This window comes from Alistipes sp. An31A (assembly GCF_002159425.1).
GTDB lineage: Bacteria > Bacteroidota > Bacteroidia > Bacteroidales > Rikenellaceae > Alistipes > Alistipes excrementigallinarum.
This window is the reverse complement of the sequence record NZ_NFIO01000014.1, coordinates 1-44,572: the sequence shown is the minus strand read 5'-3', so window position 1 is coordinate 44,572 and position 44,572 is coordinate 1. Positions and strand designations below refer to the sequence as shown.

At 52.1% G+C, this 44,572-nt stretch carries 38 protein-coding genes and 1 pseudogene; 21 read left to right on the top strand and 18 right to left on the bottom strand.

The features are described 5' to 3' along the window. Positions 1 to 390: 390 nt before the first annotated feature. Together B5F90_RS10910 and B5F90_RS10905 are read left to right on the top strand one after the other, a co-directional pair. Positions 391 to 870 carry a hypothetical protein gene (locus B5F90_RS10910; protein ID WP_143256164.1) on the top strand — a complete coding sequence of 160 codons (480 nt, stop codon included), beginning with the start codon at positions 391 to 393 and terminating at the stop codon, positions 868 to 870. Between the two features lie 48 nt (positions 871 to 918). After that, positions 919 to 5,310 carry a hypothetical protein gene (locus B5F90_RS10905; protein WP_143256163.1) on the top strand — a complete coding sequence of 1,464 codons (4,392 nt, stop codon included), beginning with the start codon at positions 919 to 921 and terminating at the stop codon, positions 5,308 to 5,310. A 305-nt stretch (positions 5,311 to 5,615) separates the two neighbouring features. On the opposite strand, the gene B5F90_RS09870 is transcribed toward B5F90_RS10905, so the two are convergent. After that, positions 5,616 to 5,822, bottom strand: a complete 207-nt coding sequence (locus B5F90_RS09870) for a hypothetical protein (protein WP_087362635.1) — start codon at positions 5,820 to 5,822, stop codon at positions 5,616 to 5,618. Positions 5,823 to 5,892: 70 nt separating this feature from the next. On the opposite strand from B5F90_RS09870, the gene B5F90_RS09865 reads away from it, so the two are divergent. The 4 genes from B5F90_RS09865 to B5F90_RS09850 all read left to right on the top strand — a co-directional run bounded on the left by B5F90_RS09865 (position 5,893) and on the right by B5F90_RS09850 (position 10,081). Beyond that, positions 5,893 to 7,884 carry a ParB/RepB/Spo0J family partition protein gene (locus tag B5F90_RS09865; RefSeq protein ID WP_087362634.1) on the top strand — a complete coding sequence of 664 codons (1,992 nt, stop codon included), beginning with the start codon at positions 5,893 to 5,895 and terminating at the stop codon, positions 7,882 to 7,884. Positions 7,885 to 7,941: 57 nt separating this feature from the next. Beyond that, the gene (locus B5F90_RS09860) at positions 7,942 to 8,397 is read left to right on the top strand and encodes a hypothetical protein (protein ID WP_239307793.1); all 456 of its coding nucleotides are present in this window, start codon (positions 7,942 to 7,944) and stop codon (positions 8,395 to 8,397) included. Positions 8,398 to 8,417: 20 nt separating this feature from the next. Continuing rightward, positions 8,418 to 9,410, top strand: coding sequence for a zincin-like metallopeptidase domain-containing protein (locus B5F90_RS09855; RefSeq protein WP_087362632.1), 993 nt, complete (start codon positions 8,418 to 8,420; stop codon positions 9,408 to 9,410). Between the two features lie 62 nt (positions 9,411 to 9,472). Next, positions 9,473 to 10,081 (top strand): hypothetical protein, encoded by a 609-nt coding sequence (locus B5F90_RS09850; RefSeq protein ID WP_143256162.1) that lies wholly within the window; start codon positions 9,473 to 9,475, stop codon positions 10,079 to 10,081. A 154-nt stretch (positions 10,082 to 10,235) separates the two neighbouring features. Here the strand turns inward: B5F90_RS09850 and B5F90_RS09845 are convergent, their stop codons facing one another. The 15 genes from B5F90_RS09845 to B5F90_RS09770 form a co-directional block, all read right to left on the bottom strand. After that, positions 10,236 to 11,303 (bottom strand): Fic family protein, encoded by a 1,068-nt coding sequence (locus B5F90_RS09845; RefSeq protein ID WP_087362630.1) that lies wholly within the window; start codon positions 11,301 to 11,303, stop codon positions 10,236 to 10,238. Positions 11,304 to 11,551: 248 nt separating this feature from the next. Further along, positions 11,552 to 12,442, bottom strand: a complete 891-nt coding sequence (traN, locus tag B5F90_RS09840) for a conjugative transposon protein TraN (RefSeq protein WP_087362629.1) — start codon at positions 12,440 to 12,442, stop codon at positions 11,552 to 11,554. 11 nt (positions 12,443 to 12,453) lie between these two features. After that, entirely contained in the window at positions 12,454 to 13,656 is a 1,203-nt protein-coding gene (gene traM / locus B5F90_RS09835; protein ID WP_087362628.1) for a conjugative transposon protein TraM, read from the bottom strand. A gap of 210 nt (positions 13,657 to 13,866) precedes the next feature. Further along, a complete protein-coding gene (gene traK / locus B5F90_RS09830) occupies positions 13,867 to 14,490 on the bottom strand; it encodes a conjugative transposon protein TraK (protein ID WP_087362627.1) in 624 nt (207 codons plus the stop codon). A 7-nt stretch (positions 14,491 to 14,497) separates the two neighbouring features. Further along, a complete protein-coding gene (gene traJ / locus B5F90_RS09825; protein ID WP_087362626.1) occupies positions 14,498 to 15,553 on the bottom strand; it encodes a conjugative transposon protein TraJ in 1,056 nt (351 codons plus the stop codon). Positions 15,554 to 15,555: 2 nt separating this feature from the next. Next, positions 15,556 to 16,185 (bottom strand): DUF4141 domain-containing protein, encoded by a 630-nt coding sequence (locus B5F90_RS09820; protein WP_087362625.1) that lies wholly within the window; start codon positions 16,183 to 16,185, stop codon positions 15,556 to 15,558. 23 nt (positions 16,186 to 16,208) lie between these two features. Further along, on the bottom strand, positions 16,209 to 17,270 hold the full coding sequence (locus tag B5F90_RS09815; protein WP_087362624.1) for a hypothetical protein: 1,062 nt from the start codon (positions 17,268 to 17,270) through the stop codon (positions 16,209 to 16,211). Beyond that, the gene (locus B5F90_RS09810; RefSeq protein WP_087362623.1) at positions 17,267 to 17,719 is read right to left on the bottom strand and encodes a hypothetical protein; all 453 of its coding nucleotides are present in this window, start codon (positions 17,717 to 17,719) and stop codon (positions 17,267 to 17,269) included. Before B5F90_RS09810 ends, B5F90_RS09815 begins: the two co-directional genes overlap by 4 nt. Continuing rightward, positions 17,716 to 18,096, bottom strand: coding sequence for a hypothetical protein (locus B5F90_RS09805; protein WP_087362622.1), 381 nt, complete (start codon positions 18,094 to 18,096; stop codon positions 17,716 to 17,718). The genes B5F90_RS09810 and B5F90_RS09805 overlap by 4 nt, the downstream gene beginning before the upstream one ends. Further along, on the bottom strand, positions 18,093 to 20,606 hold the full coding sequence (locus tag B5F90_RS09800; RefSeq protein ID WP_087362621.1) for a TraG family conjugative transposon ATPase: 2,514 nt from the start codon (positions 20,604 to 20,606) through the stop codon (positions 18,093 to 18,095). Before B5F90_RS09800 ends, B5F90_RS09805 begins: the two co-directional genes overlap by 4 nt. A 4-nt stretch (positions 20,607 to 20,610) precedes the next feature. After that, positions 20,611 to 20,940: a DUF4133 domain-containing protein gene (locus B5F90_RS09795; protein WP_087309037.1), complete on the bottom strand. Its 330-nt coding sequence runs from the start codon at positions 20,938 to 20,940 to the stop codon at positions 20,611 to 20,613. A 1-nt stretch (position 20,941) separates the two neighbouring features. Then, the gene (locus B5F90_RS09790; RefSeq protein WP_087309038.1) at positions 20,942 to 21,238 is read right to left on the bottom strand and encodes a DUF4134 domain-containing protein; all 297 of its coding nucleotides are present in this window, start codon (positions 21,236 to 21,238) and stop codon (positions 20,942 to 20,944) included. Between the two features lie 692 nt (positions 21,239 to 21,930). After that, the gene (locus B5F90_RS09780; protein ID WP_087362619.1) at positions 21,931 to 22,305 is read right to left on the bottom strand and encodes a DUF3408 domain-containing protein; all 375 of its coding nucleotides are present in this window, start codon (positions 22,303 to 22,305) and stop codon (positions 21,931 to 21,933) included. Between the two features lie 18 nt (positions 22,306 to 22,323). After that, on the bottom strand, positions 22,324 to 22,791 hold the full coding sequence (locus tag B5F90_RS09775) for a DUF3408 domain-containing protein (protein ID WP_087362618.1): 468 nt from the start codon (positions 22,789 to 22,791) through the stop codon (positions 22,324 to 22,326). Positions 22,792 to 22,793: 2 nt separating this feature from the next. Then, a complete protein-coding gene (locus tag B5F90_RS09770; protein WP_087362617.1) occupies positions 22,794 to 23,576 on the bottom strand; it encodes a ParA family protein in 783 nt (260 codons plus the stop codon). 501 nt (positions 23,577 to 24,077) lie between these two features. On the opposite strand from B5F90_RS09770, the gene B5F90_RS09765 reads away from it, so the two are divergent. Next, complete coding sequence (locus B5F90_RS09765; protein ID WP_087362639.1) at positions 24,078 to 24,488, top strand: mobilization protein; 411 nt, start codon at positions 24,078 to 24,080, stop codon at positions 24,486 to 24,488. Further along, entirely contained in the window at positions 24,473 to 25,708 is a 1,236-nt protein-coding gene (gene mobB / locus B5F90_RS09760; protein ID WP_087362616.1) for a conjugal transfer protein MobB, read from the top strand. The genes B5F90_RS09765 and mobB overlap by 16 nt, the downstream gene beginning before the upstream one ends. A gap of 25 nt (positions 25,709 to 25,733) precedes the next feature. On the opposite strand, the gene B5F90_RS09755 is transcribed toward mobB, so the two are convergent. Together B5F90_RS09755 and B5F90_RS09750 are read right to left on the bottom strand one after the other, a co-directional pair. Further along, the gene (locus tag B5F90_RS09755; RefSeq protein WP_087362615.1) at positions 25,734 to 25,994 is read right to left on the bottom strand and encodes a helix-turn-helix transcriptional regulator; all 261 of its coding nucleotides are present in this window, start codon (positions 25,992 to 25,994) and stop codon (positions 25,734 to 25,736) included. Positions 25,995 to 26,293: 299 nt separating this feature from the next. Then, positions 26,294 to 26,863 carry an RNA polymerase sigma-70 factor gene (locus B5F90_RS09750; protein ID WP_162607778.1) on the bottom strand — a complete coding sequence of 190 codons (570 nt, stop codon included), beginning with the start codon at positions 26,861 to 26,863 and terminating at the stop codon, positions 26,294 to 26,296. A 255-nt stretch (positions 26,864 to 27,118) separates the two neighbouring features. Between B5F90_RS09750 and B5F90_RS09745 the strand changes: the two genes are divergently transcribed. The 13 genes and pseudogenes from B5F90_RS09745 (at position 27,119) to B5F90_RS10895 (ending at position 44,403) form a co-directional block, all read left to right on the top strand. Next, positions 27,119 to 28,069: a FecR family protein gene (locus tag B5F90_RS09745; RefSeq protein ID WP_087362613.1), complete on the top strand. Its 951-nt coding sequence runs from the start codon at positions 27,119 to 27,121 to the stop codon at positions 28,067 to 28,069. A 337-nt stretch (positions 28,070 to 28,406) separates the two neighbouring features. After that, the gene (locus B5F90_RS09740) at positions 28,407 to 31,610 is read left to right on the top strand and encodes a TonB-dependent receptor (RefSeq protein ID WP_239307792.1); all 3,204 of its coding nucleotides are present in this window, start codon (positions 28,407 to 28,409) and stop codon (positions 31,608 to 31,610) included. Between the two features lie 15 nt (positions 31,611 to 31,625). Continuing rightward, entirely contained in the window at positions 31,626 to 33,218 is a 1,593-nt protein-coding gene (locus B5F90_RS09735) for a RagB/SusD family nutrient uptake outer membrane protein (RefSeq protein ID WP_087362638.1), read from the top strand. 11 nt (positions 33,219 to 33,229) lie between these two features. Then, entirely contained in the window at positions 33,230 to 34,150 is a 921-nt protein-coding gene (locus B5F90_RS09730) for a glycoside hydrolase family 18 (protein ID WP_239307791.1), read from the top strand. A gap of 48 nt (positions 34,151 to 34,198) precedes the next feature. Further along, positions 34,199 to 35,509: a DUF1735 and LamG domain-containing protein gene (locus B5F90_RS09725; protein ID WP_239307790.1), complete on the top strand. Its 1,311-nt coding sequence runs from the start codon at positions 34,199 to 34,201 to the stop codon at positions 35,507 to 35,509. 20 nt (positions 35,510 to 35,529) lie between these two features. Further along, on the top strand, positions 35,530 to 37,128 hold the full coding sequence (locus tag B5F90_RS09720; RefSeq protein WP_162607777.1) for a DUF1735 domain-containing protein: 1,599 nt from the start codon (positions 35,530 to 35,532) through the stop codon (positions 37,126 to 37,128). A gap of 66 nt (positions 37,129 to 37,194) precedes the next feature. After that, the gene (locus B5F90_RS09715; protein WP_087362609.1) at positions 37,195 to 38,211 is read left to right on the top strand and encodes a glycosyl hydrolase family 18 protein; all 1,017 of its coding nucleotides are present in this window, start codon (positions 37,195 to 37,197) and stop codon (positions 38,209 to 38,211) included. Between the two features lie 886 nt (positions 38,212 to 39,097). Continuing rightward, the gene (locus B5F90_RS10900; RefSeq protein WP_143256161.1) at positions 39,098 to 39,463 is read left to right on the top strand and encodes a hypothetical protein; all 366 of its coding nucleotides are present in this window, start codon (positions 39,098 to 39,100) and stop codon (positions 39,461 to 39,463) included. A 137-nt stretch (positions 39,464 to 39,600) separates the two neighbouring features. Continuing rightward, a pseudogene (locus B5F90_RS11285) lies at positions 39,601 to 39,753 on the top strand (YWFCY domain-containing protein); the annotation flags it as partial. Positions 39,754 to 39,937: 184 nt separating this feature from the next. Then, the gene (locus B5F90_RS11200; protein ID WP_239307789.1) at positions 39,938 to 41,656 is read left to right on the top strand and encodes a hypothetical protein; all 1,719 of its coding nucleotides are present in this window, start codon (positions 39,938 to 39,940) and stop codon (positions 41,654 to 41,656) included. A 291-nt stretch (positions 41,657 to 41,947) separates the two neighbouring features. Next, entirely contained in the window at positions 41,948 to 42,361 is a 414-nt protein-coding gene (locus tag B5F90_RS09695; RefSeq protein ID WP_106633800.1) for a hypothetical protein, read from the top strand. 522 nt (positions 42,362 to 42,883) lie between these two features. Continuing rightward, the gene (locus B5F90_RS09690; RefSeq protein ID WP_143256159.1) at positions 42,884 to 43,909 is read left to right on the top strand and encodes a vitamin K epoxide reductase family protein; all 1,026 of its coding nucleotides are present in this window, start codon (positions 42,884 to 42,886) and stop codon (positions 43,907 to 43,909) included. 248 nt (positions 43,910 to 44,157) lie between these two features. After that, on the top strand, positions 44,158 to 44,403 hold the full coding sequence (locus B5F90_RS10895) for a hypothetical protein (protein ID WP_143256158.1): 246 nt from the start codon (positions 44,158 to 44,160) through the stop codon (positions 44,401 to 44,403). Positions 44,404 to 44,572 lie beyond the last annotated feature (169 nt).

Here is a 44,572-nt window from a genome sequence, read left to right as displayed (position 1 = left end):
TCAGAGAAATTTTGTACCTTAGCCATGCAGATTAATTTTTGCGATACCTCCAAATTTGGCTTTTCTAGGGCAATTGGAGGTATTCTTTTTATCTTTAGCCAAGATACAAATTTTATATCACATTGGCAATCAATTCATTATAAAGTTTTATTCTTTTTACGACAGTCCCTATATTAGATTTGGAAAATTTTATAATAGGACTAAATAGAATAATGGAGAATTAATTTTTTGCATAGTTCTTTGGTTTGAAGAAGTTTACGATATAGACATTCAAGATATAAATTATTGTTTCTAAATATAATTGTTTGATAATAGGCATGTCGAGTGTAATGTCTAATAATTATATAGCTTTATTTTGGAGTCGGTGTTATACTGAAAAATAATAATTATATGGTAAATTGTGCAAATATTCAATTGGTGAATATGTATTCACAAAGTGATACAAGGCCTAGATTACGAGCAAACATTATTTCTCGTGAGCAATATCTGAATCTCTTTGAGGAAAAGTTTAAAGATGGGGATAAGGTGCTATGCGTAGAAGGCGTGGAAGGCATAGGTGTAACTACAACTTTAGCTTTATTTGCCAAAAGTCATGGCGAAAATTGTGCGTCATACTTCAACAATGGGTGGTCTCGCCATTTATTGAATCCTCATACTATTAAGCAGAGTTTGCTACAACAATTGTCTTTATTTGTTGGGACAAAGTTAGATTTATATGAGTCAGGAGTATCTTTAGCCTCATGTATTTATAAGCTGAGCAAAGCTTCTAAAAATAAACTACTTTATTTTGTGTTTGATGGGTTTAATAATATTCCTACAGAACATATTGATTCTATCAAGACGATGTTGCTCCCGCTATTTAATCTATAGGATGCTCGTTTTTTATTTTCGGGGACAAAAGAAGAGATTAAAGAACTTTTGCCTGAAGGTATCATAGCGCGGCAGACTAATGAGATTTTACGTTTTCAGCTCAATGATGTCAAGGATTATTTAGAAAGCATTAATCCTGATTTGAGTAAAAATGATGTGGATACTATATATAAGTTGAGCGATAAAGGATTAGCACGTAAATTAGCTATTCTGACAGAAAAACTTGAGACTGAAGGGATAGAGATTATCCGCCAATATTACAGCAATTCAGTGGAAGATTTTTATGAGGATGATTATGAATGGATTGCGAGTCTTGGTGATAAAAACATATACTTGTTGATGGCTTTGTTAGCTTTTTGTGAAAGGCCATTAACTAAAGACGTCGTAAAATGTACGTTGAAATTAACCGATGATGCAACAATTGAAATAATAGGAAAATGTAAAAAATACATAGAAGAAAAAGATGGTTTGATAGTTCTACGGAGTGATGACTACAAGAAATATTTACGGGGCCGGCTTGCAAGTTATAAAATAGAAATAGAGTTATTACTTATTGATTTTATTGAAAAAAGCAATGATTTTGGCGAACAGTTTGAGTATTTACCGGCTCTATACAAGCAAGTAAAAAATAATAAAACATTAGTAGACTACTTGACGTCTGATAATGTACAGCATTATTTGGAAGAGAAAAAAAGCCAGGCTGCATTAAATGAACAATGTGAATATGGTTATAATGCATGTAGTGACTTTGAGTCTCAAGCTGCAGCTTATTTCCGTTTTGCTATTAACCGAAGTGTATCTCGTGAGATAGAAAAAAACGAATTGTCGGATGAGGAGATAGAGGCTTTGATAGCCATAGGTGACGATGAAAAAGCATTTGCACTGACACAAAACGTCTTTTTATTAGAAGAACGGCTGAAGTGTTTACTAATTATTGCACAAGCTGGTATGCACTTAAGCGATTCGATGAATAAGGAGCTAAATACGCAAATAGAAACACTGGCAGAAGTTATTGATTATGCTCATATTCCAGACAAAGCTCTAGAGTTAGCAAAATTAATGATGCCGATAAACATGCAAAAGGCGCTCGACATCATAGATAAAGTCGCAAAAGTAACAAAAGATCAGCAACAAATAGACCGTTTGTATACTGCAATCAGTCTTTCATATAGCAATGAAGGTAAAGCTGATGATATTAATGCTTCAAAGGCTGATATCGTAAGTACTCGAATAGCAGATGAAGGCCTAAAAAAGATGGCGTCTGTTATGAAGCAAATTATGAAAGACAGCACAGCTCAACAAGTGGTAGCTCGAATGAAAGAACTCCCAACTGCAAGTAGCCAGTTGTACTTTTTGCGTTATTGGATTCCTAATCATAAAAAACAAGATGATATAGGTGATGTCGTTGAATATGCTGTAAAATTAGTGGTAGAATCTTCTACGACCACAATGCCTAAAGTGACATACTTACGGTTGTTTTGTAAGCCATTGCCTGATATGCCAGAGGTTCAAATAAAAATAGTTGTAGAACTATTGGATGCAGTTGTGGCTAATATTAAATATCCTACAGTGGAATACATAAGATTGATGATATTAGTAATTAGTGCTGTAGGTAAATATAACAAAATAGATGCCAAGAACCGGTTACAGGACCTATATCTAGAAATACTAGATTTTAAAGATAAAGGTTTGCAGGCACATTGTAAAGCGTTGATTTTACATGATTTTGATAAACTTGGAGCGAAAGCTGATATTGAGCAGTGGCTATCATCTTTCGATGATTTACAACGAGAAATTAATAAAGATCTTTCAGATGTGCTACAATACGCAGCTTATCATATGAAAGTTGTAGAAGGGCCAATTAAAGCTTTAGTATGTACAGCTCCTTCGCTTGTACGAAACGTGATAGCGCAGATGAACACTAAAGAACGTAAAGATAAGGCTTATGTACTGGCAGCTACTGAATACGTGAGGCAAACGGATATAACGCACTTTAACTGGGAGTATTTCAAAGAATTGTTTTATCAGATAACTTATGATAAAACAGAGTTATACAAGCCTATTCTTGAATTACTTCAAAAAATTATTGACGAGAATAGCAAAGACCCAATGCTATTGTGTAATGTCAAAAAAAACTACTCATTATTCAAAGCCATTGAGCAAGTAGAGTTGATGTGCTACACTTTTGCCTCACTATATGTGTGGTTGTGTAAAAACTATGACAAAGAAATATCCTTTCAGCGGGAAGTGAAAGGTGATATGGAAACTTGTTGGAATAAAATAAGCATACCATGGCTTCAAATAAATACAGGTTATAATATAGCAAAAGAATTATCAAAGATATCATTAAAGGAAGAGGCTCGTGAGTATGTAGCTAAAACTACAAATATAAGAAAGTCACAACTACTATCATCACTTTCATGTGTAGCGGCATATACTGAAAGTGTAAATATTTATGTGCATTCGCTTGGTATTCTGATCCGTTCAGGAATTTGCACAGAGGATGATATTGAGCAGTTTAAAACTCTGATGGAGTATGATAATAGTGAAGCTGATACTATTATTATGTGGTCTCGAATTGCTCTTGAATATTATGGAGTAAATAATCAAGAGTGGTTTGACAAAATTATGAATAATTATGTGTCAAGGCCTCTTGATAAATTTTCAAAATATTGTCAAAAAAGGGTGCTGTTTCAAATTTCTCCAGCTTTGTATTTATCCTCTCGAGTTTTATTGTACACAAGGCTGAATGAGTTTGATAATAACTTTGCCAATGCTTGTATAGAGAATATTGCACGATATATACAAACTAAATATCCGTATCCAGAATATACGAGTACAAATTCTATAGAAGCTCAGATTCCATTAGAGAAAAAAGATTATGACAACTTATTAGACTTAATGGAAAATGTACAAGATGATGGTTTCATCTTCTCCTATACCAATATTATAACATCCGCGATTAAACATAACTTAGGTAGTAAATTGTCAAGAGAAATACAGAAAGTATTGCTCGATAAACTCGAAGATATTGTGACTACAAGGTTACCAATGACAGATTGTATACAACATGATGGTTACAAAATTGCATGTTTAACTATGATTGCTTGGAGCCGAGGAGAATCTATAGTTGTGGATAAGTTGAAAGCGCAAATTGAGGGTATAAAGAATACTGCAGATCAAGCTTTTCTTTACGCTTTGTTAGCTAATTACCTAAAAAAAGTATCCGAAAAAACGGATTTTATTGAATTGGCATTGCAGAAGATAGAAAGTATCAATTATACATTTGATAGATTCAACCGCTATGAATTATGTATACAAGAAACTTTTCATGCGGTACCTGCGAGGGCTCATAGTGTTGCAACAAAAGTGATGAATTCGTTGAAGTCAGAAAATAATGGTTCATATCATGATTATCAGCGGATGTTAGATATGGTAAGAGATCATGATGAAGCATTAGCAGACTCAATGCTTGAGATGATAGATGATGATCCCGCTCGGTTGCAGTATAAAAAAATGCTAAAACAACGTGCGACTTCCAGTAAAAAAATAGAAGCTGCAAAGAATAATCTGCTGCTTGTTTCGCGGTTGAATAATGATGAGCAAATTCGTTTCTTTGATCGGCAAATGGAGGTACTTATTAAAAAAAAGAATGTTGTTAGAGATTTTAATACGACACAAGCTATCATTGGTAAAATATATGAAAATCCCATAACGGATACGCAGAATGCTGTATTATATTTTATCGAAAATCTTTATCAAAAGAATGCTGCAAACGGCAAGTATAAAATATTATTACGGAATATACATCAAGCCATTTTATATAATTTGAAACTAGTGTTAGCTATTGCGTCAGGAACACAGGAAAAAATGGATAGGGTAAATCGTATTATGAGTGAGCGATATGATACAAATGACGGGATGATTCAAGTGGGACGGGAAGATAAAGGAGTAAAAAAAATATTAGAGTGGTACAAGAAGTATCCGCACGATATACTCAGAATTATAGATCCGCATTTTCATGCAAAAGACTTGTTTATTATCAAACTTCTAATGGATATCAATAATAATCTGAAATGCTTTATTCTAACTAAGAATGAAACCCAAGAACCGTTAAATGAAATCTTCCAAAATGGATGGAATATGATATCTGCAGAATTGCCAGGAAGAATTGAAGTAAAGGCTTGCTGTTATGAGGATCAGCAGGGAAAAACTCCGTTTCATGATCGGTGGTGGTTGTTGTATAATACGAATACAGATGAATATCAGGGAATTCGTATGGCTTCACCTAGTACCCTTGGATCAAGGATTACGGAAATATCAAGTATGGATAGCGAAGCAATCCATTCGGCTATGAATATATTTAATAAATTCTTTTTGAATATGATACCAAAGATTGAAGGACGAAAACTTAATTATGAGGAAACCATACTGCGTTAAATTGTTACAGTTAACGATAATTAAGTGGTTGAAGGTGTTTTAAATAGGAAATAGCTTAAATAGTACCTTTTGACTCACCTTTTGAGACTTTCAATTGGTTTCATGTTATTAAATATTATTCCAAAAAGGGAAGTTGGAAAAAGACCTTCAGATTTAACGGATATTTCAATATAGTATTTTTTGTTTTCAATCAGGCATACCTAAACGTGCCTGATTTTTTTCATATTTGTTTTGCCTCTATTGGCAGAGGAAATGACTTATCGTTTGGCTTGCTCCATATATAGTTATACCCGGAAGAGTTTTTCTTAGGGACGAATAATTTTTTCTTCCCGGTTGCCATCGGGGAAGATAGTCATGCGGAAGGCCGCGAGCGGCCCGCCGTCCTCGGACGAAAAATCATCCTCGCCGAGGCTGCGGTATTTTTTGCCGCTCCGACGTCGCCGCATAACTGTGTCTCTTCCCGAGGCAACCGACCGCGTCGGGAATAAGTCCTCATAACATAATTTATTCATTGACTATGCAGTCCGTTTGGATTGCATGGCCACAAAAACGTGAGACACACGGTAAAAACTGTTTGATGTTATGCAGACGTCCAGGGAAGAACCGAAAACGAAGAAGAGCAAGGCCAAAGTATCGAAAGCCGCCTCTTCAAATCTGAATCCCGACGTGCAGGAATCGTCGCAAGCTGCCTCCTCTTCCGGGACTGCGGACCAGCAACCGACTCCGGCCGTCGAGTTGTTGGATCTGAACAAGATTGTCAGCAGCACCTACAATCCCCGCAAGGATTTCCGCTCGGAGACCTTGCAGGAGCTCGCTGACAGCATCCGCCAGGTCGGGGTTCTGCAACCGATCTGCGTCCGGCCCAAAGATGAAGGTTTCGAGATTGTCTATGGCGAACGTCGCTATTGGGCAGCAGCTATGGCGGGGCTGAAATTCATTCCGGCCCTTGTCCGGGAGTTGTCGGATGCCGAGGCCGAGGATGCTGCCATTACGGAGAACCTCCAACGCGAGGACGTGACACCCCGCGAGGAGGCTGCGGCCTACAAACGGGCGCTGGAATCGGGCCGTCATACGATTGAGAGCCTGGTTGGAAAGTTCGGGAAATCCGAGGCCTACATCCGCTCCCGACTGAAACTCTGTGATCTGATCGACGCCCTCGCCGAGCAGCTCGACCGGGAGGAGATTTCGGTTGGTGTCGCCACCGAGATCGCGAAATACGATGCGGCGGTCCAGCAGGAGGTCTACGAGGAGCATTTCTCGGACGGATGCCGCCTGTCGTGGAAGAATGCCCGGATCAAGGAGATTGCCCGGCGGCTCTACGATTGCTACATGACACGCCTGGACACCTATCGTTTCGACAAGACCGAATGTCACACCTGTCACCATAATACGGCCAACCAGATTCTCTTCAAGGATGAATGTGCGGAGGGTTGCGCGGGCTGCCAGAACCGGAGCTGCATGATGCGCAAGAACGACGAATACCTCGTGCAGCAGGCCCTGCAGCTGCTGAAGGCGGATCCGCGGATAGTCCTTGCCACGGTGGGCGATACCCCCGATTCGGTGATTGAGCATCTTGAAGAGGAGGGCTACCGGATTCAGGAGCTGGATTACTACCTCGATTACTACGATACGGCCCCCGAAATGCCCGAAGCCCCGCAGGCGGAGTGCTACTCGTCGGAAGAAAACTACGCGGAAGCGGTGATGCGCTACGAAGCGGCGTTGGCCCGGTTTACGGAGCAGACCCGGCAACTCGAATTTGACGTTACGGAAGGGCGTGTCCGCAAATATGCCGTCATCGGAATGTTCGACGTGGAGATCCGCTATGAGGATGTTCCGGAGGAGGAGCGGGAGGTCGCAGTCGAGGATGCCGCAGGGGAACGGACGGTCTACGTCACGATGGTTCCCGCCTCTCCGATGGAGGGGCTGCTGCGTCAGGATTACCGAAACCGGCAGCTTTGCTACGAGCATATCACCGCCGACATGAAGAAGCTGTTCCGCGAATCGAAGGTCTCGGGCAGCCCGCTGACCGAAGAGGAGCACCAGATGTTCTACTACGCCGTGATCCGACACATGGCCGACAATCGGCTTCGACAGTGCGGCATCGAACCTCAAAATCAGTGGCGCGTTACCGAGGAGGAGCGCTTTGCGGCCGCCGGGCAACTGACTCCCGAGCAGCGGGCGGCAATGATCCGCCTCTTCCTGCTCGACTTCTTCCGCACAACGGCCCGGGATTACAACTGTACGGACGAGGAGGTGGACACGCGCCTGATGTGTCGGTTTGCCGATTTGAATTTTGAGTCCCAAAGCCGTACTGTGCAGGAGAAGTACCTGGCAACCTACGAAAGACGCCGGACAAAGTTGCAGGAGCAGATCGACGACCTGAAGGCGCAGGAGGAGGCCCGGGCTTTGGCCGAATCCCGGGAGTCGGATGCAGAATCGATTCCCGAAGAACTTCCCGAGGAGCTGGAGGCAACGCCCGACACGGAGATTCCGGCACCGCCTGCCGAGCCGCTGATTATCCCGGCCGATCCGGAGTTCGGCCCGAACGAGACGGCAGAATCGCTGGCCGCCTGAACCAAGTAAAACCGACGGAGCAATCAAACGATTGCTCCGTCTTTCATTTCTGCAACTATGAACAGAACACTCAAAAAATTGCGAAACCGACACCGCAGATTCTTCCGACTGCAACCTGCCATGATACAGCCCGCCATCCCGGATAACAGTCCTAATCCGTGGCGATGCGAGGAGTGTGGTTCTCGTCATGTCTACTATCAGGCATGGGTTGATGGTAATACCAATCAAATTTACTCGATAGATGATAATCGTGAAGATATGTGGTGTGATGACTGCCAAGACCACACCTGCCAGGTTCGAGAAGGTGAATTGATGAAAGAGATAATCAATCCATGGTGGGAGAATAAGCTCGTGATAGCGGACCGGGAAAAAATGACCGGTCTCACTCAAAAAGACTTCAATCCCCAAGAGGACTACCGTGCATTCCGGGAAGCCTGCAATCGTTGGTGGAATACCAAGGCGAATGAAGAAAAGATTGAAGTGTGGCGGCTCGCTACCCAATTCGAATCATAACCCTTTCAAAACTTTCAGCCATGAAAAACCAGAATCTGATAGATGCCATAGCACCCCGACTGACGGAGCTGATGATCCAGCGTATCGAACACCTCGAAACCGACTGGCAGAAACCGTGGATCACGGACCTCGCGCACGGTCTTCCCCGCAACCTGCGCGGCACGCCCTACCGGGCCGGGAATATTCTGATGCTGCTTTTCCTCTCGGGGATAGCCGGCTATCAAACACCGATCTTCATGACCTTCCGGCAGGCCAAGGAGGAGGGACTGAATATCCTCAAGGGCTCCCTGTCGTTCCCGGTCTACTTCTGGAAAATCTGCATCCGCCACAAGGAGACCCGCCGCAAGATTGATCTCGAGGTGTATCGCCAGCTTCCGAAGGAGGCCTGCAAACAGTATGAGGTCATTCCCATCATACGCTACTATTCGGTTTTCAACCTCGACCAGACGGATATGCAAGAGAAGCAACCGGAACGCTATGCGGCGCTGACAGCCCGTGCCGAGCGGAAGGATTACTCCGACGGCATGGTCTGCGAGCCGATTGACCGGATGGTCGAGCAGCAGGCGTGGCTCTGCCCGATCGAACTCCGTTACGGCGACCGGGCTTACTACACGCGCCTGCACAATCGGGTTGTCTGCCCGCTCAAGGAGCAGTTTCCGAAGGGCGAGGCCTTCTACGGGACCCTGCTGCACGAGATTGCCCACAGCACGGGCCATGCCGAGCGTCTGAACCGCACGATGGGGAGCAGCTTTGGCGACGAAGAGTATGCCCGCGAAGAGTTGGTTGCGGAGCTGACCTCGGCACTGTGCGGTGCCATGGCTGGCTTTGCCACGACGCCCCGCGAGGAGAATGCCGCCTATCTCAAATGGTGGCTTACGCAATTGCGCCAGGAGCCGGCCTACCTGTTCGATATTCTGGTCGACGTCAACCGGGCAGCCCGGATGATCTTCGACCATCTGGAGGCCGGGACTGACGAAATCGCGGATGAGGAGACCGAAGTTCCGGCTGCATAGACTTTGTTGCCGATTGTTGAACCATGCCGCAGTCTTCGGGCTGCGGCTTAATCTTTCAAACCATGAAAACCACCCATCCAATCTATGATGTCTACTTCCGCATCGAGGCGGGCTATAACGACGGCCGTATGTCGCACGAACAGCATGACCGGTTCTACACGGAGATCCGCGCGCTCTTCTCGCGTGCCGGTTTTACGATCCGGGAGAATCCGCCGGGATGTCCCTCCTTCCAGCTGGGAACGACCTGTCTCTACTGCCACCCGACGGAACTCTCCGGCCCGGTCGAGGAGCCGCATATCGCCCTTGTCGAAAGAGTTTTGCGACAGGGGACCTCGTTTCAATATCAGACAACGGACCGTTACGACCGGCTCTACGACTTTACCGTCGAGGAGGAGTTGGCCTACTACCGGCAGCAACATTCCGAGCGGCTTTTTCTCGATGCCTTCCGCACCTCGGATCCTTCGAAATACCACCTTCGGGACGAGGTTCTCGAGGAGCTGGTGCGGCAACTGATGGTGCACACCGTCCGCGCACCGCTGGGCTGTTCGTTCGATTCGCCGTGCGTGCACTTCGTTCGGGAGACCTACACTTTGCTGGTACAAAGAGGTCTGCTGATCGAGATCCAACGCCGGAAACCTTATGGAACCATGACTTATTGTCGAACCAGATAATAAATCACGCTATGGAAATTATGTGTGAGGAGTATTTTGATGATATTGTTCCAAAAGTGTGTCTGGGGGATAAATAAAAAAGTCTACAGATTTTCTAGATTTGTAGACTAGTAACTTTTAGAAATTAATCCGTTGCAAAAACGTCTATTCTGAATTATTGTGTTACAAATACTCTCCAGCTCCCTTCCTTCTCGCCTCGCTCCACATACTTTTTTGAAATCAATTGATCCAACAGTTTCTGTATAGCCGTCACACTAATACCTGTTTTCTCTTTCATGTCTGCCAATGTTAATGTTGGCTGTGTTCGCATAGCGTTCAGAATTTTCGTATAATTGGGGGTTCGGAAGGCAATCCGTTCCCCATCATACCACCATACATTTTCATTTTGCTCGCTTACAAACAATACATCATTATATATTTCCGTAGCTACCAGATCATTGAAATATTTCAAAAAAGGGTGGATGTCCTTGATGTCTGCATGGGCTCCATCACTGGGGACAGGGCCAACCTCCATATCAGTTTGGTGTAAAGCGTCTAAATACTCACTTTTTTTACGACTGCGTACTACAATCATCGGATAGTCATGGCGAGTCAGAATGTAGTTCACCATCAGTCGTGCAATACGACCGTTGCCGTCCTCGAATGGATGAATGCGTATATAACGATAGTGAAACAGCGCGGCCAACTCTACTGGAGATAATTTCCCCTCTTTCTCCGCGGCATTATACCAATCCACCAGATCTCCCATTAATCCAGGAGTCTCCTCGGGTGAAGCATATTCGAATCTGTCCCCATACCGTGTAATAACACTGTTCGGTCGTGTCTTATACTGGCCGGCATGAATTACATAACTTGTTTGCATGCCGCCAGGCAAATTACGATAAACAGTATAATCTTCTCGTAATATGGTTTTATGTAATGTCCGGATAAAATTCTGTGTCAATGGCACTCCCTTCACCGCAGCTTCTTCCGTCATCATTCGCAGGCCTACGTTACTTGCGGCCATTTCTTGTACGTCACGCACGTCTGCCTCCCCAATCACTTTGCCGAAAAGCAGCAGAATTTCTGTCTGTCCATAAGTTAACGTGTTACCCTCAATGTGGTTGCTGTTGTAATTGAAATCCACTGTAAAACGTCGGCTAAGCCGTTCTCTATCCTTTTCCGAAAGTGGCTGCAAATTCTGCCATGCAGCAAGAGCCTTTTTTATGTTAAGATATTTCATACGGACATCTATTTCCCATCAATATTACAAAGATAACATAATTTCTAGAAAAGGTTGTATGTATATAACCTTTTCGCTTGTTTTTAGAATGTATTTTGAAAGTTTTGTCCATCTAAATATGGTTCACACGATGTTCGCGAGTAGGAATAAGATGTTCCATATTTGTTGAGTGGATATAAAAATAGCAAGTAAGTCGCTAATTCCCTTAACGGCTTACTTGCTACAAGGTTTATTATTTCTTGCAATCCTTACAGAGCCTTTGCCCCGAGCAATTCCTTGCTCGAAATTTCGAGACATTGATGGCGGGCTCCGTCTTTCTCGGCAATCTCCAGCAGAAGAATCTTGTCCTCCTCGAGTGTCAGCTTCGGAAGAGCGAAAACGATGCGCTGGCGCTGGTGTCCGCGCACAATCAAGGGGTCGTTGCAGACCCGCAGCGGTTCGATGATGCGTTGCTGTTGAGCCGTGCGTTTGGCTGCCTTGCGGTCCGCGACGACAAAGCGGCGATAGTCCACCTCGAAGGAGATGTTCGTGTCGTTGGCAATCTGCACATGGAGGTAAATCACGTCGTTGTGGACGTAGATTCCCCGCACCTCGAGCTCCACGCCGTATTTCCGGGTGTGAATTCCCTTTACGTCTGCGCGGTTCTGGCGGTATATGTCGCTCAACACGCGTTTTACCGTGGCAGGACGTTCCCGCCCCACCTCGCGGAGCAGTACGCGCCCTTCGTCCGCACGGGCTGGCTCCGCGGCTGACGCGGGCTGTGCCGCCGGACTCTCCACGACCGAAATCTCGATGGTCGACGTAGCGGGGTTCTCGGCATACCGGGCATCGAAGGTGTAGAACCCGCCATCCTCGGTAATTACCGTGAGGTTGGTCTCCTCCGCAAAGTCGCGCACGGCGGCCTTCACCCGCACGACATTCTCCGCGCCGTCGGCTTTCCCGGCAATGATGGCCATCGAGCCGATGTCGATGTAGGTTACGGGTGCCGGGAAGAGGATATGCACGGTCTTCGTAAATCCCACCTCAATGGAGCGGGGCGTGAGCCCCTGTCGGGACGAGGTCCCGTCGTTTTGGGCCATAACTTTGGCCGCGGCAAAAAGAGCAGCCAGAAGAGTCAGATAAATGAGGTCTCGTTTCATGGTGTTGCCGTTTAGTTTTCTTTGGAGATTAACAGAATCTGGTGGTTGGCCTTGAGGGTGATGCGCACCTCGCGGAGCTTCTCGGAGAGGTAGCGGGAGGATGCCTGAATCCCGCCCCGTGCCAGTTCTGCGAGGAGCTGCTGCCCAGCCGAATGGGTGATGTTTACGCTTGTCCCGGCCGTCTGTCCCACGGATGCCAACGCCTCCTTGAGGGCTGTCCGCTCGCGGGAGTTGGGGACGTTGATTCCCGGCTGCCCGTCGAGATCATACGCCTCGGCCTGCACCTGAAAGATGTGTTCCCGGTATGCGATGGAGGTTACCGTCACCCGCAGCCGGTCGCTCGTTACGGAGACGGCGCCGTAGAGCGGCGTATTGCGAGGTATAACTTCACCGTCGATGCGTACCGGTTCCAGCAGCCGGAGGGCGATTGTCGAACCTACGCGCACGACCTGTGTCTGCGCGACGCAGGCTCGGATGGTCGGAGCCGTATCCACAGGAAGAACACCCGCGGCCGTCAGAAACCCGATGTTGCGCTCCCGCGCGGAGTCGATTCGCGGATTGAGGGTCGAAGCCCGGACATCGCCCTCGCGGACGGGACGCATGACGCTGAAACGTCCCGGGGATTTCGCGCCGTCGGCCTCGCCTGAGATTCCAGTCCCGCCTCCGAGGTAGCATTGTGCCAGACGATACTGCTCCTCGGCCACCTCCATCGGGTCGGGCTGCTGCCGCTCGATGGCGAGTTGCTGCTGCAGGGAGGCCACCTGCTCGCGGAGCTCTTCGACCTCGGCATTGCGCGGCGGCGCGGCGTAGAATTGCCGGGCCTGCTGCTGCATGGCGCGGTTCGCCTCGGCAGCCCGGCGCACGGGATCATCGGTTGGAGACTGCGGCTCCGTGTTGCGAAGCTCCTCATCGAGCAGCGAGAAGGTGTTGTCCCCGAGGGTCATCATCCGGTTGCGGGACTGCTCCTCGCTGGCCACGCGCTCCGCGGCCTTGCGCTTGTCACCCTCGATCTTCGGGGCCTTGCCGTCGGGCAGCGTGGTGTTGATTCCTGCCTGCCCCTCGCCGATTGTGGGCGCGGGTTTGAAGAGGAACCGGATGAACCCGGTGACCAGAAAACTCCCGACAGCGGCCACCAGGATGACTTTTCTTTTTCGCTGACGCTCGAATGTCGCGGCGGAATCGGGCGTAGGTGTGTTTTTTTGTCTCTCTTCCATGGTTATCAAAATTTCAGATTTTCCAAAGAGGGAGGCGCCATCCTCCCGAAATCGAATCGCGGAGTCGGGCCGAAGAGCAGCAACCCGTAGAGCCCGACCAGCAGCAGAAACATCCCGAGGAGGATGCACCGCCGGGTTCGGGGCGAGAGTTGGTCGTGCCAGCGACGGATACGCCGCCGCAGCCAGCGCACACGGCTTTGGATAAGTGCTTTAACGGTCATAGGTCTGCAGGTCCTTATTTTCGACAATCATCAGATCCTCGACCAGAAACCCCTGCGGGTTGTTGTCCGAGCGGGAGACGTTGACCAGCCGGCAGGTCGTGACGAGCGACCGCTCGGTAATCGTATTCTCGCGCATGATGCGCTGCCGGGCGTAGGTCGTGGCTTCGTAGGGATAGCGGTCGAAGTTGCAGCGGATGCTGTCCACATGGACCATCTGCGAGACGTTGGCGGCAATTAGCCGGTTGAAGAACCCCTTCTCCTGCAGGAGCTTGTAGTAGGACAGAGCGCTCTTGTCGGCCATCTGCAGGGCCCGCTCCATGTTCGACTCGATGGCCGCCTTGTCGGGTGAGAGCGAGAAGAAGAGTTCGTGGAAGCGGCGCACATGCTCGCGGGCCTCGACGGGACGGTTCTGGGCAAGGTCCTGCGAGAGGGCAACCATGAGCGAGCGCCCGTTGTCCAGAACGTAGATCTTCTCGCGCTGCCGCTCGGCAAAGGCATACGAGAGGCTGACGGCCGTGATGGTCACCACGGCGCAGATTCCGGCGCAGATGAGCGCATAGAGGCGCAACTGCCGGAAGGAGGTTTCGATGTTCAGCAATGATTTGAATTCCATGATGCGATTACTTTTTGAGGATCAGGCGAGCTGCGGAGGCCAGCCCCTTGCCGGCGGCTCCGACCGTGCTTTTGGTCCCGGCCCAAACCTTCCCGGTGATCCATCCGGCACCGCCGCTCACGAGCGACGTAGCGCGCGAAATGGTTCGGTTGTAGGAGGAGAAGCCGTTGGCCTGCACGACCCACGAGGCAATCGAAGGGATGCAGAGATAGCCGCAGATGGCCACGAGGATGAAGATTAGGTTGACGCTGTTCGACATGTCGAAATACCAGTTGTAGTCCTGCGCCATCATCTCGGCATCGTGCTGCAGCGAGAGGGTTTGCAGCCGGGCGATGATAGCCGAGAAGAGGTCCGAGATAGGGAGCCACAGGTAGATGGAGATATACTTGGAAAACCATTGCACCAGGGTGTTTTGAAATCCGTCGAAGATTGAGATGGCGAAGGCGATGGGCCCGAGCAGCGAGAGGACAATCAGGTAGAAGGTCCGCAGCACGTCGAGGATCACGCCCGCCGCAGCGAAGAAGAGCTCCATGATTGCAGTGAGGGCCTTCAGAATCATCCCCTTGATGCTCCACGACTTCCGCTCGCTCTGCATCCGGTCGAGGGCCTGCTGCGACTGCTCGTCGATGCCCAAGGCCTGCAACTCGCGCTCCTTCTCCTCGTCTTCGGTGTAGTAGCTCTCCGCCGGAAGCCGCTCGCGGCTCTCCTGTTCAAGGCGTGCGCACTCCTGCCGCCACTCCTGCATGTCGAAGGTCTGGCCGACCATCAGCGAGTGGGTGGCCTGCACCAGCGGTGAGAGAATTCCGTTGAGCGACCCGAGCACAAGGGTCGGAAAGAACATGATGCTAATTCCAATCGCCATAGGTCGCAGCAGCGGGAAGAGGTCAATGGGTTCGGCCCGGGCCATCGCCTGCCAGATGCGGTAGGCGATGTAGATCAGGGCCCCGATTCCGGCTATGGCCGTGGCAACTTTGGCCATCGGATAGCAGAGAACCATCATATCGTCGTAGAGAACGCGGAGAATCGTGTGGATGTTCTCTGAAATGGAGAGTGCCTGTACCATCGCTACCAGTATCGTTGTTCGTCGGTTCCGTAAAGGGCCATCACGCGGTCGAGGTCGTTGCGTCGGGCGTCGCGCAGCAGCGAGATGGAGATGTTCTTGCGCGTGTAGTAGCGGGCCAGATCCCGATGGTGGCGCAGCACGCCGTAGACCCGCTCCACCACGTCGATACGGTCCTTGTCCGTCAGCGACATGTCCGTGGGGTTGACAATATCCTGCAGCTCCTTGAGCTCCCCTGCCGACTCCTCGATAATCCGGGCATATCCCGTGGCGATGGCCGCCAGTTCCGCGGCCGAGAAGTTGTCATCGACCACCATGCGCTGATAGCCGTTGACGTAGATGTCGGAGATCTCCCCGACGAGCAACATGCACTGCTGGACCTTGCGGGCCGAACGGACGAGGTTGTTGACCGCCTTCAGCGCGTCGTAATACCGCTTCCCCTGCTCGTAGATTTTTACGGTCTCTTGAAAACTTTGCAGGAGGGTCGAGCCGTTGCGGGCCGCTTCGATAATCTGTTTGGTGGAGTTGATGATTCCCTGTGCGAGGTTCGTAGGGTCCGTGACGACCCATTGCGCCTGCGCAGCCCGGGCTGTCAGGAGCAGCCCGAGGCAGAGCAGAATAATGCGTGGTTTCATGGTTCGGTGGTTTTGAAGTTCGTTCAATGTCTCAATTTGCGAGGTACTGTTTCGGCGGGTCGCATCACCGCGGGGTACTCCCGGCGAAAGAAGGTGCGGCCCGGCTCCCGCTCAGGTTGTGCGACGCGGAGGTCGAGTTCGTGCGTCCGGGCTTTGCGGCCCGTCAGTCGGACAAGCCGTGCGTCGAGCTCCCGGAATGCCGCCTCCGCCTCGGCACGTTGTGCCTCCGAGGGCAGACCCGGATGGATCTCGTATTTGTCGAGAAACTGCCGGCTTGTGTGCGGATCGTCGATGCGCTCCGGAGCGCGGGCCAGCCAGCCCAGCGTGTTCAGTTCGCTCTCGAGGCGCTCGACATAACTCCGCGGAACGGACATCTCGGACATCCTCTCGATGGTGCGCTCGGCACCGCGGACCAGGTGGTTCTCCGTGCGGAAGATCTCCTCCCGGAGCTCCTGCATCCGCCGCGGATCGGCTCCGGGCGTCGCCGCATCCCGCTCGTGCCGCATGGTCTGCAGCATCTCGCAGTCGACATCCCAGCCGTAGAGCCGGGCCACATAAAAGGGTGGCTCCATCCGGGTCGGGACCTCTGTCATGCGGCACAGTTCGTGAAAAATCCCCGTTCGGAAGAGTCGGTCGACAAGACGCATGGCCGCCTGCACCTCCCCGGTTGTCGGCTGCCGCATCCGGCTTTCGGGATGCCGCTCGGGATAAGCATCCACAAGGAGCGTGTGCAGGGCCAGCACGCCGTGGATCGGATGGGAGGTATTCCCGAGCAGGTTGGCCAGCTTCCGGCCCGTGTGCCTCATGGCGGGTGTCCTGCGCAGGGCATCCATCAGTTGCAGCACCTCGGGGCGGGCCGCCTCGTCGGGCGAGGTGAGGAGCTGCGGAAGACGCGCCATCATCTCCAGCCCGATCCCCCGCGTCAGCAGCTCCGAGTGGCGATGCTCCCGAACCAGATCGGTCAGCGTCCGGAAGTCCCGGGCCTCCAATAGCTGCCTTGTTCGCTGCAGAGCCGGCTCCCATTGTTGGAACTCCTCCCCGGCTGCGGGGCGAAAGAGCCCCTCGAATAATTCGCGCCACTTCATGCCTCGGGTTCATGATCCGTGAAACACTCCTCGGAAATGCTCTCCTGTTCCGCACGCCGGCAGGCCCGCTCCTCCGCGACAAAGCGTCCGTAGCAGCCCAGAAGCAGCGTGTCGCTCTCGGGGTCGAGTTCGATGGGGTGCATGTCGCGCGGATCGTCGCGGCTGCCGAAGAGCAGCGTGCGTCGCTCGGCCGTGATGACGGTATCCTGCACCAGCCGCCGGTAGCAGAGCGTGTTGTCGAAGATCAGCATCCGGTAGGTTCGGGTGCAGATGCGGCGGATCGAGGCCGAGAGGTTGTTCTCCGTCGAGAGCCACGATCCGCAGATGCGGTCGTAGGCGATCTCCTCCTGCAGCGAGGTGATGAGCCGCACAAGCTGGGTGCGCTGTCGGATTTCGGCCCGCAGCGCCGTGAGCGCCTCCGCGGGGGTGATGTTTGGGGTACTACTCATGGTAAGTCGTTTTGAAGGTTGGACAAATCGCGTTTGAAAATACCTCCCGGAATGACCAGCAGCAGGTCGGAACCGGGGGTGTGGAAGAGATCGACACGCGCACCGCCATAGGTTATGTAATGGATGCACGAGGCATACTTCAGCGGGTGCCTCTCAAAGGATTCACGCCCGGTCCGCGTGTCGTAGCGATGGATGCGAATCCAGAAGCCATCGTCCGCGTGGTTGATCTCGAGCCGGGTTTTATCCAATGTCGAATGCCACTCGCCGCACAGCGGCCGGATCTTGTGGTATTCGAAATCGTAGAAGAGCCGGAATCCGCCGAGCAGGGCCAGCAACGCCAGCAGCAGCCCGGCACAGCTCCAAAGGATCTGTTTCATGGCCGGGAATTTTGGTCTTCCCGCTCGCGGGCCAGCGCGCGGATGGCTGCCTGGATGTCGCCGCCGAGTTTCTCGGCCCGGGCCATCACCTCCATCTTCTCCCGCTCCTCGGTGGTGTAGCAGAGATACTCTTCGGTCGAGACCTCCGTGGCGTAGACCGCCGATTGCACGCCTCCGAGTCCAATCCAAACCTCCTTGTAGGTGCGGCGGGGATCGTTCGCCTGGTTGATCGAAAGGATCTGCGCCCGCTCCTTCTCCGAAAGACCGAGCAGCGTCTGGATCTGATCGAACTTGTTCATGTACTTGCGCTGGTCGAGGAGGATCTTGCAGTCGGCATTGTTGATGATCGACTCCTTGACAATCGGCGAGGAGATGATGTCGTCGACCTCCTGCGTAACGACGACCGCCTCGCCGAAATACTTGCGCACCGTCTTGTAGAGATAGCGGATGTAGGTCGACATGTTGGCCGAGGTGAGGGCCTTCCAGCACTCTTCGATCAGGATCATCTTGCGGATGCCCTTCAGCCGCCGCATCTTGTTGATGAAGACCTCCATGATGATGATCGTCACCACGGGAAGCAGCGTTTTATTCGAAGAGATGTTATCCAGCTCGAAGACGATGAAGCGCTTCGAGAGCAGATCCAGCTGCCGGTCGGAGTTGAGCAGGTAGTCGTACTCGCCACCCCGGTAGTAGGGCTCCAGCACGTTGAGCAGATTCGCCAGGTCGAAATCCTTCTCACGGACATGCTTCTGCTCCAGCAGCCGACGGTAGTCCGAGGCGAGAAACTCGTAGAAGGTGTTGAACGAGGGCTGAATCGAATCGTCCGTCTTGAGCTTCGAGAGGTAGAGGTTCACGGCGTTCGACAGGGCCACCTCCTCCGCGCGCGTCGGCTCCTCGGATTCGCGTTTCCAGAGCGTCAGCAGCAGGGTCTTGATTGACTCGCGTTTCTCGATGTCGTAGACCCCGTCCTCGACGTAGAAGGGGTTGAAGGCAATGGGCTCCTGCTCGGTATAGGTGAAGTAGATGCCGTCGCGTCCCCGCGTCGTGCGGTGGATCAGCGAGCAGAGCCCCTCGTAGGAGTTTCCCGTATCAACGAGCAGGATATGCGCCCCCTGTTCGTAATACTGGCGGACCATGTGGTTCGTGAAGAAGGACTTTCCGCTGCCCGAGGGTCCCAGGATGAACTTGTTGCGGTTGGTGGTGATGCCGCGCTTCATCGGAAGGTCCGAAATGTCGAGATGGAGCGGAATCCCCGTGAGCCGGTCGGCCATCTTGATGCCGAAGGGTGAGAGCGACGAGCGGTAGTTGGTCTCGCCGTTGAAGAGGCAGACCCCCTGCTCGAGGAAGGTCAGAAAGCTCTCCTCGGCGGGGAAGTCGGCCTCGTTGCCGGGGATGGCGGCCCAGAAGAGCACCGGCACGTCCACCGTGTTGTGGTGGGGCGTGCAGCCCATCGTGGCGAGCTGCGACCCCACGTCGTTGCGCAGCCGCTTGAGCTCCGCCTCGCTCTCGGCCCAGACCACGACATTGCAGTGGCACCTTACGGAGCGCAGCCCCTGCGAATGGGCTTCGTTCAGGTAGAGGTCTATCCACTCCTTGTTCAGGGCGTTGCCGCGCGAGTAGTTCGCCAGTGAGTTCATGTTGCGGGCCCGGGCCTCGAGCCGCTTGAGGGTCTCGTCGTGGTTGTCCAGAAAGAGATACTGGTTGTAGATGTGCGAGCATCCGAGCAGCAGTCCCGCGGGGGCCGCGAACGAGAGCCGGCACTCCGAGCGGTCGGTCGAGAGACGCTCATAGCGGAAGTCCGTCGCAACGCTCTGCGGCAGGAGATCCAGATTGGAGAGCGTGTGCATCGAGAGCAGTTTGTCGCCGATGCGCATCATGCCCGGGTCGAGGCGGATGTCCTCGTTGACCGCAGCCTGTCGCTCGTCCGTGAGGGCGAAGTAGCGGGCCAGCAGTCCCGCATCGGAATCCGTACCGACAATCTCCGCCTCCGTGAGGCGGTCGACCCGCAGCAGCCCCGAATCGTTCAGGATGCGCTCCATCTGGGCGACGCTCTCCAGAAAACGGGTCACGGCCTCCCCGTCGCGAATCTCCTGCGGGATGATGAAGCCCCGGCACAGGACGGAGGCGGCACTCGTCTGCCGCAGCCGCTCGGGAGTGCTCTTCGTGATGAAGAGGTGGCAGGTGTGGCGCAGAAAGGGGCGTTCGTTGAAGTGGCGTTCATAGGCCCGGGAGAGAAACGTGCGCTCGGCCTCGGAATCGGGTGTTTCGTAACGCTCCTCGATGAAGAGGTCCTGCTTGTGGACGACGGTGTGGTCCGGGAGGACCTTCAGCGCCTTGACCCAGGTGGCGTGCAGCGCTTCGTACTCCTCGGCCGTCAGGGTGAAGAGCTCCGGGAGCGTCACGTGGAAGGCGGCCGTCACGTCGGCGAACTTCGAGAGGATACAGTTCCCCTCGACGGCCAGCAGTGGGAATTTCGACTCAAGGGTCGAAGTTTTCAGGGTTCCTCGCATGGCATCAGCGTTTGGGTAAGGTTCGACGTTCGAGCAGGCGGCGCACACTCCGGCGGTGGATGATGCGGCGCGGATGCTGCCGCAGGGCGAGGAGCTTCATCAGACCGTGGGGTCCGAAGCGGCGGTTCAGATAGAAGGTCGCCCAGGTGAGGCCACTGCCGCCCGCGACGGCGAAGAGGATGCAGATGCCCTGCGGAACCCCTCCGGCGTAGAGGATGACAAAGAGCAGGAAGATGCCCAGCAGCCCGGCGACAAAGAGAATCAGATAGTGCGAGGTCAGCCCCTGGAACTCGACCTGCCGGTCGACGCCCTTGTGGATGGTATACTGTGCCATGTCAGAGGAAGAAGGAGCGTAAGACGGTGCCGACGATAACCAGAAAGACGCACGAGAGGAAGAGCGCCGTGGCGGACTTCGAGGCGTCGGGATCGCCGCTGTTGAACTTCGAGTAGACGCGGACGCCGCCCACCAGCCCCAGCACGGCAGCCACGGCGAAGATCAGTTTGGTGAGCGGGTCGAAATAGGAGGTGACCATGTTGGTCGCCTCGCTGATTCCGGCCATGCCGTTGCCTTGTGCGAAGGAAGCAAGCGATGCAGGTAGCATCAGAATCAAGAAGATTGCGCTTTTTTTCATCGGTTTTGCAGTTTGGTAATGGGTGTGAAAAAGGCCGCAGCCCGCCTTTCGAGGCAGTCTGCGACCGGACGGAAGCAAACCGTTGCTTCCCGTAACAAATCATCCGGGCATTAGCCGTAATCCCGATTCCAGTTCATTGTGCATTCGTTTTTTTGAGGGTCAGACATAGTTTCGCAGGTCAAAATTCTCAATCTCGCGGCGCTCCTCCTCCGTAACATCCGGCGTAAGGACACGCTCGCCCGCTTCGGCGCTCCGGAGCAGCGCCTGTACCTCCGGATCGTGCAACTCGCCGTTGTCCTGCAGGGACGGAAGCCGCAAGGGCGGCCGGGGCTCCCGCGGCTCTACGGTCTCGCCGTTCTCGCGGATTGGAGCCTGGAGGACCAACTCGCCCCAGCCCTGCATCGAGGCCGGCTTTTCGGCCGAGGGCGGAACAAATGTAGCAGCATCTTCGGGCTTTGATTCCGCAGGTGCCGGGATGGCCTTCCGAGGCCGCGGATGGCCGGTAACAGCATAGTGTTTCGGGATTATCAGTGAGGGTGATTCTCCCCGGCAGGGCTCGACAGCCTGTTCCGAATCGACCTTGCCGTCCGGCCCGTCGGCCCGGGATTCTGCGGACTTTCGCCACCGCTGCGGAAGCCACCGCCAATGCCATCGTGCAATTCGCTCGAAAAGGGAACTCGGGAAGCCCATTTTCAAAACAGATCTTTCTTGCCGCGTTCCTCGTAGATGCGGTTGATTTCTTCCTTGTATTGGGCAAGGTGTTGCCGCAGGATGTGTTCCGCATAGGAGGTGACGGTCATTCGTTCGCCTCCGACCTTTCGGACAATCTCCAGAATCTTCTGCTTGGTGGCTCCGCTGACGTAGATGGCACTTCGTGCCCGAATGGTGAGCGGTGTCATGAAGATTCGCTCAAACTCGGTCGTGGCCTTTGTCTGGTCGGAATTTTCCTGATTGGAATCGGGAATCCGGGCTTTTCGCTTCGTTCGCCAGAAATATCCGATCTGGATGGCAAGAGTGATTCCGAGGAAAACGATTGCAAGTACGAGATAAGATGGGTTGTAAAACATGGCAGTAAAGTTTTTAGGTTAAACAATGGTCTCCTTGTTGCGGGTTTTGTAGATTCGGTTGATTTCGTCCCGGAAGGTGGTGATATGGTGGCGCAGGATGTTGTCCACGAAAGAGGTGGCCGTAAGACGCTCGTTGCCGATCTTTTTGACAATCTCCAGAATCTTGAGTTTGGTGGCACGACTCACATAGAGGGAGGCTCTGAGGTCGTAGTTCACGGGTTGCAGGAATGTCTGCTCGTAATCGGGAAGGGGCATGGTGCGTCGACGGCGATTCTCCGCTGCGAAGCTCTGCGGCAATTCCTCCACGGCTGGAGCATCTGCTGTCGCTGTCTCCGGTTCGGGAACCGGCTCCGCAGGGTCGGGAAGCTCCGGGGGCTCTTTTGTTGAGGTATTTTCCTGGGTACTCTTTTCGCGGGGTGAGGCCTCGCCTGCTATCATCTTTCGGATCAGGCCCTCGTCGATTTCCATTTTCTGTCGCTTGGCCATATCTACAGGGTTTGAAGCAGGGTGAGCATCTCATGGGCCAGATTCCCAATCCGGGAATCGGCCGTAAATGCCTTTTCCGGAGCCAGCAGGGTCGAACGTCCTACGCCCGTGCCGTCGGCCAGCAGCTCCTTGTTGAATTTCGACCGGTAGGGTAGGCGGGTCTCCATCAGCGGCAGTCCGAGCTGGCGGATGATGCCATCATACAGGTCGTAGAGCGACGTTTTCTCACGACGGTCGACCATCGTCCAGAAAAGAAAGATGCGCTTGAGCCGGATTGCCGGATTTTCGACAAGTTGCCGCGAGAGGATACGGGCAAAGGAGAGCGCGCTCTCCATGACAATCTTGTCGGCCTTCATCGGAAGGAACAGGCAGTCCATCTTCGAGAATGTCTCGATGACACCCTCGGTATTGACTGTCCCGGGCAGATCGTAGAGTGTGATCTGCGGCACATATTCCTTCTCCGATTTGAAACGCTCGGCCTCATCGACTGCTTTGTCCGGGGTGGTACGGACAACAGGCCAGAGCTTTTGTCCCGAGACCTTGAACTGCCGCGTCATCAGCAGTTTGTAATTATCATTCGAATCAAGAATCTCCAACTCGCGGGTGCGTTGCGTGTAGATTGACCATTGGGGATAGTCGCAATCGACGACCAGCACCTTGAGTTTGCAGATGTAATGCAGATAGCTGGCGAGAAGCGTCGTAAGGGCCGACTTGCCGATACCTCCCTTCTGATTGCAGATGGAGATGTTCCAGGAACCGGATGTTTGTTGATTGGAAGTTTTCATCGTTTGAAGATTTGAGGGGTTGATGATTGGTCGTGTTGGATTTTCAACTCTACATTTATGTATGTGCATGAATCTCCGTTCAGGTGGATATTTCCAGAATTCCGGAAATCTGTAAATCCAGAAATATTTATTTGGAGAAATCTCTTCTCCATCGAATATCCATGCCGTCATGTGTCGGTTTGAATCCATCTGCCCGCAAGGTAATGCGGTTTTTGGAGGTTGGTTCCTGGTGTCCTTCGGAGGCCTCGCATGGCCGACAACAGCGCTTTTTAATCCCTGAAGATCCTCGTAATATTGCAACGGAGAATCCGCCCGTGTTTTTTTGTTTCGGAGATGCTTTTTCGGGAGAGGAATTGTCCTCTGCGGATGCCGGAACTGTACCCGTCGCCTGACGGGAGCGAGGTGTACCTTTGTCCGACAACCGGCGGTTTGTCCGACAAAGGTCCTCGCTCTGCGAGGCGGGCGGGGTTCTCCCAAGTCGAACCCCAAATCTTCTATCGAATGACCCGTCAGCGAAAACACAACCCCCAATCTCAAACCCCGAGTTACAAATACTCGTTCCGGCTCAACGAGGAGCAGGAGATCCGCTTCCGGCAGATGCTTGCTGCCGCCGGATTGGAGCACAACCGCAGCCAGTTCATCGTCAAACGACTCTTTGCCGAGCGTTTCGAGGTTATCCGCCGTGACCCTTCGAAGGTGGAATTTCTGACACGGCTCAACGACCTTTACTTCCAGTTTCAGCGTGTCGGAAATAATTATAATCAAGTGGTCCGTGCCATCAACAGCCACTTCTCCAATGTCTCGATTCCGCGCCAGATCGCTGCGTTGGAACAGCACACCCGCGAACTGAAGGCATTGAGTATAGAGATTCTGAATCTTACCAAACAGGCCGAAGGATGGTTGCGAATATAAGGACGGGAGCAACCGTCGGCGGCGCTGTCCGCTACAACGAGGAGAAAGTCAACCGGGGGCAGGCCGAGGTGCTCTTCTGGAATCGGATGCTTGATCCGTTCGATACCGCAGGACGCATGAGCCACGAACGGTGCATGGCCAGTTTTGAACCCTTCCTGCAAGCCAACCGACGCACGACCAACACGGTCTTCCATGTCTCGCTGAACCCCTCGCCCGAGGACCGTCTGACCGATGAGCAACTGGGCGAGATTGCCCGCGAATATATGGAGCGGATGGGCTACGGCGAGCAACCTTACATTGTATTCAAACACCGGGATATTGCCCGCGAACACCTGCATATCGTGTCGCTTCGTATCGATAGAGAGGGGCGGAAACTGCCTCATGACTTCGAGGCCCGACGTTCCGTAGAGATTACGCGGGACCTCGAGCAAAAATACGGGCTACACCCGAGTGTCAAAGGCCAGGAGCTGCAGGATCGGGAGGGATTGCGCAAGGTCGATTATCAGAAGGGTGATGTCAAGCAGCAGGTTTCATCCACCGTAAGGTCGTGCCTGCGGCATTACCGATGCGCCTCTTTTGGGGAGTGGCGGACGCTGCTTGAAGCCTTTAATGTCTCGGCTGAGGAACGGACCGGAACTATTGATGGACGTGATTATGCCGGAATGATCTACGGGGCGCTGACTGATGACGGCTATGGCATCGGCACGCCGTTCAAGTCAAGCCGCATCGGGAAGGATGTCGGATATGAGGCTATGCAACGCTATTATGAACGTTCGAAAACGGCCTTGAAGGAGCCCGGAGCACTGGACGGATTGAGGGGAAAGGTTGCGGATGGCATGGCGCGGTGTTCAACCCGGACGGAGTTCTGCGAGCGATTGCACGACACGGGCGTTGATGCAGTATTCCGCCTCAATGCTGCGGGACGAATCTACGGTGTGACCTTTATCGACCATGAGCAGGGAATTGTAGCCAACGGCTCCCTGCTGGGGCGGAATTTCTCGGCCAACGCCTTCGAGCATCAGTTTCATACCGAAGAGAAGGGTAGGGGAGTCTCCCGGGAATCCTCGGAGCAGGAGAGCCCATCCTCAAAAGAATCTTTCCGGTCGGGTCAGTCGTTCCATCCGTTGGACGCGATTCTGGAATTGGCGGATGTGCAAGCCTACGAAGAACAGCAACAAGTCTCCAAACGAAAAAGAAAGCAGCGTATCAGGCGATTATAAAATCAGAAAAGGATGTTTGTGGTCATCAAACATCCTTTTCTTTTTTGGGAGGATAGTTTATCGGCGCAAAGAAGTCCGATATGCTGATATTATATAACTTGCAGAGTTTAAGAATGGATAGCGTGCTTGGCATGGACGTTCCCGATTCATATCGAGATATGTCCAAATGCGTATACTCAATCACATCTTCTTGAGAATAGCCATATTCCGCACGTAATTGTTGCATACGTTCGATTAGGAGCCTCTGAAAGACCTGATCTTTATATTTTGTTCCCTTTGTATCCATCTTTTTACAAAGGAAAGAGGCCGCTTATGTTTTTTATACATGTGATTTCACGTGCATTCAAATATTTTGCCTAAATTTGTATCGTAGGAAATAATCGAGTGGTGGATTTCTCTTAAAAAGAGTATTTGTTTATATGCATGTTGCAATAAACCTGGAGCAATAAAGAACGAGCCGACAAGAATATTTCCTTCAGGTGCACAGCATGGAATTTCTTGTCAAGAAAATATAAGGGACGGCCTGCGGAATTAGTCCACGATAAATTCGTTGCTAAATCATAATCACATTTCGGCCGTCCCTTTTTATTTGTCGAGGAAATGGGGGAATAACAGAACGGCTATGGGAAGATAATCGCCGAGATCCTCTCTCAAGAGTTTCAGACAACGTTGAATTTCTCGGGTAACCTTCCGAACCGAGATGCCATAGCGTTGAGCAATCTCCTGATAGGTCTGATTCTCGAACCGGTTTGCGATGAATATCTGGGCCGAGAGTTCCGGCATTTCAGCCAATCGCCGATGAAAAATCTCCTCGACTTCGCTGCGGAAGAGAATCTTGGCCAGGTCACACTCCTCAAGAGCGGCCAGATTCTCTCGTATGTTGCGCATTTCGAGTTGATAGATTTGCTGATGGGTCAATAGATGCTGCTGCCGCGTGCGCAGAGCATCGATGCATTTATGCCGGACCATGCCGAGGATATAAGCCGGAATATTCTCGGTTGTGGATACAATCTCTTCGCGTTTCTCCCAGAAGTGCATGAAACAGTCCGTGACTAAATCTTCAGCGGCGGAACGGTCCCGAAGATAGGAGCAGGCTATGAGTATGAAGCGGGGCTTGTACGCTCCATACAACCTGTCGAACTCATGCATCTCCATTCGCTGAATCATTCTTGTCCGGGAAGTTGATTTTCAAATCTCAAAGTTAAGATTTTTTCGAGAAAAAAGATAGCTTCTCCTGCTAATTGTATAATGCGTTGTTATTCAAAAGTTTAAGTTCTGAAAATATTTGTTGAATTTAATAAAAATATTTATTTGCAGATGAGGTGGGAAAATGGGGGTAAGGATTGTTCCCGTCACTCGACTATATAATAGAACAGCAGATAAAATTCATCTTATTACGATTGATTGTACATGGAACAGGAACTTTTATTCAGATATTTTCGGGGAGAAGCCTCTCAAGAGGAGGAAGAACGTATCCTCTCCTGGGTGGAAGCCTCTCCGGAGAATCGGGCGGAATTCCGGAAAGCACACCTTCTTTTCGCGGGTCTGGCCCTCTATGCCCCGGCGCCCGCTTCTGACGCGGCCATTCCGAAGCCTCGTCGCACCCTTCTCCGGATTGCACGATATGCGGTTCGTACGGCGGCTGCCGTGATTGTGATGGTCGGAGCCGCCTACCTGGGAAAGGTTGTCTACCATCACTCGCTGGCAGAACGTGAGATGTCTGTTTTTGTACCGGCGGGGCAGCGGATGCAGGTGACCCTGGCGGATGGAACTCATGTACAGCTCAATGCCGGAACGACCCTTGAATATCCGGTTGTCTTTTCCAGTAGAACACGACGGGTCAAACTCTCGGGTGAGGCTTTGTTCGAGGTTACACATGATTCGTCGCACCCATTCATTGTGGAGACCTTTGCAACGGAGATTCAGGTTCTGGGTACGAAATTCAACGTGCTGGCCGATTCCGAGAACGGGCTGTTTTCAACTACGCTGGTTGAAGGTCGGGTCAAGGTGACCAGCCGCAAAGACCCGGCTGAATCCATCATCCTGCAACCGAACGACCGGGTTGTTTTGGAGCATGGCCGGCTTTACAAGGAGCGCGTTTCCGATTTCGACGATTTGTGTTGGACGGAAGGTTTGATTCATCTCAAGAAGATGCCGTTTGATGAGTTGATGGCCATCTTCGAGCGCGCATTTGATGTCCGGATTGAGATTGAGCGGGAGACTCTGCCGCAAATCAACGTGATGAGCGGAGAGGTGCGTATTTCGGATGGGGTGGATTATGCCCTGCACGTGGTCCAGCTCGTATCCACCGGGTTTACCTATACGCGTGATGAAAAGTCGAATGTGATTATGATACGATAATGTGATTATGAATTTGGTAACGATTTATCAAGGTTGTGCCTTTAAAAAGAGATGCCTATGAGAAAATAAATCAATATAAATTTTCAGACTGTTATCCAACGAAAAAGGTCTGCAGATTTGGAGGAATCCGCAGACCGCAGATAATAGTCAGCCTAAAACTTAAGTAACCTATTATCCTTAATTCTACAAAAGTATGGAAAAAACAGGATTCGCCCAAAAAAACGGAAGACTGTTTCGACTTGCCTTACTTGTTTGCCTGAGCTGTGTTCTATTTACGGCTAAGGCTCAGACTGCTCGCATCACGCTGAATCTGCAAAATGCGACTCTGGAGCAGGCGATGGACAAGATTAAGGCGCAGACGCGGTATCTTTTCATCAACCGGGATGTGGAAGATTTGGAGAGCCGCAAGGTGAGTATCAATGTCTCGAATGAATTAATCACCAAAGTCCTGGATCAACTGTTCTCGCCGTTCGATATCGGCTTTGATATCGACGGACGGAGTATCTTCATTTATAAACAACAAGCTGCTGCGGTACGGCCAGTTCCGGTCACCGGCCGGGTGACCGATGCCAAGGGGCAGCCGATTATCGGCGCCTCGGTCATCGTGCGGGGCACCACGCTGGGCGTCTCTACGGACGCCGAGGGGCGCTTCACGCTGGAGGTTCCTGCTCCGGCCTCCTCGCAGACCCTCGAGGTGAGCTATCTGGGCTATGAGACGGCTGCGGTGCCGGTCGGTACGCGGACCTCGTTCGCGGTGACGCTCCGGGAATCAACGTCGGAGATTGAGTCGGTTGTGGTGACGGCCCTGGGCATCAAACGCGAAGAGAAGGCCCTCTCGTATAATGTCCAGCAGGTAGGGGCTGAAGAGATTACCACCGTGAAGGATGCGAACTTCATGAATTCGCTCTCGGGCAAGGTGGCCGGTGTGACCATCAACGCCTCGTCGTCGGGCGTGGGCGGTGCCACGAAGGTGGTGCTACGCGGTAACAAGTCCATCTCGCAGTCGTCGAATGCGCTGTATGTCATCGACGGTATTCCGATGTACAACTTCGGCGGCGGAGGCGGTACGGAGTTCGATTCGAAGGGTGCCACGGAGTCGATTGCCGACCTGAACCCGGAGGATATCGAGTCGATTTCGGTGCTGACGGGCGCTGCAGCCGCGGCCCTCTACGGTTCGAATGCCGCGAACGGTGCGGTGATGATTACGACGAAGAAGGGGCAGGCCGGCGCCTTGAAGGTGACGCTCTCGAGCAATACGGAGTTTCTGAATCCCTTCGTGCTGCCGGAGTTCCAGAACCGCTATGGAACCGGGTTGAACGGTTCGAGCGCGGGGTCTGCCGTCTACAGCTGGGGACAACGGCTTACTCCGGCTGCGCAAATCGGTTATACACCCAATGATTTCTTCGAAACGGGGCACGTCTATACGAACGCCTTCACGCTCTCGGGCGGTACGGACCGCAACCAGACCTACTTTTCGGCCGCAGCGGTCAATTCCGACGGTATCATTCCCAACAACACCTACGACCGTTACAACTTCACCTTCCGCAATACCAGCTATTTCCTGAAGGACAAGCTGCGGTTGGACGCTTCGGCGAGCTACATCTACCAGCAGGACCAGAACATGACCAACCAGGGTGTCTATTCGAACCCGCTGGTCCCGGTCTACCTCTTCCCGCGGGGAACGGATTTCGACGCCTACCGAATCTTCGAGCGTTACAATCCGGCTTCGAAACTGATGGAACAGTTCTGGTCTTCGGACCTCGAGGGCGGTGACCTCCGGATGCAGAACCCCTACTGGATTGCCTACCGCAACCTGCGCAACACGGACAAGAAGCGCTACCTGCTCTCCTTTTCGGCCTCGTACGACATCCTTCCGTGGCTGAATGTCGCCGGGCGCGTCAGGATTGACAATGCCAATTCGCTCTACACGCAGAAGCTCTACGCTTCGTCGAACACGACCATTACGGACGGCGGCAAGAACGGCCACTACACCGAACAGCGCGAATACGATACGCAGACCTATGCCGACGTGATGGTGAATATCAACAAGACGTTCGGTGACGACTGGTCGCTGCAGGCCAACATCGGTGCGTCGATTAACAACGTAAAGACCGACCTGCTGTCATACCGGGGCCCGATTCAGGAGAACGGCCTTCCGAATGTCTTCAACGTTTTCGACCTCGATGATTCGAAGAAGCGGGCCGAGAAGTCGGGCTGGCAGGAGCAGACGCAGTCCCTCTTCGCCTCGGTGGAGGTGGGGTGGAAGCAGATGCTCTACCTCACGGTGACGGGTCGCAACGACTGGGCCTCGCAGCTGGCCGAATCGCCCGAATCGTCGTTCTTCTACCCGTCGGTGGGCCTTTCGTGGGTGCCTACCTCGCTCTGGGACATGGGTCGTGCGCTGACCTATCTGAAGATTCGCGGTTCGATTGCCTCGGTGGGTATGCCCTTCCCGCGGCATCTGACCATCCCGACCTACGAATACGATGCCACAAACAAGGTTTGGACCGCCAAGACGCACTATCCGATTGGCGACCTCTACCCGGAGCGGACCCGCACCTACGAGTTGGGTCTCGATGCCCGTCTGTGGAAACACATCAGCCTCTCGGCATCGTGGTATTGGGCCGACACCTACAACCAGACCTTCGACCCGCAGATTTCCGTATCGTCGGGCTACTCGACCATCTACCTGCAGACGGGCCACGTCCGCAATACGGGTGTCGAACTCTCGGCGGGGTATGACAACACGTGGCGGAATTTCCGCTGGGCAACGAACTTCACCTTCTCGTGGAACAAGAACGAGATTGTCGAGCTGGTCCACAACTACAGGCATCCCGAAACCGGTGAAATCATCTCGAAAGACCGGCTGGAGATTAAGGGCCTCGGCAAGGCAAAGTATATCCTCAAACCGGGCGGTACGCTGGGTGACCTCTACACCAATTCCGACCTGGTCTACAACCGTGAAGGTTTCATCGAGGTGGACAAGAGCGGCAACGTGGCCGTCAAGGACGACTACATGGAGGATATCTACCTGGGCTCGGTCTTCCCGAAATACAACCTGGCGTGGCGTAACGACTTTTCGTGGAAAGGACTGAATCTCGGTCTGCTCTTCACGGCCCGCATCGGTGGTATCTGCTACTCCGCGACGCAGGCCAACATGGACCTGTATGGTGTTTCGGAGGCTTCTGCCGCAGCTCGTGACGCCGGAGGTGTCATCATCAACGGCCGCCAGACAATCGACGCGCAGAAGTGGTATCAGGCCATCGGCGCCCAGTCGGGACTGCCGCAGTACTACACCTATTCGGCGACGAACTTCCGCCTGCAGGAGCTTTCGCTGGGTTACACGCTCCCCGCGAAGTGGTTCCGCGACAAGATGCGGATGACCGTCTCGTTCGTCGGGCGCAACCTCTGGATGATCTACTGCAAGGCACCGTTCGACCCCGAGGCCGTGGCCTCGACAGGGTTGAACTACCAGGGCATCGACTACTTCATGATGCCGTCGCTGCGCAGCCTGGGCTTCAACGTGAAATTCCAATTCTAAATGAACAGCAAGACCATGAAAACTACGAAACATAACGTGCAGCGGCTGCTGCTTGCGGTCATGCTGCTCGGCATGGCTGCCTGTACGGGCGACTTCGCGGATATCAACCGCAATCCGAACGAAGTGACCGACGAACAGCTGCAGGCCAACAACTACAAGATTGGCACCAATCTCAAGACCCTGCAGGGACTCGTTGTTCCGACGCAGGAGCACATGTACCAGTTCCTGGAGAGTCTGGTCGGAGGACCCTATGCGGGTTATATCGGCGCCACGGTCGACACGTGGCAGAACAAGTTCGAGACCTTCAATGCTTCGGCCGACTGGCGCAAGTGGCCCTTCGTGAACGTCATCAGCGAGACCTACCCGGCCTACCGGGCCATCATCAACGGTACGGACGATGTGACGGCCCACGCGCTGGCCGCCGTCTGCCGCATAGCAATCATGCAGCGCGTGACGGACTCCTACGGTCCGATTCCCTACACGCAAATCATGGCCGACAAGACCGAATCGCTCGAGGTGGCCTACGACACGCAGCAGGAGGCTTATGCGGCGATGTTCGAGGAGCTGGACGCAGCAATTGCTTCGCTGGAGGACAACCTCACGCTGCCGTCCGACGCCTTCGGCCGCTACGACGGGGTCTATGCGGGCAATATCGCGCAGTGGCTGAAGTTCGCCAACTCGCTCAAGCTGCGTATGGCGATGCGCCTGACCTACGTGGACGAGGCAACGGCCCGCACGAAGGCCGCCGAAGCGATTGCCGGGGGCGTCATCACGACGAATGCCGACAATGCGCGGATGCAGACCTCGGACAACCGCATGACGCTGATTTACAACGACTGGGGCGACCATCGCGTCGGAGCCGACCTGATTAGCTACATGAATGGCTACAACGACCCGCGGCGCGAGAAGATGTTCACAACGGTGCGCCTCGTGGAGAACGGACAGGAGGTGCAGGGCTACGCCGGCATCCGCATCGGCATCAACGTCTCGAGCAAGGCGACGGCCGTCTCCTCCTATTCGAACATGCTCATCACGGGGACAGACCCCTATCTGTGGATGAATGCTGCGGAGGTGACCTTCCTGCGCGCGGAGTACGAACTGCGCTGGGGTTCGGCAGAAAACGCCAGGACGCTCTACGAGGATGCCATCCGGCTGTCGTTCGAGGAGCGGGGTGCCAGCGGTGCCGACGCCTACATTGCCGATGCCACGCATACGCCGGCGGCCTATGTCGACCCGATTGGCCGCTATTCGGTTTCGACGCCGCAGAGCAGCGTGACGATTGCCTGGGACGACAAGGCCACGGATATCGAGACAAACCTCGAAAAGATTATCACCCAGAAGTGGATTGCCATCTTCCCGCTGGGGACCGAGGCGTGGGCCGAACACCGGCGCACGGGCTATCCGCGGTTGCTGCCGGTGGTTGAGAATGCCAGCGGCGGGACGGTGGATTCGTCGCTCGGAGCACGGCGCCTGCCGTACCCGGTAGAGGAGTACACCGAGAATCCGACGAACCTCCAAGCAGCTATCGCCAATCTGAACAGCGAATCCGTCAACGGCGCGGGCGACACGCAGGGAACCCGTGTGTGGTGGGACCGCAAAAACCTTTAATGACCAACGCCATGAAAAACCATATCATCACCAATCTGTTCCGCTGCATGGCAGTCTCGGCGCTCGTTTTGGGGGTCGCCGCATGCAGCGACTGGACCGAAACGGAGGCTGTCGAGCAGCAGGTCCGGCGCCCCTCAGATCAGGATCCGGCCTTCTGGGCGGAGTATACGGCTGCGTTGCGCGAATACAAGCAGAGCGAACATTTCCTGACCTACGCCCGACTCTATAATTCGCCGACCCCCTCCGCGAGCGAAAAGGACTATATGCGCTGCCTGCCCGACTCACTGGACATCGTATCGCTGACGAATGCCGACAACTTCTCGCGCTTCGACGCCGAGGACATGGTCACGATGCATGAAAAGGGGACCCGGGTGCTCTACCAGGTGGACTACGCCGCACGCAAGGCGGAGTTTTCGGGCGATGCGGCCCTCAAAACCTATCTCGACGGCGTGATTGCCGCGGTAGCTGCCAACGATCTGGACGGCTATTCGTTCACCGCCGACCCGCTGGATGCCACCGCTACGGCCTCGATTGTCTCGACGCTTTCGGCGGCCAAAACGGACGGCCAGCTGCTGGTCTATGAGGGTAATCCGCTCTTCGTGGCCGAAGCCGACCGCGCGAAACTGGACTATGTGGTCCTGGATACCGAGGCGACAACCGACATCACGACGCTGAAATTGCAGGTGGTCAATGCCACGGGCTATGCCGGCATCGCACCTGAACGGCTGCTGCTGGCTGCTGCTGCTGGGGCTCCGCTCTACGACGAGGATGTCGTCGAACATGCCGCCATTACGGAGATGGCCGAGCGGGTCGTTTCGCTGGGACCGCTGGCCGGACTTGCCGCCTACGACATCGACAACGACTACTACGATGTCGAGCGCAACTACCCGCTGCTGAGCGATGCCATCCAACTGTTGAACCCTTCCAAATAGTGAACCATGAAAACACGGAAAAATATGCTGTTGCTGGCCTGCATCGGAATGGTTGCGGTCCAGACGGCCTGCACCAACTACGACGCCGACGACCACAAGTTCGGCAACGTGGTCTACCTCGACGTGGCGGAGACCTCCGAGGTGCAGGCGGCAACAATCAAGAATACGCTCGATGTCTTCGACCGCACCTTTGCGGCGACGCTGGCCTATCCGTCGGATCAGGATGTGACGCTCTCCGTGACGGTCGATCCGTCGCTGGTTGAGCGCTACAACGCCCGCTACGGCACGTCGTGGCCGATGCTTGATGCGAAGTATTATACGCTCTCGTCCGAAACCGCGACGATTGCCGCGGGCAAGACGACCTCCGAGACGCTCACGCTCCATCTGCAGCACCTGCTGGGCGAGGGCGCCGAGCAGACCGGGGCTCTGCCGCTCGACGAAACCTACCTTGTGCCGGTGACGATCGCGCAGTCGTCGGTCCCGACCTTGGCGACCTCCTCGACGGTCTATTACGTGGTGAAACGTTCGTCGAACATCACCGTCGCGGCGCAGCTCGGCGAGGGCAACTGGATTAACTTCCCTACGCTGGATACCTACGGGATAAACAGTCAGGCGTGGAACGGCTTGACGGCCGTGACCTATGAGGCGCTGATCTACATTGACCAGTTTGCCACGACTGATGCGGGGGGAAATCCAGTGAATATTTCTTCGGTGATGGGTGTCGAGCAGTACCTGCTGCTGCGTATCGGCGACACGAATTTTGAGCGCCAACAGTTGCAGTTCGACGGTTCGGGTGCCGGTTCGAAATTCGGCAAGTTCCCCGAGCGAAATGCCACGAAAAATCTTTCGGCCGGACAATGGTACCATGTGGCCTGCACTTACGACCAGGCAACCCGTCGTGTTTGCGTCTATGTCAACGGCGAGTTGCAGAGTGAGGGTACCGAAATGGGCCTTACCTCAATGAGCGAGGATACGCGCATCAACCTGGCTATGCGTGCGCTCTATGATTTCTATCTGAAGAATCCGACTCCGGATAACGAGAAGAAGTACGGTGGCTTCGGCGATGCCTACCAGTTCTTCATTGGCCGTTCCTACGATGATTACCGCCCGCTCAACGGCAAGATTGCCGAGGCGCGTGTCTGGTCCGTAGCCCGCACACCGCAGCAGATCAGGGAGAACATGTACGAAATAACCGATCCTGCGAGCGACCCGACGCTGTTGGGATATTGGAAATGCAACGAGGGCGCCGGGAATACCGTCAAGGACTACTCGATGTATGGCAATGACGGCGTGGCCGAGACCGATATCGTTTGGCCCGACGGTATTGAAATTCCGAAAATCAACGAAACCGAGGAATAACTATGAAACGGAACTATGATATGAAACAGGGAATCCTTGCATTCCTGATGGCGCTGGGCGTGCTCGGCCTGGCGGCCTGCGATGCCGATCCGATAGATACGACACGCGGTGAACTTCCTGACAAGGAGCCGCTGGAGAATACCTATGTAAAAGTTCGTAGCATGAAGTCCGCAACCGAATTTTCAGTGGTCAATCTTACAGAAGGGAGTACGGTGCCTGCTATAGATCAGATTTACTGTCAGCTAACCCGCCCTGCAGAAAAAAACATGTCTATCACTGTTGTCCTGGATGAATCTTTGGCACAATCGTGTAATGACAAGTATGGTACGGATTTACCCGTTTTCCCCATGGCGAATGTCGAGATAGCTGGCAATGGAACAATCTTGGTGGCTGCCGGAGAACGTATTTCCGATAAAATTCAGGTGTCGTTCAAACCAGACGGCGTAGTTGCCGGCACCTATCTATTACCGATTGCTATTTCATCGAATGATGTGACCACTTCGGACGTGAACAATGCTATCTTTTATGGGGTTAAGGTTCGCGGAATCGATCACGGCGACTATGATCTGGATACAGACTATCTAAATGTGTTTTATTTGAATACGGCTGAATATCAGCCGTTATTGGCAGATATTTGGGTTTTGCAGAAAACCGAGTGCATGCCGCCGTTCAATACCATTTGGGAGCGGACTTACGGTAATATCGTAAATCTCAGGACGGTTCAGATTGGATGCAATGCAGAAACTAGACGGGCAATATTGAATCTTAATGCGGATATTCGCTATGTGCTGGAACATGCAGACAAATATATCCGGCCGTTGCAGGACAAAGGCCGTAAAGTCTGTCTTTGTATTGAAGGTGGCAATACGGGCCTGGGCTTTTGCAATCTCTCGGATGCGCAGATTGCCGATTTCGTGGCACAGGTCAAGACGTGTCTCGATACCTATAATTTGGACGGCGTGAACCTTTGGGACCGTAATTCCGGGTACGGAGAGGTAGAGGGAATGCCCGCCATGAATACCACTTCCTATCCGAAACTCATCAAGGCTATGCGCGAGGCCATTCCTGACAAATTGTTGACACTGGCCGATTACGAAGAGCCGACCGAATATTTCTGGGATACCGAGGCGACGGGCGGCATCGAGGTCGGACAGTATCTCGATTATGCATGGTCGGGCTATATGTCGGAGAGCGAGGATATCCAGTTGCTCGATCCGTGGGAGGTAATCGACCTCACACCGGACGATGCGGCCGATTTGGGCATGATGCTCCCGACGACGAACCATCCGCGCCGGCCGATCGCCGGACTTTCACCCGAAAATTTCGGATATTTCGCCGTTCCGTGGTATCCGGCGGCAAGCGATTTCCTGATGACGGCACAGGGCTTTATAAATGTGGGCATCTGGGATATGATGGGTTATGCGCCGAACAATACGATCGTATGGGCCGACCTTATCTCCAATCAACAAAATGAGTATGAAATGTCTTGGGGCGCGGTTCCGAGTCTGTTATGGCCCGTATTCGGCGAGGGAGCTATGGATGGAACGTATATATATAATGTCCTCGTAAATTACGGGTGGGGAGCTTTGAACTACGGAGACTTGGTAAAAGACTGGTAAACGATAAAATACGGATTTACATCATACTATCACAACTCACAAAGACCAACCTTAAAATTATTGATTATGAAAAAGACTTTGTTTATTTCGACTTTGTTCCTCTCTGCAGGTATAATGTTTACAGCATGCAATAAAGATGTGGAAAATCCCGACATGCAGGCCCAGCCGGAAGAAAAGGCTCAGGTAACGCGGGCCTATGGCGACAAAGCACCGCTGATCGAAGTGTATTATGAGATCAACGATACCAATCCGCTCAATGCGTTGTCGTATGAAATGGATGGCGAAAAATTCATCGATCTCGTACAACTTTTTGCTTCGAATATTCACAAGGATGCAAATGGAGATCCCTGCATCTTCTTCAACGACAAATTAGCGCCTGTGATGGCTGCAAAAGCGACTTATATTGAGCCGTTGCAGGATGCTGGAATCAAGGTGATTCTGAACGTATTGGGTGACCACAAAGGGATCGGCATCTCGAACCTGACGGATGACCAGATCGAGAAGTTCGCCGCTATTCTTACCTACATCGTGAAGGAATACGACCTGGACGGAATCGGATTCGACGATGAATATGCTGACTATTCGACTCCCATTGATCCCACTTCGGCCAGCAAACTCGTTCTCAAGCTGCGCGAGAAATTCAATGCTGAATTCCCCGGCGAACGCAAAATCATCCAGATGTTCCAATGGAATTATGCGTCTAACATTTCCGCAGCGGCAGGTGCGGAGATCGATTTGGCCGACCACGGATCATTTAACCCGAATGTTTTCCAGACTTCCAGCGCATTCGCCGGCGTAACGAACGACCGCTGGTGCCCGCAGGCTATCCAGATGGGACAATCGTACAATGCAATTTACCTGAATCAGATCAAGACCCGCTCCTCGCAGGCTGCCAGTGGCAACTACGGTGGTATTATGATGTTTAACGTCCGTAAGGCTTCTGATGTTAATCCATTACCCGTATTCCAGAAAATTGCGGAAGGGGCCTTTGGCAGTACGGTTACTTATTCAGGAACAGAATATTCGCAGGATTGGACTTTCAATCCTAACGGATACACCATTACATATGCCGATATTCAATAGAATTTAGGTGTGATGTAAGTCCGTATATCGAGTAATCAAGCTGTACCACCGGGCCCGCGCATCGTTGCGATGTGCGGGCTGTTTATAAAACAAAAAATCTTGTGCTTTATGACCATTTGAATTTAGCTATGGGAGTTATCGGAAAAGCAGCGATTTATGACGGGAATAACTATGCAAAAACTGGATCTCTTCAGGGAGCCAAACCATCTTCCACAATGATTGTGATTTGCCCTAAATAAAAAAGCTGCCGTATTTTAGTCCGCATATCGAGTAATCAAGCTGTACCACCGGCTTTGATGTCGCTCATGCTTCTAACGGCAGCTTTATATGGTTCACAAAAAAGGCACGAACTCAACCCATACCACCCGAGGCTCGCAAAAACCCGACGAAATGATAGGTTGATTCGTGCCTGTTTACACGAACCACCTATCATCCTATTCGTCTCATAAAATTTTGCGATTTCGGGTGGTGACGATAGGATTACGCACAATCATATTCTGATTGCTTTTGCAAAGATAAACATAATAATTGAGAACTAAAAATAACAGATATAAATCCCGAAAATCCAGCCAACTTAAACACAATGTATAAATTGCTTATTTTTATACATTGTGTTTCTCTCACAGTCCCGGTCATGCAAAAGAGTGTCAAAAGGCTTGAGAAATGTGATTTTATTGTGCAGCTGTTTGCTTTGATTGACAAACCGTTGCGTGATGATGAGCGAAAAAGCCTAAATATTGCATATAATCGTTTTGTCAATCGTATTCAGCAAATATCCAAACAGGATGGGTGTTCAAGGCTGGACTCGTTGCAGCTGTTGGCACGGATTCGCGAGACTTTGGTTCAACTGCTGGAAAACTACAACGACTCGGCCTCTCTGCAATACATGTTAATCCGTTCATCACTCACTTTGGTGGATTTCGAGAAGCAGATGATTTACCTGCAGCTAAAGTACCCGGGAATCCGGGAGATTGCCGCGCAGCGGCGTCACTCGCCGCTGAAAATCTCGAAACGCTTCACCAATTCCGACTTGATGGAGGTGATTGCCGCCTTGTCGGCCGTGGGTTTCTTCTGCCAGCAGGACGACTCCCCGGCTACCTTCATGCAGATTACGCGCGAGTTTGAGACGCTCTGCAATACGAGTTTCAAGAATCCGGACAACTGCCGCTGGGCCGTCCTGAACCGCAAGAACCGTTTGACCCACTTCCTCGACACGTTGCGGGGTACGCTGGTTGAGTTAAGTCAGAAGTAAACGGAAGTTCGACCGTTCGGTGTTTTGCGGGAGTGGGGTAGTGAGCACCATCCCTGCCGACCATCGCTGACTTGGAAGGTCAGTTGAGGCAAGCCGCCTCGTTCCTTTGTTGTCTTGCCGCCCTTAAATCGACAAGTATGCAGCAGGAGGATGATTTGCGGGCATTGGAGAAGATTGTCCGGTTTGCCCGGACCCTGGGAATCGTATTTCCGGAACTGAACCGTTATTGGTCCTGTTACAATTGGTTTGCGTACTACTCGTTGACCGCTTCCGTCGCTGGTCGGGACTTCAAGAACTTGTCGATGTATGGGCAAAGCAAATTAGGGGCAATGCCGACGACCGTACGGTCACTATCAGAAATTAACAGGTTGATTGTAAAAGGAATATTATCTGATTCTCTCCGTTTGTTGTCCTTGGGGATATCTGGAGGGAAGAGAATATTTCGTATCTTTGAAGTATCATCAAAACGTACCCATGAAATATTACATATTGCTTATCGGTGCTTTATTAGGGTGTATGTCCTGCGGGGAAAGCCGGAATCAATCGAACAAATTGGATGCGGCAGCCGAATTAATGTTCGACCATCCCGAACAGGCTCTGTCCATATTGAAATCCTTGGATGTTGACGAGATATCAAGCAGGTCCGGCAAGGCTCGTTTTGCTCTTCTTTATACGCAGGCCTTAGACAAGAATCAAATAGAACTCCAAAGCGATTCTCTGATTCATCTGGCGGTGGATTATTATAATCGCAAGGGGTCCGAACAGGAGAAAGCTCTGGCTCATTATTATTATGGATGTGTATATGCCAATCTGCATGATACCGATGTCGCAATGAAGTCGTTGGTTGCAGCGGAGGCCTTTGCGGTCAATACAAATGACAGTTACCTGCAGGGATTAATTCATAGTCGCATTGGAAATCTGTATAGTGATGAATACCTCCAAGAGGATGCTTTGCTGCGTTTTGAAAGGGCCCGAGCGTGTTTCCATCAGGCTGGAGCCGCGCGCAATGAAGCGATTTCGTTGAACAATAAAGCGTATATTTATTATTTGACCGGAGATTTTGCCGCGGCAAAGGAGAGTTGGCAGGAAGCCAAAAAGCTATACCTGACTCTCGGTGATAGGAATGCTGCCTATGCAATCGACGGCAATTTGATTTCAATCCGGTTGGAAGAGGGCAATCCAGTGGATTCCATAAAGAACTCTTTTCGAAAAATCTGTTTCGATTATTACGGTGAACCACACCCTCCGGTTGCGGCGGGGACCTGGCTTGCCATCTATCAGAAGGCGGGAGAATTGGACTCGGCTCGGTTGTGCGGACAGACTATTCTTGCCAACAGACATGAGTTTACGGACCATCAAATTGCCGGATGTTATGCGCTGCTGACCCGGATTGAATCTGATTGCGGCCGCTTCGAGCAGGCGCTTCGCTACAGCCGTTTGTACCAGCATATGGCCGACTCGCTGAATCAAGTCACGCAGCAGACAGCCCTGCAAGAGGTGGAGCAGAAGTACAACAATCGGCTGCTCAAGGCATCGCTGGAGTCTTTTCGATTGAAACATCAGGTTCAGATGGCAGGTATGATTTTCATCCTGATTATCTTGGCTCTTATCGTAGTCCTCGTCGGATATGCTTGGACCCGTCGATACAAGAAGGTCCGCGAGGAGCGCGCCTTGTTGAAACAGGAATTGGATAATCTGCATCAGGTCTACGACGACCTGTCCAATCGGTTCCTACATGTGAGGCAGATGCTTGATTGTTCCAACGAGCGGGAATCGAAGGTGAGCAAGGCCATCGAAGAGCGGTTGTCCGGTCTGCATCAACTGGTTGAAAAGCTACCGGCAATCAAACCGGCGAATTTCGTCCGTGAGTTCAAAAGGTACATGGCCGTGGATACAAACTCGCAATATGCTCTCTATGACCTGCAATACATCGTCAATCAGAAATATTTCGGAATCATCGATTATCTTAAAGCCCGATACCCGGATTTGAACAAACATGATTTAGATTTATGTGCCCTCATGTGCTTTGGCTTTTCCCATGCCGGCATCTGTTACCTCTATGACTATTCAACTTTGGGTTCGTTTTATAACAAACGAAGCCGTTTGAGACGCAAGTTACATCTCTCGCAGGAGGAGAAGATTGAAGATTTCATCAGCAGGCAAATAGCCGAATTGAGGAAAAACGAGGAATAACGAGTCTCAGATTGATAGCAAAAGCGACGAATTAACAAATAATTCGTCGCTTTTTTCATTTGTGCAAAAAATATTTCATCACAGGCATATGTGTGATGTAAGTGTCTTATTTCCATATACATACACAAATATCCCGTCGTAAAGAAGTGCCAGTGTGAGATTTGCCTTTGTAACTTGTTGTTTTTCAATGCTAAATCCTGGCAGGTATGATATGGAGCGCGGTCAGGATTCTTGCGGAATAGTCTTCTTTATTATACATTCATGCAACCTAAAACCCTAACATATTCTATTATGAAAAAAACGTTTTTATATGTAGCAATCCTGTTGAGTGGATTATTTATTTCTAGTGGAGCGGCCTCTGCTGCCTCTATTACATTGCAAGATTCGGAGACGGAAGAAATCTACATCCGAGACGTGAAACGACTCGGAGGAAAAGGGACGGGCCAGACTCGCTCTGCGGGGGAAACCGTAGATGCCTGGTATACCCCTACCGGGAACTTGCTAGAGCTAACGTTCCATGAAGGGGTGGGTAATGTAACGGTTTATGTCCTGAATGGAATGAACCAGTGTATTGCAAGCCATAGTTGTAATACAACTATTGAAAGCATTGTATATATGACCGTCAATATGTCGGAGGGCGATATCTATACGATTCAAATTATCGGTTCGAATTATGAAGGGTTCGGAACGTTGAATCTTATGTAAGAGAGTTCTCATCATGAACCCTCCGTCGGTATATCTGTTGAATACCCTGTTGCGGAAACAGGGTATTCAACGTGATGCATTGAGGCTGGCCACGGCTTGCTCCCGTCATCCGCTACCGCACAGCATCCGTGCATTAAGCGATACACTCGACGAACTGCAGGTGCCGAATCTGGTCTGCAAGCTGGAGTTCGAACAACTTGCCGAGATTGACGGCGCCTATATCGTGGCAGCCGGTAAGACGGAATATCCTTTCTATCTTGTTGAAAAAAGGGACAGGTCTGGCCGGAAGTTCTGTCTGCGGACCTGTTCAGGTCGGCGGCTTGAGGTTCCGGAAGAGTGGTTTCGCAGCGCTTGGGACGGCACGGTGCTCCTGGCGGAAAAAGGCGATGCGTCGAACGAGATACCCTGGTTCGCCTATTGGTTCAAACAGCTGCTGGCCTTCCTCGACCGGACTGCAGTTTATTGGTTTGCCGGACTGTTCGTTCTGCTGCTTGGTCTCGGCTTGTTGTTGAAACCGCTTGGGTGGGAGGATTTGCGTTATCCGGTCAAGATGCTTGGATGTGCCGTTTCGCTGCTGGTGATTGCCAAATCGTCGTTCAATCCGCACCTTGCACAGTCCTTTTGCGGCTCGGCAAACACGCCGACTGCAATGCGGTCTTCCAGTCGGCCGGAGCCAAACTTTTCGGTTGGATTTCACTCGGCGAATTGTCGTTGGCCTATTTTGCCACATCGCTCTTCTGGGGACTCTTCCTTGCAGAGAATCCTGCTGCCCTCTTCCGGTGGCTTGATGTATTGGCCATTCCCTTTGTTGTCTATTCGCTGGGCTGGCAAATCCGTCATCGACGATGGTGTACGTTGTGTCTGGCAATCGATGCGGTACTGCTGGCTGATTTCGGTGTGGAGTTGTTTTTCGGACCCGACAAAGTCGTGGAACGGGGTCTCTGGATTGATGTGGCTGGATATTGTGTGGTCTTCGCATGTATGGCGTTGGGAATCAGACGCTCCGTTACCCAGGCGGAAATGGCCGTGGAGATGCCGCGGCTTCTGGCTCTTCGGGAACACCTGCTGAGTGATTCGGATTTGTTCGAGCTTCAGCTTGCCCGTTGTCGGGAGGAGCCGGGCCGCAGCGGTTCGGCCTCCCCGCTCCATAACGGAGTTGAGAGCGGGCGTACCGTTACCGTTGTGATGAATCCTTCGTGTCCTAAATGTGCCCGGGTTCATCGGCAACTCGGCCTGCTGGGTGATTGCCGGGTTGAGCTGCTGTTTGCCGTGAACGACGGGGACCACCTTTCGAATGATGCGGCCCTGCTGATAATCACCACATGGATTACGAAAGGTTGGGCAGAGGCTGACCGACAAATCGGAATATGGTACGAACGGCTTGAAATGATTGTTCGGACCAAGATTCATCCGCAGGCTATCTCAATCTTGCAGGCTCACAGGTCCTATTGTCAGGCAGTCGGTATCGAGGGAACTCCGACCGTTCTGGTGGACAACCGCCGCTTGCCGGATACGTATGATGTGGAGGATTTGAAATATCTATTTTGACGCAACGCAATGTAGACTGTTCGAATTGGGTTTCGCCAGCCCGTGACAACAAAAGAACCTTTCCACGAGGAAGCAAAACCGAGTGTGACAGCTCAAAAGTTTAACTAAAACGCAGAAAGGCGTCGTAAGGATAAGCAACTTTTTCCGAATCGAGTGAAGCCGATGGCGGAAAACGGCAGTTCCGAACACCTGTCGAGACGCAAAGGTCCGGACCAACGCAAATTTTAAACCGATAAAAAACTACGACTATGAAAACGATGAAAGATTTTGCCGCACAGCAGTTGACGAAAAAGCAGATGAATTTGGTGCAGGGCGGCCGATTGTGTGGACCCTTCCAGTATGAATTTAATTGTACATTCAAAATAAGAGGCGGTGGATCTGTATCTGGTCGAGTATGTGCCTCGGATGGTTTATCTGCAGTTATCAAAGGAGGTTTGATGATTGAAACGGCTATAGGTAAAGGGATGGTAATGGACCAAACATGTTTATCATAATTGTTCGTTTAGGTCGAAGCTCCGAATAAATATTATAAAACTGACCATGAAAACCTGTCTCTCCCTTCTTGCGGCTGCCCTCCTGCTTGGCCTGTGCTCATGCGGCGGCAACCGCTTCCGGCTCGAGGTCGAAACGGCCCCCGAGACCGGGTGCGACAACTGCGCGGTC

Bases quoted from the DNA above. Each gene is read 5' to 3' on its own strand.
- B5F90_RS09815 (WP_087362624.1), bottom strand. From the start codon at position 17,270: ATGAAGTGGCGCGAATTATTCGAGGGGCTCTTTCGCCCCGCAGCCGGG.
- B5F90_RS10900 (WP_143256161.1), top strand. From the start codon at position 39,098: ATGTTAATCCGTTCATCACTCACTTTGGTGGATTTCGAGAAGCAGATG.
- traN (WP_087362629.1), bottom strand. From the start codon at position 12,442: ATGAAACGAGACCTCATTTATCTGACTCTTCTGGCTGCTCTTTTTGCC.
- B5F90_RS10910 (WP_143256164.1), top strand. From the start codon at position 391: ATGGTAAATTGTGCAAATATTCAATTGGTGAATATGTATTCACAAAGT.
- B5F90_RS09715 (WP_087362609.1), top strand. From the start codon at position 37,195: ATGAAAAAGACTTTGTTTATTTCGACTTTGTTCCTCTCTGCAGGTATA.
- B5F90_RS09755 (WP_087362615.1), bottom strand. From the start codon at position 25,994: ATGGATACAAAGGGAACAAAATATAAAGATCAGGTCTTTCAGAGGCTC.
- B5F90_RS09740 (WP_239307792.1), top strand. From the start codon at position 28,407: ATGGACAAGATTAAGGCGCAGACGCGGTATCTTTTCATCAACCGGGAT.
- B5F90_RS09730 (WP_239307791.1), top strand. From the start codon at position 33,230: ATGAAAAACCATATCATCACCAATCTGTTCCGCTGCATGGCAGTCTCG.
- traK (WP_087362627.1), bottom strand. From the start codon at position 14,490: ATGGAATTCAAATCATTGCTGAACATCGAAACCTCCTTCCGGCAGTTG.
- B5F90_RS09725 (WP_239307790.1), top strand. From the start codon at position 34,199: ATGGTTGCGGTCCAGACGGCCTGCACCAACTACGACGCCGACGACCAC.
- B5F90_RS09860 (WP_239307793.1), top strand. From the start codon at position 7,942: ATGAACAGAACACTCAAAAAATTGCGAAACCGACACCGCAGATTCTTC.
- B5F90_RS10895 (WP_143256158.1), top strand. From the start codon at position 44,158: ATGAAAACGATGAAAGATTTTGCCGCACAGCAGTTGACGAAAAAGCAG.
- B5F90_RS09810 (WP_087362623.1), bottom strand. From the start codon at position 17,719: ATGAGTAGTACCCCAAACATCACCCCCGCGGAGGCGCTCACGGCGCTG.
- B5F90_RS09775 (WP_087362618.1), bottom strand. From the start codon at position 22,791: ATGGCCAAGCGACAGAAAATGGAAATCGACGAGGGCCTGATCCGAAAG.
- B5F90_RS09805 (WP_087362622.1), bottom strand. From the start codon at position 18,096: ATGAAACAGATCCTTTGGAGCTGTGCCGGGCTGCTGCTGGCGTTGCTG.
- B5F90_RS09720 (WP_162607777.1), top strand. From the start codon at position 35,530: ATGAAACAGGGAATCCTTGCATTCCTGATGGCGCTGGGCGTGCTCGGC.
- traJ (WP_087362626.1), bottom strand. From the start codon at position 15,553: ATGGTACAGGCACTCTCCATTTCAGAGAACATCCACACGATTCTCCGC.
- traM (WP_087362628.1), bottom strand. From the start codon at position 13,656: ATGGAAGAGAGACAAAAAAACACACCTACGCCCGATTCCGCCGCGACA.
- B5F90_RS09870 (WP_087362635.1), bottom strand. From the start codon at position 5,822: ATGAATAAATTATGTTATGAGGACTTATTCCCGACGCGGTCGGTTGCC.
- B5F90_RS09845 (WP_087362630.1), bottom strand. From the start codon at position 11,303: ATGAAATATCTTAACATAAAAAAGGCTCTTGCTGCATGGCAGAATTTG.
- B5F90_RS09850 (WP_143256162.1), top strand. From the start codon at position 9,473: ATGAAAACCACCCATCCAATCTATGATGTCTACTTCCGCATCGAGGCG.
- B5F90_RS09800 (WP_087362621.1), bottom strand. From the start codon at position 20,606: ATGCGAGGAACCCTGAAAACTTCGACCCTTGAGTCGAAATTCCCACTG.
- B5F90_RS09865 (WP_087362634.1), top strand. From the start codon at position 5,893: ATGCAGACGTCCAGGGAAGAACCGAAAACGAAGAAGAGCAAGGCCAAA.
- B5F90_RS09735 (WP_087362638.1), top strand. From the start codon at position 31,626: ATGAAAACTACGAAACATAACGTGCAGCGGCTGCTGCTTGCGGTCATG.
- B5F90_RS11200 (WP_239307789.1), top strand. From the start codon at position 39,938: ATGAAATATTACATATTGCTTATCGGTGCTTTATTAGGGTGTATGTCC.
- B5F90_RS09695 (WP_106633800.1), top strand. From the start codon at position 41,948: ATGAAAAAAACGTTTTTATATGTAGCAATCCTGTTGAGTGGATTATTT.
- B5F90_RS09795 (WP_087309037.1), bottom strand. From the start codon at position 20,940: ATGGCACAGTATACCATCCACAAGGGCGTCGACCGGCAGGTCGAGTTC.
- B5F90_RS09780 (WP_087362619.1), bottom strand. From the start codon at position 22,305: ATGTTTTACAACCCATCTTATCTCGTACTTGCAATCGTTTTCCTCGGA.
- B5F90_RS09790 (WP_087309038.1), bottom strand. From the start codon at position 21,238: ATGAAAAAAAGCGCAATCTTCTTGATTCTGATGCTACCTGCATCGCTT.
- B5F90_RS09855 (WP_087362632.1), top strand. From the start codon at position 8,418: ATGAAAAACCAGAATCTGATAGATGCCATAGCACCCCGACTGACGGAG.
- B5F90_RS09770 (WP_087362617.1), bottom strand. From the start codon at position 23,576: ATGAAAACTTCCAATCAACAAACATCCGGTTCCTGGAACATCTCCATC.
- B5F90_RS09750 (WP_162607778.1), bottom strand. From the start codon at position 26,863: ATGGAGATGCATGAGTTCGACAGGTTGTATGGAGCGTACAAGCCCCGC.
- B5F90_RS09765 (WP_087362639.1), top strand. From the start codon at position 24,078: ATGACCCGTCAGCGAAAACACAACCCCCAATCTCAAACCCCGAGTTAC.
- B5F90_RS09820 (WP_087362625.1), bottom strand. From the start codon at position 16,185: ATGAAACCACGCATTATTCTGCTCTGCCTCGGGCTGCTCCTGACAGCC.
- B5F90_RS09745 (WP_087362613.1), top strand. From the start codon at position 27,119: ATGGAACAGGAACTTTTATTCAGATATTTTCGGGGAGAAGCCTCTCAA.
- mobB (WP_087362616.1), top strand. From the start codon at position 24,473: ATGGTTGCGAATATAAGGACGGGAGCAACCGTCGGCGGCGCTGTCCGC.